This is a genomic window from Dyella thiooxydans (assembly GCF_001641285.1).
GTDB lineage: Bacteria > Pseudomonadota > Gammaproteobacteria > Xanthomonadales > Rhodanobacteraceae > Dyella_A > Dyella_A thiooxydans.
The window spans coordinates 3,542,316-3,598,482 of record NZ_CP014841.1 but is presented as its reverse complement, the minus strand read 5'-3'; the positions used below and the strand labels follow the sequence as shown (position 1 = coordinate 3,598,482).

The 56,167-nt window shown below is 69.2% G+C and carries 52 protein-coding genes (2 of these 52 only partly in view); 14 read left to right on the top strand and 38 right to left on the bottom strand.

Going from position 1 to position 56,167, the window contains the following annotated elements; genetic code table 11:
- The 6 genes in view from ATSB10_RS16145 to ATSB10_RS16125 are tightly spaced (at most 37 nt apart) and all read right to left on the bottom strand, a layout consistent with a single transcriptional unit that may run on beyond the window.
- A protein-coding gene (locus ATSB10_RS16145) for an ABC transporter permease (protein ID WP_063673755.1) crosses the window boundary here: on the bottom strand, window positions 1–802 show its 5' portion. The gene continues 404 nt to the left of window position 1, outside the view; only the first 802 of its 1,206 coding nucleotides appear in the window; it begins with the start codon at window positions 800–802; the stop codon falls past the left edge of the window.
- Window positions 799–1,533: an ABC transporter ATP-binding protein gene (locus tag ATSB10_RS16140; protein ID WP_063673754.1), complete on the bottom strand. Its 735-nt coding sequence runs from the start codon at window positions 1,531–1,533 to the stop codon at window positions 799–801. The genes ATSB10_RS16145 and ATSB10_RS16140 overlap by 4 nt, the downstream gene beginning before the upstream one ends.
- On the bottom strand, window positions 1,530–1,700 hold the full coding sequence (locus tag ATSB10_RS19480; RefSeq protein WP_157469321.1) for a hypothetical protein: 171 nt from the start codon (window positions 1,698–1,700) through the stop codon (window positions 1,530–1,532). The genes ATSB10_RS16140 and ATSB10_RS19480 overlap by 4 nt, the downstream gene beginning before the upstream one ends.
- A complete protein-coding gene (locus ATSB10_RS16135; protein ID WP_063673753.1) occupies window positions 1,697–3,268 on the bottom strand; it encodes an alpha/beta hydrolase in 1,572 nt (523 codons plus the stop codon). Before ATSB10_RS16135 ends, ATSB10_RS19480 begins: the two co-directional genes overlap by 4 nt.
- Before the next feature lie 2 nt (window positions 3,269–3,270).
- Window positions 3,271–3,471 (bottom strand): helix-turn-helix transcriptional regulator, encoded by a 201-nt coding sequence (locus ATSB10_RS16130; protein ID WP_017463118.1) that lies wholly within the window; start codon window positions 3,469–3,471, stop codon window positions 3,271–3,273.
- A 37-nt stretch (window positions 3,472–3,508) separates the two neighbouring features.
- Window positions 3,509–4,132 carry a hypothetical protein gene (locus tag ATSB10_RS16125; RefSeq protein ID WP_063673752.1) on the bottom strand — a complete coding sequence of 208 codons (624 nt, stop codon included), beginning with the start codon at window positions 4,130–4,132 and terminating at the stop codon, window positions 3,509–3,511.
- Window positions 4,133–4,531: 399 nt separating this feature from the next.
- On the opposite strand from ATSB10_RS16125, the gene ATSB10_RS16120 reads away from it, so the two are divergent.
- The 4 genes from ATSB10_RS16120 (at window position 4,532) to ATSB10_RS16105 (ending at window position 9,698) form a co-directional block, all read left to right on the top strand.
- Window positions 4,532–5,077 carry a fimbrial protein gene (locus tag ATSB10_RS16120; RefSeq protein WP_063673751.1) on the top strand — a complete coding sequence of 182 codons (546 nt, stop codon included), beginning with the start codon at window positions 4,532–4,534 and terminating at the stop codon, window positions 5,075–5,077.
- Window positions 5,078–5,158: 81 nt separating this feature from the next.
- Window positions 5,159–5,905 carry a fimbrial biogenesis chaperone gene (locus ATSB10_RS16115; protein ID WP_063673750.1) on the top strand — a complete coding sequence of 249 codons (747 nt, stop codon included), beginning with the start codon at window positions 5,159–5,161 and terminating at the stop codon, window positions 5,903–5,905.
- Entirely contained in the window at window positions 5,902–8,697 is a 2,796-nt protein-coding gene (locus ATSB10_RS16110; protein WP_063673749.1) for a fimbria/pilus outer membrane usher protein, read from the top strand. The genes ATSB10_RS16115 and ATSB10_RS16110 overlap by 4 nt, the downstream gene beginning before the upstream one ends.
- Window positions 8,694–9,698: a fimbrial protein gene (locus ATSB10_RS16105; protein ID WP_063673748.1), complete on the top strand. Its 1,005-nt coding sequence runs from the start codon at window positions 8,694–8,696 to the stop codon at window positions 9,696–9,698. The genes ATSB10_RS16110 and ATSB10_RS16105 overlap by 4 nt, the downstream gene beginning before the upstream one ends.
- Window positions 9,699–9,719: 21 nt before the next feature.
- On the opposite strand, the gene ATSB10_RS16100 is transcribed toward ATSB10_RS16105, so the two are convergent.
- Together ATSB10_RS16100 and ATSB10_RS16095 are read right to left on the bottom strand one after the other, a co-directional pair.
- Window positions 9,720–10,040, bottom strand: coding sequence for a hypothetical protein (locus ATSB10_RS16100; protein ID WP_157469319.1), 321 nt, complete (start codon window positions 10,038–10,040; stop codon window positions 9,720–9,722).
- A gap of 205 nt (window positions 10,041–10,245) precedes the next feature.
- Window positions 10,246–10,992, bottom strand: coding sequence for an FAD-binding oxidoreductase (locus ATSB10_RS16095; RefSeq protein WP_063673746.1), 747 nt, complete (start codon window positions 10,990–10,992; stop codon window positions 10,246–10,248).
- 93 nt (window positions 10,993–11,085) lie between these two features.
- Here ATSB10_RS16095 and ATSB10_RS16090 point away from each other — a divergent pair, with 93 nt between their 5' ends.
- From ATSB10_RS16090 to ATSB10_RS16080, 3 genes are all read left to right on the top strand, one after another.
- Window positions 11,086–12,036, top strand: coding sequence for an ABC transporter ATP-binding protein (locus ATSB10_RS16090; protein WP_063673745.1), 951 nt, complete (start codon window positions 11,086–11,088; stop codon window positions 12,034–12,036).
- Window positions 12,033–12,809, top strand: a complete 777-nt coding sequence (locus tag ATSB10_RS16085) for an ABC transporter permease (protein WP_063673744.1) — start codon at window positions 12,033–12,035, stop codon at window positions 12,807–12,809. The genes ATSB10_RS16090 and ATSB10_RS16085 overlap by 4 nt, the downstream gene beginning before the upstream one ends.
- Before the next feature lie 97 nt (window positions 12,810–12,906).
- Window positions 12,907–13,626: a pseudouridine synthase gene (locus ATSB10_RS16080; RefSeq protein ID WP_063673743.1), complete on the top strand. Its 720-nt coding sequence runs from the start codon at window positions 12,907–12,909 to the stop codon at window positions 13,624–13,626.
- A 152-nt stretch (window positions 13,627–13,778) separates the two neighbouring features.
- On the opposite strand, the gene ATSB10_RS16075 is transcribed toward ATSB10_RS16080, so the two are convergent.
- Together ATSB10_RS16075 and ATSB10_RS16070 are read right to left on the bottom strand one after the other, a co-directional pair.
- Complete coding sequence (locus ATSB10_RS16075; RefSeq protein WP_063673742.1) at window positions 13,779–14,003, bottom strand: hypothetical protein; 225 nt, start codon at window positions 14,001–14,003, stop codon at window positions 13,779–13,781.
- Window positions 14,004–14,170: 167 nt separating this feature from the next.
- Window positions 14,171–15,427 (bottom strand): TIGR03862 family flavoprotein, encoded by a 1,257-nt coding sequence (locus ATSB10_RS16070; RefSeq protein WP_063673741.1) that lies wholly within the window; start codon window positions 15,425–15,427, stop codon window positions 14,171–14,173.
- 99 nt (window positions 15,428–15,526) lie between these two features.
- Here ATSB10_RS16070 and ATSB10_RS16065 point away from each other — a divergent pair, with 99 nt between their 5' ends.
- Window positions 15,527–16,915 carry a M20/M25/M40 family metallo-hydrolase gene (locus tag ATSB10_RS16065; RefSeq protein ID WP_063673740.1) on the top strand — a complete coding sequence of 463 codons (1,389 nt, stop codon included), beginning with the start codon at window positions 15,527–15,529 and terminating at the stop codon, window positions 16,913–16,915.
- 14 nt (window positions 16,916–16,929) lie between these two features.
- On the opposite strand, the gene ATSB10_RS16060 is transcribed toward ATSB10_RS16065, so the two are convergent.
- A complete protein-coding gene (locus ATSB10_RS16060; RefSeq protein ID WP_063673739.1) occupies window positions 16,930–19,497 on the bottom strand; it encodes a bifunctional diguanylate cyclase/phosphodiesterase in 2,568 nt (855 codons plus the stop codon).
- Between the two features lie 281 nt (window positions 19,498–19,778).
- Between ATSB10_RS16060 and ATSB10_RS16055 the strand changes: the two genes are divergently transcribed.
- Complete coding sequence (locus ATSB10_RS16055) at window positions 19,779–20,690, top strand: DUF2167 domain-containing protein (RefSeq protein ID WP_063673738.1); 912 nt, start codon at window positions 19,779–19,781, stop codon at window positions 20,688–20,690.
- A gap of 21 nt (window positions 20,691–20,711) precedes the next feature.
- Here the strand turns inward: ATSB10_RS16055 and hrpB are convergent, their stop codons facing one another.
- From hrpB to gspE, 12 genes are all read right to left on the bottom strand, one after another.
- Window positions 20,712–23,231, bottom strand: a complete 2,520-nt coding sequence (gene hrpB, locus ATSB10_RS16050; protein ID WP_063673737.1) for an ATP-dependent helicase HrpB — start codon at window positions 23,229–23,231, stop codon at window positions 20,712–20,714.
- Between the two features lie 69 nt (window positions 23,232–23,300).
- Window positions 23,301–25,904 carry a type II secretion system secretin GspD gene (gspD, locus tag ATSB10_RS16045; protein ID WP_063673736.1) on the bottom strand — a complete coding sequence of 868 codons (2,604 nt, stop codon included), beginning with the start codon at window positions 25,902–25,904 and terminating at the stop codon, window positions 23,301–23,303.
- Window positions 25,904–26,629 (bottom strand): hypothetical protein, encoded by a 726-nt coding sequence (locus tag ATSB10_RS16040; RefSeq protein ID WP_063673735.1) that lies wholly within the window; start codon window positions 26,627–26,629, stop codon window positions 25,904–25,906. The genes gspD and ATSB10_RS16040 overlap by 1 nt, the downstream gene beginning before the upstream one ends.
- Window positions 26,626–27,255: a type II secretion system protein GspM gene (gene gspM, locus ATSB10_RS16035; RefSeq protein WP_063673734.1), complete on the bottom strand. Its 630-nt coding sequence runs from the start codon at window positions 27,253–27,255 to the stop codon at window positions 26,626–26,628. The genes ATSB10_RS16040 and gspM overlap by 4 nt, the downstream gene beginning before the upstream one ends.
- A complete protein-coding gene (locus ATSB10_RS16030) occupies window positions 27,252–28,406 on the bottom strand; it encodes a PilN domain-containing protein (protein WP_063673733.1) in 1,155 nt (384 codons plus the stop codon). Before ATSB10_RS16030 ends, gspM begins: the two co-directional genes overlap by 4 nt.
- The gene (locus tag ATSB10_RS16025; RefSeq protein ID WP_157469317.1) at window positions 28,403–29,269 is read right to left on the bottom strand and encodes a type II secretion system minor pseudopilin; all 867 of its coding nucleotides are present in this window, start codon (window positions 29,267–29,269) and stop codon (window positions 28,403–28,405) included. Before ATSB10_RS16025 ends, ATSB10_RS16030 begins: the two co-directional genes overlap by 4 nt.
- Window positions 29,269–29,934: a prepilin-type N-terminal cleavage/methylation domain-containing protein gene (locus ATSB10_RS16020; protein WP_063673731.1), complete on the bottom strand. Its 666-nt coding sequence runs from the start codon at window positions 29,932–29,934 to the stop codon at window positions 29,269–29,271. Before ATSB10_RS16020 ends, ATSB10_RS16025 begins: the two co-directional genes overlap by 1 nt.
- Window positions 29,931–30,365, bottom strand: a complete 435-nt coding sequence (locus ATSB10_RS16015; protein ID WP_063673730.1) for a prepilin-type N-terminal cleavage/methylation domain-containing protein — start codon at window positions 30,363–30,365, stop codon at window positions 29,931–29,933. The genes ATSB10_RS16020 and ATSB10_RS16015 overlap by 4 nt, the downstream gene beginning before the upstream one ends.
- On the bottom strand, window positions 30,362–30,784 hold the full coding sequence (locus ATSB10_RS16010) for a GspH/FimT family pseudopilin (protein ID WP_063674541.1): 423 nt from the start codon (window positions 30,782–30,784) through the stop codon (window positions 30,362–30,364). The genes ATSB10_RS16015 and ATSB10_RS16010 overlap by 4 nt, the downstream gene beginning before the upstream one ends.
- A gap of 90 nt (window positions 30,785–30,874) precedes the next feature.
- Window positions 30,875–31,300, bottom strand: a complete 426-nt coding sequence (gene gspG / locus ATSB10_RS16005) for a type II secretion system major pseudopilin GspG (protein ID WP_083966264.1) — start codon at window positions 31,298–31,300, stop codon at window positions 30,875–30,877.
- 49 nt (window positions 31,301–31,349) lie between these two features.
- On the bottom strand, window positions 31,350–32,567 hold the full coding sequence (gspF, locus tag ATSB10_RS16000; protein WP_063673729.1) for a type II secretion system inner membrane protein GspF: 1,218 nt from the start codon (window positions 32,565–32,567) through the stop codon (window positions 31,350–31,352).
- A gap of 1 nt (window position 32,568) precedes the next feature.
- Window positions 32,569–34,305 (bottom strand): type II secretion system ATPase GspE, encoded by a 1,737-nt coding sequence (gene gspE, locus ATSB10_RS15995; protein ID WP_063673728.1) that lies wholly within the window; start codon window positions 34,303–34,305, stop codon window positions 32,569–32,571.
- A gap of 330 nt (window positions 34,306–34,635) precedes the next feature.
- Here gspE and ATSB10_RS15990 point away from each other — a divergent pair, with 330 nt between their 5' ends.
- Window positions 34,636–35,427, top strand: coding sequence for a TatD family hydrolase (locus ATSB10_RS15990; protein ID WP_063673727.1), 792 nt, complete (start codon window positions 34,636–34,638; stop codon window positions 35,425–35,427).
- Window positions 35,428–35,437: 10 nt separating this feature from the next.
- On the opposite strand, the gene ATSB10_RS15985 is transcribed toward ATSB10_RS15990, so the two are convergent.
- From ATSB10_RS15985 to ATSB10_RS15970, 4 genes are all read right to left on the bottom strand, one after another.
- Window positions 35,438–35,974: a pseudouridine synthase gene (locus tag ATSB10_RS15985; protein ID WP_063673726.1), complete on the bottom strand. Its 537-nt coding sequence runs from the start codon at window positions 35,972–35,974 to the stop codon at window positions 35,438–35,440.
- Window positions 35,975–35,990: 16 nt separating this feature from the next.
- Window positions 35,991–36,923 carry a class I SAM-dependent methyltransferase gene (locus tag ATSB10_RS15980; protein WP_063673725.1) on the bottom strand — a complete coding sequence of 311 codons (933 nt, stop codon included), beginning with the start codon at window positions 36,921–36,923 and terminating at the stop codon, window positions 35,991–35,993.
- 95 nt (window positions 36,924–37,018) lie between these two features.
- Window positions 37,019–37,681, bottom strand: coding sequence for an NYN domain-containing protein (locus ATSB10_RS15975; protein WP_063673724.1), 663 nt, complete (start codon window positions 37,679–37,681; stop codon window positions 37,019–37,021).
- A 132-nt stretch (window positions 37,682–37,813) separates the two neighbouring features.
- Window positions 37,814–38,227 (bottom strand): SRPBCC family protein, encoded by a 414-nt coding sequence (locus ATSB10_RS15970; protein WP_063673723.1) that lies wholly within the window; start codon window positions 38,225–38,227, stop codon window positions 37,814–37,816.
- Between the two features lie 303 nt (window positions 38,228–38,530).
- On the opposite strand from ATSB10_RS15970, the gene ATSB10_RS15965 reads away from it, so the two are divergent.
- A complete protein-coding gene (locus tag ATSB10_RS15965) occupies window positions 38,531–40,480 on the top strand; it encodes a sigma-54-dependent Fis family transcriptional regulator (protein ID WP_063673722.1) in 1,950 nt (649 codons plus the stop codon).
- A gap of 13 nt (window positions 40,481–40,493) precedes the next feature.
- On the opposite strand, the gene ATSB10_RS15960 is transcribed toward ATSB10_RS15965, so the two are convergent.
- The 7 genes from ATSB10_RS15960 to ATSB10_RS15930 all read right to left on the bottom strand — a co-directional run bounded on the left by ATSB10_RS15960 (window position 40,494) and on the right by ATSB10_RS15930 (window position 49,722).
- Complete coding sequence (locus ATSB10_RS15960) at window positions 40,494–42,932, bottom strand: TonB-dependent receptor (protein WP_169816725.1); 2,439 nt, start codon at window positions 42,930–42,932, stop codon at window positions 40,494–40,496.
- A 106-nt stretch (window positions 42,933–43,038) separates the two neighbouring features.
- Entirely contained in the window at window positions 43,039–43,620 is a 582-nt protein-coding gene (gene gfa / locus ATSB10_RS15955; protein ID WP_063673720.1) for an S-(hydroxymethyl)glutathione synthase, read from the bottom strand.
- 86 nt (window positions 43,621–43,706) lie between these two features.
- The gene (locus ATSB10_RS15950) at window positions 43,707–44,819 is read right to left on the bottom strand and encodes an S-(hydroxymethyl)glutathione dehydrogenase/class III alcohol dehydrogenase (protein WP_063673719.1); all 1,113 of its coding nucleotides are present in this window, start codon (window positions 44,817–44,819) and stop codon (window positions 43,707–43,709) included.
- Window positions 44,820–44,899: 80 nt separating this feature from the next.
- Window positions 44,900–45,664, bottom strand: coding sequence for a c-type cytochrome (locus tag ATSB10_RS19475; RefSeq protein WP_063673718.1), 765 nt, complete (start codon window positions 45,662–45,664; stop codon window positions 44,900–44,902).
- Window positions 45,665–45,693: 29 nt separating this feature from the next.
- Entirely contained in the window at window positions 45,694–46,527 is an 834-nt protein-coding gene (locus tag ATSB10_RS15940; RefSeq protein ID WP_063673717.1) for a transporter substrate-binding domain-containing protein, read from the bottom strand.
- A gap of 70 nt (window positions 46,528–46,597) precedes the next feature.
- Complete coding sequence (locus ATSB10_RS15935) at window positions 46,598–48,397, bottom strand: methanol/ethanol family PQQ-dependent dehydrogenase (RefSeq protein WP_063673716.1); 1,800 nt, start codon at window positions 48,395–48,397, stop codon at window positions 46,598–46,600.
- A 407-nt stretch (window positions 48,398–48,804) separates the two neighbouring features.
- A complete protein-coding gene (locus tag ATSB10_RS15930) occupies window positions 48,805–49,722 on the bottom strand; it encodes a LysR substrate-binding domain-containing protein (protein WP_063673715.1) in 918 nt (305 codons plus the stop codon).
- 102 nt (window positions 49,723–49,824) lie between these two features.
- Between ATSB10_RS15930 and ATSB10_RS15925 the strand changes: the two genes are divergently transcribed.
- Entirely contained in the window at window positions 49,825–50,013 is a 189-nt protein-coding gene (locus tag ATSB10_RS15925; protein WP_063673714.1) for a hypothetical protein, read from the top strand.
- Between the two features lie 105 nt (window positions 50,014–50,118).
- Window positions 50,119–51,066 (top strand): aldo/keto reductase, encoded by a 948-nt coding sequence (locus tag ATSB10_RS15920; protein ID WP_083966262.1) that lies wholly within the window; start codon window positions 50,119–50,121, stop codon window positions 51,064–51,066.
- Here ATSB10_RS15920 and ATSB10_RS15915 read toward each other — a convergent pair whose 3' ends face one another.
- From ATSB10_RS15915 to bla, 3 genes are all read right to left on the bottom strand, one after another.
- Window positions 51,067–52,134, bottom strand: a complete 1,068-nt coding sequence (locus ATSB10_RS15915) for a TraB/GumN family protein (protein WP_063673712.1) — start codon at window positions 52,132–52,134, stop codon at window positions 51,067–51,069.
- A gap of 76 nt (window positions 52,135–52,210) precedes the next feature.
- Window positions 52,211–53,269: a TraB/GumN family protein gene (locus ATSB10_RS15910; protein WP_063673711.1), complete on the bottom strand. Its 1,059-nt coding sequence runs from the start codon at window positions 53,267–53,269 to the stop codon at window positions 52,211–52,213.
- A 64-nt stretch (window positions 53,270–53,333) separates the two neighbouring features.
- Entirely contained in the window at window positions 53,334–54,197 is an 864-nt protein-coding gene (gene bla, locus ATSB10_RS15905; protein WP_063673710.1) for a class A beta-lactamase, read from the bottom strand.
- A gap of 327 nt (window positions 54,198–54,524) precedes the next feature.
- On the opposite strand from bla, the gene ATSB10_RS15900 reads away from it, so the two are divergent.
- A complete protein-coding gene (locus ATSB10_RS15900) occupies window positions 54,525–55,217 on the top strand; it encodes a hypothetical protein (RefSeq protein WP_063673709.1) in 693 nt (230 codons plus the stop codon).
- A gap of 228 nt (window positions 55,218–55,445) precedes the next feature.
- Here the strand turns inward: ATSB10_RS15900 and ATSB10_RS15895 are convergent, their stop codons facing one another.
- Window positions 55,446–56,167, bottom strand: the final stretch of a protein-coding gene (locus tag ATSB10_RS15895) for an NADP-dependent isocitrate dehydrogenase (protein ID WP_063673708.1). Its footprint extends 1,510 nt past the window's final position; 722 of the gene's 2,232 nt are visible here — the last part of the coding sequence; its start codon lies beyond the right edge, outside the window; its stop codon occupies window positions 55,446–55,448.

Here is a 56,167-nt window from a genome sequence, read left to right as displayed (position 1 = left end):
CGAAGCGGCCGACCACGCTGAAGCCGACCAGGCAGATCGCCAGGCTGGCGGTGGAGAACGCGCAGATCGCCGCCAGCTTGCCGAGGAAGATCTTCCAGCGCGGCACCGGGTTGGCGAACAGCGGCTCCAGAGATTGCCGTTCGCGCTCGCCCGCGGTGAGGTCGATCGCCAGGTACATGCCGCCGATGAACAGCGTGAGCACGAACAGGTAGGGCAGGATGTTGAACAGCAGCACCGCGCGCGACTGGGCGGTGGCCTGATCGCGCTTGGCCACCACCACGGGTACGGCGGTGGCCGGCGACAGGCCGCGCGCCACCAGCCGCATCGCTCCCTGCATCTTCGAGTAGTGCTCGATCAGGTCCGTGACGCGATCGACCGGCGTGCGCGAGTCGCGCTGCGAGGAGTCGTAGATCAGCTCCACCTGCACCGGCTGACCCTTGCGCCAGGCCTCGGGATAGTCCTTGCGGATGCGCAGGGCCAGGTCGATCTGCTGGTCGCGTACCGCCTGCTCCGGATCGGCCACCGGCGGCTGCGGCACCACGCCGCCCTCCTTCAGTGCATTGATCAGGTTCGGTGCGTACTGCGCGCCGATCACCGGCACCTTGAGCGGCTGCTCGGCCTTGTCCAGTTCGCGGTTGATGCTGAAGTTGATCAGCATGACGAACATCAGCGGCGTCAGCAGCGGGCCGGTGAGGAACGCGCTGGTCAGCGTGCGACGATCGCGCAGGTTCTCGCGCACTTCCTTCAGGAACACGGTGAGCACGGCGCGCGCGCGCCGCACGGGAGTCATCGGGGCATTCATGCGGCGAGGCCCTCCTCGCTGCCGATCAGTTTCACGAAGGCTTCCTCCAGATTGGACTCGCCGGTCTGCTCGCGCAGCTCGTCCGGCGTGGCGTCGGCGACCACGCGGCCGCGCGCGATCACCACGATGCGATCACACAGCGCACCGACCTCCTGCATGATGTGGCTGGAGAACAGCACGCAACGCCCTTCGGCTTTCAGGTTGCGCATGAAGTCGCGCAGCGCGCGGGTGGCCATCACGTCCAGGCCATTGGTCGGCTCGTCCAGGATCACGTTGCGCGGATCGTGGATCAGCGCGCGGGCGATCGCGGTCTTGACCCGCTGGCCCTGCGAGAAGCCTTCGGTGCGGCGGTCGGCGATGTCGGCCATGTCCAGTGCCGATACCAGCGCCTCGCGGCGCGTGCGCAGCTCGTCTTCCGGCAGGCCCTGCAGGCGGGCGAAGTAGTCGATGTTCTCGCGCGCGGTGAGCCGCTTGTACAGGCCGCGCGCATCCGGCAGCACGCCGAGCCGGCGACGCACCGAAAGCGGATCGACCGCCGCGTCGATGCCATCCACCAGCACCTGGCCGCGGTCGGGCTTCATCAGCGTGTAAAGCATGCGCAGCGTGGTGGTCTTGCCGGCACCGTTGGGACCGAGCAGGCCGGTGATCTGGCCGTCGCGCGCGGCGAACGTGACGCCGTCGACAGCCTTCACCGAGCCGAAGGCCTTGTGCAGATCCTTTACCTCGATCATGGCGTAGGGCTCCTGGTCAGGCACGAACCGGCCCGCGGCAGCAGCGATGTCACCGCCAGCAGCGGAAGCAGGATCTGGGAAAAGAACGCGGGGGTACCAAGCAGGGCGGCGACGACGATGGCCGCCCCCCACAGCAGTGCGGAAGAACGGGTTTGCTGCCTGGTCATGGCGTCGCTCCGTTGAAATCGATGAACATCGGTGTCGGCTGCAGGCGCTTCAGGCACGACGCATCGAGCGTCTTCGGCTGCAGATCCTCGACGAACCGCTTGACCAGCTTCGGCATGCAGCCGGCGTTGATCACGTTGTGGCCCTGGCCGGGCGCGATCAGGTGGCGGCCATCGCTCAGCCCCTTCAGCACCTCGTCACCGTAGCGGGGCGGGGTCACCGGGTCGTACTGCCCGGACATCAGCAGCACCGGCTTGTCGCTCTTCAGCGGATCGTGGAAATCCTTCGGCCGCGTGCCGTGCGGCCAGACGCTGCACACGGTGGTCAACGCGTCGATCATCCGCGTACCGAGAATGGTGTCCTTGTCCTGCGGCCGGGGGGTGAACAGGTCGGCGTCCTCGCTGCAGATCACCGAGGACTGCATGCCGCCGTTCATGGTGTCGGCCAGGTCGCCGGACAGCAGCTTGGCCTGCCCGAGCAGCGGCCCGACGTCGCCGTGCGCGGCGGCGTCGATCGACAGCGGCAGCAGTGCTGCCGTCGGCGGCGTGTAGGCGAACATGCGCACCACGCTGGCCAACGAGAATTCGCTGAGCCTGCGCTGCACGGTCTGGTAGCTCTGTGGATCGCGGAAGCTGACCACATGCGGATTGGCGCGCAGCGCATCACGCAGCTGGTACAGCGTCTGGTAGGGATCGCCGAAGCGCTTCTTGCACGCCGGATCGGCGGTGCAGCGCGCGAACTGCGCCTTCAGCGCGTCATCCAGGTTGCGCGCGAAGTCCTCGCCGAGCACCAGCTGGTTCGGCACCACGCCATCGAGCACCACCGAGCGCACCGCGTCGGGATAGTGCATCAGGTACTGCTGCGCCATGCGCGTGCCGTAGGACACGCCGACCAGATCGAACGCAGGTGCGCCGAGGGCCTTGCGCACGTCCTCCAGGTCCTGCGCCGCGACGGTGGTGGTGTAGAAGCGCGGGTCGGCCTTCTTCTCCACCTGTGCCAGGCAACGCTGGATCTCGGCCTTGAGCTTGGCCGGGTCGTTGTCGACGTCCTCGTCCGGGGTCGCCGGCTTGCTCTCGTCCTTGCAACTGAGCGGATTCGAGCCACCGGTGCCGCGCTGGTCGAGCAGCAGCAGGTTGCGATGGCCAAGCAGGGGACCGAGTGCGGCAATCGCAGCACCGGCATTTTCCGTCGCCGCCTGGCCCGGGCCGCCGGCGAGGAACACCAGCATGTCCTTCGCCGGCACCTCGGCCTCCGCGCGCACCACGGCCAGCTTGAGCGTAATGTGGCGGCCTTGCGGATCGGCGCGGTTTTCCGGCACATCGAACGGCGCGCACCATGCCGCGCTGGTGCGGCCACTGTCGGGCTGGCCCAGCTCGCACGCGTGCAGCGTGAGCGAGCCAAGCTTCCAGGTGGCCGGTGGAGCCGGTTTCACCGGCGTGTCCAGTGCCGCGGTGCTGGCCGATGCCGGTGTCGACACGGCCGGTGGCGCCTGGCGATGGCGGACGTGGTTGGCCGCGAGGATCGCGACCGCCACGGCGACGGCCACGCCCATGCGGGCTTTTCGATTCATGCTCACGTGCTGCTCCCCGGGTCGAAGATGGATTCGATCGGCTGTCCGAACAGCCGGGCGATCTTGAAGGCCAGCGGCAGGCTGGGGTCGTACTTGCCCGTCTCGATGGCATTGACGGTCTGGCGCGAGACGTCCAGTCGCTCGGCCAGATCCGCCTGCGACCAGCCCTGCGCTCCGCGCAGGTCGCGGACGCGGTTGTTCATCGGGGCGTGCGCCCCGCTGGAGTGGAGGGCGGGAGGGTCATGGTCCGACCACGTCCCCGGCGACCCGACGGCGACGCCAACGGCGCCAGGCCGTCCATGCGGCGAACCCGACGAAGCTGGCCTGCGTCCCCAGCATCACGCCCAGGCTGAATCCGTCCATGTGCCCACGCCACCAGGCGAACAGGGTGGCAACCCCGAGCAAAGCGGCCACCAGCAGGAAGTAGAGCGGAAGTGACCAGGAGGATGTCTCGTCGCAATCCATGCTGCCACCGTAGCGGCGGGTGACCACCCACCAGTGCGTTGCCCCGTAGCTGAACATGATCAGCGGGAACACCCAGATCAGGACGGTGCCGTCGAGCCGGATCGCGCCGGAGGTGGCGAGCAGGCCGCCGACGAGACTCAACGATCCGGTCACGGCCGTGGCCACACCCAGCGCGACCAGGTGGGTGCGCTGCTCGAGTTCGTCGCTGGAGGCGATCTTGTAGGCCAGCAGACCGATCACGTAGAGCATCGGCAGTGCCGGCACCAGAGTGAGCGCCACCTTCTCCCACAGCCCCGGTGCCGCCTTCGCCAGCGGCCACACAGCAAGCATCGCGATGACGTACAGGGTCATGGTGACGCCGATCTGGCGCCGGTACTGGCGTTCGGAAAGTCGCTTCATGCCCCCGCCCCGCCGCGGCAATCCAGCCTGTCGTCCACTTGCTTCATGACCCCTCCTGTCAAGCATGCTTGACAGAAAGCCTAGGTCCGGCGACGCCGCATGTCAAGCGAGCTTTACATGAGCGGCGTATGTCGGCGATGTCTGACAAAACTTTAGGCCAAAAGTGTGATCTGGATTGCAATTTGTGACGTGGTATGTCGCAATCGGGCCTGCGAATTTCACAGCAAGATTCTGAGGAATCGTTCTCAACAAGCTGTTAAACATGGGATTTTTCTGGATAAATCCCAAATTTGGCAAAACATGGCATGCCGCTTGCTTTGATCCACTCGCGGTATCCAAGACCACCAACGATTGGCTGCTGTCCTGATTCACTTTCCTGATCATCAAAGGGGGAACCCCATGCTCCACAAGAAGACGCTGCTTTCGACCGCCCTTGTCGCCGGCCTGGGCTTCCTGGCCTTTGCCGCCTCGCCGGCCCACGCGGCCAGCACCGGCACCATCAACTTCACCGGCAAGGTCCTGGCCGACACCTGCACCATCTCGATCAATGGCGGTCCCGGCACCACCGTGGCGCTGCCGACCGTGATGACCGGCGCCTTCGGCTCCGTCGGCGCCGTCGCCGGCACCACGTCCTTCACCGTCGGCGTCAGCGGTTGCGATGCGAACACCACCAGCGCCGCCATGGCCTTCAACGGTGCCAACATCGACGGCACCACCGGCAACCTCAAGAACACCACGACCACCGGCGGTTCGAACGTGCAGGTCCAGCTGCTGAACTCGTCCAACGCGGTGATCAACGCTTCGACCCAGGCCAACGCGCCGACCATCGCCATCAGCGGCGGTTCGGGCACGACCGGCATGAAGGCGCAGTACATCGCGACGGCGGCATCGACCACCGCCGGTCTGGTGACCTCGTCCGTCGGCTTCACCCTGACCTACCAGTAAGTCGCTGTCTCGCGGCCACCCGTCATCGGGCGGGTGGCCGCCCTCCGCCTGCCGTACCCGGCCCTGTCTCCGGAACGCACCATGAAAAGCCTGCTCTGCACCGTCGGCGCAGCCTTGCTCGTGCTCGCGCTCGTGCTTGGCGCACCCTCCGCCCATGCCAGCGTCGTGATCGCCGGGACCCGCGTGGTGTTTCCCGCCGCCACCGGCGAGGTGACGATCCGCCTCACCAACAACGGCAGCCATCCCGCGCTGATCGAGGCGTGGATCGACGATGGTGACCCCAATTCCACGCCCGACACGGCCAAGGTGCCGTTCCTGGTGACCCCGCCGCTGGTGCGCATGAACGCCGGCAAGGGTCAGAGCCTGCGCATCGTCTACACCGGACAGCCGCTGCCGACCGACCGCGAGTCGCTGTTCTGGCTGAACGTGCTGGAGATTCCGCCCAAGCCCACGGCCAAGGCCGGTGAGGAACAGAACACCCTGCAGTTCGCGATCCGCTCGCGGCTCAAGCTGTTCTTCCGCCCCTCCGGGCTGGCCGGCGACTTCGCCACGGCATCCCGGCAGATCGCCTGGTCGGTGGTTTCCGACGCCAAGGGCTACGCCCTCGAGGCGCGCAACGCCTCGCCCTACTACATCACCTTCAACAAGGTCTCGCTGACCGCCGCCGGGCACACCTACGATGCCGGCACCGGCATGGTCGCTCCCGGCTCCTCGCTGCGGCTGCCGCTGGCCGGGCTCGACCGCGCCGTCACCGCTGCGCAGGTCGACTATACGGTCATCAACGACTTCGGCGCCGGCGCAACCTACAAGGGCAGCACCTCGCCGTGAACCGGGCAAGGGCGAGCGCCGTCACGGCAGCCTCGCGCGGACGGACGGTCCAGCGCCAGGCCCTGTCGTTGCTGATCGGGCTCGCGCTCGCCGGCGGCATGGCTCCGCACGCCCGCGCTGCCGCCGCAAGCGGAGCACCCGCCGGCTCCGGCGCCAATGCCGCCGCCACTGATGCCGATGCGGTCGACACCAACTTCGACCGCAGCATGCTCTCCGGCGCCGGGCAGAACACCACCGACCTGTCACGCTTCGAGCGCGGCGATTTCGTGCCGGCCGGCAACTACAGCGTCGACATCTACCTCAACGAGCGTCCGGTCGGCCGCAACGATGTGCGCTTCAGTGCACCGTCCCCCGACGCGAGCGCCTCGCCCTGCTTCACCCGCGCACTGCTCGACCAGCTCGGCCTGCATCCGGCCGGCCTGTCGAAATCGACCCAGGCCGCCCTCGCCGGCGGACAGGGCTGCGTCGACATCGCCGACATCATCCCCGGCGCCAGCGCGAACTTCGACATGGGCGACCTGCGGCTGGACATCAGCGTGCCCCAGGCCTTCCTCGGCCAGGCGGCGCGCGGCTACGTCGATCCGAAGTTCTGGGACACCGGCGTGACGGCTGGACTGCTCAACTACAACTTCAACGGCTACCGCACCAGCAGCCAGGGCGTGTCGCAGACCTCCGCCTTCCTCGGCCTGGACGCCGGCCTCAACCTCGGCCGCTGGCATTTCCGCCACCAGTCCTCGCTGAACTGGCAGTCCGCCATCGGCGTCACGCCCGCCCGCCGCCGCTGGCAGACGATCGCCAGCTACGCACAACGCGACGTGCCCGAACTGCACGCCCAGCTGACCATCGGCGACTCGTGGACCAGCGGCGAGATCTTCGACAGTGTGGGCATCCGCGGCGTCCAGCTCGCCACCGACGACCGCATGCTGCCGCAGTCCCTGCGCGGCTATGCGCCCACGGTGCGGGGCGTGGCGGACAGCAACGCCAAGGTGACCGTGCGCCAGAACGGCATGGTGATCTACCAGACCACCGTGGCTCCGGGCCCGTTCGCCATCAACGACCTCTACGCCACCGGCTACGGCGGCGACCTCGAGGTCAGCGTCACCGAGGCGAACGGCCGCGTCCACACCTTCTCGGTGCCGTATGCCTCGGTGCCGCAGTTGCTGCGCCCGGGCGTGAGCCGCTTCAGCGCGGTTGCCGGCCAGGTGCGCCAGCAAGGCATCCTCGACACGCCCACCCTGATCCAGGGAACGATCCAGCACGGGTTCAGCAATCTATTGACCGGCTATGCCGGCGTCATCGGCTCGAACGGCTACGCCTCGGCCCTGCTCGGTACGGCACTGAACACCCGCTATGGCGCCTTCGCCATGGATCTGGCCGCCGCACACACGCGCCTGCCCGGCATGGACTCGATGACCGGCCAGAGCCTGCGGCTGAGCTACAGCAAGACCCTGGCCGAGACCGGCACGACGCTCACTGTCGCCGCCTATCGCCGCTCCACCGGAGGCTACCTCTCGCTCCGCGACGCGGTGAGCGCCCGCGATTACGCCCGCCGCGGCCTGCCGGTGTTCGCCACCAGCGTCTCCGGCTACCCGCTGGCGATCAACGGCGTACCGGTGACGGGCCTGCTCACCCCCTCGCAGCAGGCGGCCCTGGCCGGTGTCGACTTCACGGCGCAGAACGGCGTCGACCGCCAGCGCGACAATTTCAGCCTCGCGCTGACCCAGTCGCTGGGCCAGCGCGGTGGCTCGCTCTACCTGAGCGGATCGGTCCGCAGCTACTGGAACCGCGGCGGCACCGACACCCAGTTCCAGCTCGGCTACAACAACGCCTGGGGCCGGGTCACCTACAACCTGTCGGCAAGCCGCGAGCGCGACCTGTTCGGCCGCAACGATAACCGCTTCATGGCCTCGTTCACCGTGCCGCTCGGCAACACGGAGCACGCGCCGGTACTCACCAGCAGCGCCGCCCGCGACACCGCCGGCGGCATGCAGGAACAGGCCACGCTCAGCGGCAACGCCGGCGACGACAACCGCTTCAACTACGGCGTCACCGCCACCCACGACGACACCGTCAGCGGCGGCAGCCCGGGCACCACGGCCAGCTTCAGCGGCGGTTACCGCGGCTCGCACGTGCTGCTCAATGCCGGCTACGGCAGGGGCAGCGGCTACTCGCAGGCCTCGTTCAGCGCAGCAGGCGGCATCGTCGCGCACCCGGGCGGCGTGACGTTCGGCCAGTCCATGGGCGACACCGTGGCCATCGTGCAGGCCACCGATGCCGCCGGGGCAAGCGTCGGCAATGCCACCGGGCTGAAGGTGGACCGGCATGGGTACGCCTTGGTGCCGTATCTCACCCCGTACCTGCTCAATACGATCACCATCGACCCGAACGGCCTGCCGCTGGACGTGCAGCTGGCCAGCACCAGCACCCAGGTCGCCCCGCGCGCCGGTGCGGTGGTGATGGTGAAGTTCTCCACCCAGAGCGGCCGCTTCATGCTGATCCAGGCGCAGCGCCCCGGCGGTGAGGCATTGCCGTTCGGCGCCGAAGTGCAGGACGACCAGGGCCAGGTGGTCGGGGTGGTCGGCCAGGCCGGGCGCATCATGGCGCGCGTCACCCGCAAGAGCGGTCGGCTCAGCGTCGCGTGGGGCGACCCGGATGCCCCGTCCCAGCGCTGCAGCTTCGACTACCGTGTCCCGGCGGGCCCGTCGCGCGACCGCAACGGCGTCTACGCCACCGAGCAGGCGACCTGCGTGGACACATCAACGAACGAGCCGTCCGGGAGGGCGAACGGATGAAACAGGGCAAGCCCGACATGGCCGGCACCAGGCGGCGCCCCTCTCCCGGCTGGAGGCGCGTCGGCGCGCTGGTGCTGCTTGCCGCCCTCTCGCTGCTCGGCCTCACGCCATCGGCACATGCCTCCTGCTCGTTCGATCGCGGATACAGCAAGGGCACCTATCACGTGTCCGTGCCCAGCAGCATCGTCAACGACCCCAGCATCGCGGTCGGGCAGGTGCTTTTCACGTCGACGGCGACCCCGATCGACCAGACGGTCTATTTCACCTGCCGGCGCAGCGGCAACGGCTGGGGGCTGGTGAACGAGGTCGGCGCCACGCCTGGCACGACCACCAACCTGTTTCCCTCCAACGTGCCCGGCGTCGGCTACCGCATCCTGCAGAGCGGCAACTACATCTACCCGTACCCCTATTTCAGTCTCGATGGCTCGAGCTCTTGGTACGAAGCCGATGCAGTGACCCTGGAGATCGTCAAGACCGGCACGATCGCCGATGGCAGCACCCTGTCGATGGGGCCGCTGGTGAGCTTCCGGGCCGGCTCGGGCGGCAACGGCTCGATCTACGACGCGGTGATCAACCTGGCGAACTCGCTGACCTTCACCGCCCCCGCATGCCAGGTGTCCACGCCGAACATCGACGTCACGCTGCCGACCGTCTCCAGCGGCGCGTTCAGCGGCGTCGGCTCGGTGACCGGCGCCACACCGTTCCAGATCCGGCTGCAGTGCTCCAGTGGCGCCACGGTCCGCATCACCATGACCACGGCAACGCCCGTCGCTGGACAGACCGGCGTGATCGCGCCGTCGAGCGGAACGACCTCGGGGGTCGGCGTGCAGGTGCTGGGCTCGTCCGGAAACCCCGAGCAGTTCGGCAATCCGGCGGTGATCGGCGCCACGCCGAACGGCACCATGACGGTGAATTACTCGGCGCGCTACTTCCAGACCGCTCCGGCCGTGGGCCCGGGCACGCTCGGGGCAACCGCCACGTTCACGCTGTCCTACCAGTAGGCGCTTTGCGCCGGGCTGCTGCTACTCGTATGTGCGCACGACCACCCGTACGTCGGGCTGGCCGGTCGCGCCGGCACCGGCATAGCCGGCGTAGTAGTTGAGCAGCCGATCGTGCGCGGCGGATGCCGCATCGAGCTGGACCACGCTGCGGGTGTAGGTCTGGCCGGCATCGCTGGCCGTGCGGCCACAGCTGCGCAGGTCGGGCGCGGCGACGCCGGCGCCCTGCGGGCCGGCGATCCCGTCGGAGGCGACCACCGCGCAGGTGGGCTCCACCACGGCACCGGAAAAACTGATGGATCCGGCATCGGCGCGCGCGAAGGTGACCCCCATCGCAAGGGCCAACGCACATCCGGCTGCTGTGAATATCCGCCTCATGAATCCCGTCCTGGCGCCTCCGCTGGGGAGGGCTTGGACGGTCATCGGCCGTTACCGGAGCAACTTGACCGGGTCTCCTGGGGACGGGCCCGATTCCGTGATGCACTTCACGCTTTCCGGTCCGTGGCGCCGACGCAGGGCTTTCCGGCGTCACCCGCCATGCCGGGGCGGGTCAGCGCGAGGAGATGTACTTCTCGCGGCGGATCTGCGGCACCGGCAGGCCGAACTCCTTCAGCGCCGCGAAGGCGGCGTCGACCATGTTGGGGTTGCCGCACAGGTAGGCGATGTCGCGGCCGGCGGCCGGCGCCAGGTCCGGCAGGGCGGTCTGCACGTGACCCATGCGGTCGGTCGCACGCGGCACGGCGCGGGCTTCCCGGCTCAGGCAACTCAAGTAGGTGAAGCCCGGGTGGCCCGCGGCGAAGGCGGTGAACTCCTCGTCGTAGAGCAGCTCGGCCTCCTTGCGGGCGCCGTAGATCAGCACCGCCTCGCGCCCGCCGGGCGCCAGCCATTCGGCCAGCTGCGGCAGCATCGCGCGGTACGGGGTCACGCCGGTACCGGTGGCCAGCAGCAGGTAGCGCGGGTGGGCGTCGCCAGCCTGCAGGCAGAAGCGACCGTACGGCCCGCTGGCCTCGATCGTGTCGCCCGTCGCTAGCCCGCCCAGCAGTGCGGTGGCCGCGCCGCCCTCCACGTAGCTCACCGCGATCTCGATGCGCTGCACCGGCGAGCGGCCATCGCCGACCGTGGCCACCGAGTAGCTGCGCTTGGTCGCGGTGCCGTCGGCGTAGTGGAAATGGACCTGCAGGAACTGCCCCGGCACGAAGGCCAGCGGCTGGCCGTCGGCCCGCTCGAACACCAGGTGGCGCACGGTGGGCGCCAGCATGCGGCTGTCGACGAGGCGGAGGGTGAAGTGGTCGGCCATGGGGGTTCCCGGAAACGCTGTGTGCACCCGGCAGGCGCGGGCGGCGTGGACAAGCCCTTTATAATAGGAGGCTTGCCCCCATCGATGCAGCCCATGTCCACACCTACCGCATCCCCGGTTCCGGCGCTCGTCGTCGACAACCTGCGCAAGACCTATGGCAACGGCGTCGAGGCGCTCAAGGGCGTCAGCCTGACCGTGCAGCCCGGCGACTTTTTCGCCCTGCTCGGCCCCAACGGCGCCGGCAAGTCGACCCTGATCGGCATTCTCTCCTCGCTGGTGAACTCCACCGGCGGCGACGCGCAGGTGTTCGGCGTGTCCGTCAACAAGCAGCGCAACGAGGCGATGAAGCTGATCGGCCTGGTGCCGCAGGAGATCAACTTCAACCAGTTCGAGAAGCCGTTCGACATCTGCGTCAACGAGGCGGGCTTCTACGGCATCCCGCGGAAGATCGCCGCCGAGCGCGCGGAGAAATACCTGAAGGAACTGCGCCTGTGGGACAAGGCGCACCACCAGGCGCGCATGCTCTCCGGCGGCATGAAGCGGCGCCTGATGATCGCCCGCGCGATGATGAACGAGCCGAAGCTGCTGATCCTCGACGAGCCGACCGCCGGCGTCGATATCGAGATCCGCCGCTCGATGTGGCAGTTCGTCAGCGGTATCAACGCGGCCGGCACCACGGTGATCCTCACCACGCACTACCTGGAGGAAGCCGAGCAGTTGTGCCGCAACATCGCGATCATCGACCACGGCACCATCGTGGAGAACACCTCGATGAAGCGGCTGCTGGCCAAGCTCGATTCGGAAACCTTCGTGCTCGACGTGACCGCCGCACCCGAGCAGCTTCCCACGCTGACGGACATCACCCTGCGCCGGGTCGACGAGCACACGCTCGAAGCGGAGATGCCGCGCACCTCCGACCTCAACGCGCTGTTCGCCGCGCTGACCGAACACGGCATCGCGGTGAAGTCGATGCGCAACAAGACCAATCGCCTGGAGGAGCTGTTCGTGCGGCTCGTCGAGAACGGCCGGGAGAAGGTGGCATGAGCCATTCGCTGAACATGGTCGCGCTGTACACCATCGTGCGACGCGAGATCGCGCGCATCATGCGCATCTGGACCCAGACCCTGATCCCGCCGGTGATCACGATGACGCTGTACTTCGTGATCTTCGGCAAGCTGATCGGCAGCCGCATCGGCACGATCGACGGCGGCTACACCTTCATCCAGTACCTCGCGCCCGGCCTGGTGATGATGTCGATCATCCAGAACAGCTACGGCAACATCTCCTCCTCGTTCTTCGGCGCCAAGTTCAGCCGTGCGGTGGAAGAGATGCTGGTGTCGCCGATGCCGAACTGGGTGATCCTGCTCGGCTACGTCATCGGCGCCGTGGTGCGCGGCCTGGCGGTCGGTGCGCTGGTGCTGGCGGTTGCGCTGTTCTTCACCTCGCTGCACCTGAAGCATCCGCTGATCGCCCTGCTGGCGATCATCCTGGGCTCGACCATCTTCTCGCTGGCCGGCTTCATCAACGCCGTCTACGCGAAGAAGTTCGACGACATCGCGCTGGTGCCGACCTTCATCATCGCCCCGCTGGCCTACCTGGGCGGCGTGTTCTATTCGATCAAGATGCTCGGCGAGCCGTGGCAGGCGATCTCGCGGGTCAACCCGATCCTGTACATGGTCAACGCCTTCCGCTACGGCGTGCTCGGCATCAGCGACGTGGGCATCGGCACGGCCTTCGCCGTGATGGGGTTGTTCGTGGCGGTGCTGTCGGTGATCGCACTGCAGTTGCTCAAGCGCGGCGTCGGATTGCGCTCCTGACATGGGCCGGTAGGAGCGCACCCTGTGCGCGAATGATCTTCCGGGGCCGGACAAAGGCGATCGCGCACAGGGTGCGCTCCTACACGGGTGCTGTGGCATGCGGGTGAACAAATACATCAGCGAAGCCGGCCTGTGCTCGCGCCGCGAGGCGGATGAGCTGCTGCTGGCCGGGCGGGTGACCATCAACGGCGAAGTCGTGACCACCGGTGCCAAGGCGCTGGAGGGCGACGAGGTCCGCGTGGACGGCGAGATCGTCAAGGCGCGCATCCTGGCAGCGACCCCGTCGGCGAAGAAGGCCGTCTACATCGCGCTGAACAAGCCGGTCGGCATCACCTGCACCACCGACCCGAGCGTGGCCGGCAACATCGTCGACTTCGTCGACCACCCGCAGCGGATCTTCCCGGTCGGCCGGCTGGACAAGGATTCGGAAGGCCTGATCCTGCTGACCAGCAACGGCGACATCGTCAACGAGATCCTGCGCGCCGAGAACCACCACGAGAAGGAATACCTGGTGGCGGTGAACAAGGCGGTCACCGACGAGTTCCTCGCCGGCATGAGCAAGGGCGTGCGCATCCACGGCCAGATGACCCAGCGTTGCCGCGTGCGGCGCATCGCCAGGTTCGGCTTCGGCATCGTGCTGACCCAGGGCCTGAACCGGCAGATCCGGCTGATGGCCGCGGCCTTCGGCTACCGCGTCACCCAGCTGCGCCGCGTGCGCATCGACAACATCAAGCTCGGCCATCTCAAGCCCGGGCAATGGCGCAATCTCACCGACGCGGAATTGAAGGGCCTGTTGCCGAATCGCACGCAGTGGTGACCCCGGAAAAGCCCCGGCACATCCGCTGACGATGAGGCGGCGGGGGTCCCCGGCAGGCCAGGACACGATCGTTGACCGAGCCCCGATGCAGAACGGCCCGCGCAAGGCGGGCCGTTCGATCCGGACACCCTGCAGCCGCAGGGTGCTAGGCGTTATTGCTTAACGTGACAGGTGCTGCAAGCGGGCATCTCCGCCGCGGCACGGAAACCGCGTACGTCCACCACATCCGCAAAACCACCGGTATCGCGAATGCCCAATGCCTGATGCATGCGGTTGACCGGCGCCCGGTTCGATGCCGAGTGGATGGCCTCACCAGCCACCGCACCACTGGCCACCGCCGTCAGCACCGCTACCATGGAAAGGGTACGAATCTTCATGATCTGCAATCTCCTCGCCCGATTGACGACTTCGCGACCACTGCGACCTGGCCCATGCGGCCGGCAGCGATGCGATGCCCCGTGTCCATATCCCCCGTTCGCCAGCGTAGCGCCGAAATTCCGACGCTACCAGCGCGATCGATGCTGCATCGCGTGAGTAAACGTATTCATTCCCGTCCTGCAGCGGACGCGAACTTCAGCCAGGCCACGGCGCCGAGTCCCGCCTGCCGACCGCTGGCGAAGCAGGCGGTCAGCAGATACCCGCCGGTCGGGGCTTCCCAGTCCAGCATCTCGCCGGCGCAGAACACGCCCGGTCGGTCGATCAGCATCAGGCTCTCGTCCAGCGCGGCCAGCGTCACGCCGCCGGCGGTGCTGATCGCCTCGGCCACCGGCCGCGGCGCGCTGAACGTCAACGGCAGTGCCTTGACCAGCGCGGCCAGTCGCGCGGCATCGGCCAGCACCGCCTTGTCGGCCACCTCGAACACCAGCGCACACTTCGCGGCATCCAGCCCCGCGCGGCGACGCAGCCAGTCGCCCAGGCTGTGCCTGCCGCGGGGCGCGGCGAGCCGGGCGGCAAGCACATCGACGCTGTAGCCGGGCGCCAGGTCGAGCTGCAGGGCTGCCTCGCCGCGTTCGCGGATCTGCCGGCGCAGTGCCGGGCCGATCGCATAGAGCAGACTGCCCTCCAGGCCATAGCCGCTGATCACGCACTCGCCCTGGCGCTGCCGTGGCCTGCCGTCCGCGTCCTGCCAATGCGCCACCACGGCCTTCAGCGGCGCACCGCCAAAACGACTGGCAAGGTGCTCGCTCCATGCGCGTTCGAAGCCGCAGTTGGCCGCTTCCAGTGGCGTGGTGGCGACGCCGGCTGCAGCCAGTACATCCATCCACGCGCCGTCGGAACCGAGCTGCGGCCAGCTGCCGCCGCCCAGCGCCAGCACGGTGGCCGCCGGCGCCACGGTGCGCTCACCGTCGGCGGTGGCGAAACGCAAGGTGCCGTCGTCGCGCCACCCCGACCAACGGTGTTGCATGTGGAAGCGCACGCCGTCGGCATGCAGCCGGCGCACCCAGCGACGCAGCAGCGGTGCAGCCTTCAGGTCCGACGGAAACACCCGGCCCGAGCTGCCGACGAAGGTTTCCACGCCCAGCCCGCGCGCCCAGTCGCGCAATGCTTCCGCATCGAACTCACGCAACCACGCACCGACCCGCGTCGCACTCGCGCCGTAACGGCCGACGAAGTCGGCGAAGCCCTCGCTGTGGGTGAGATTGAGCCCGCCCTTGCCGGCCAGCAGGAACTTGCGTCCCACCGAACCCATGGCGTCGTAGAGGTCCACCGCCACGCCGGCCCGGCACAGCTGTTCGGCGGCCATCAGTCCGGCCGGCCCGCCACCGACCACGGCGACGCGCGAAGAAGAAGCATCGGTCATGCCGCGGATGGTCGCATGCCGAAGGTCGACTGGTGCAGTCGCGGTGCGCTGCGCATACTCGGGCGTTGTCCGCCGCGACCGTTTCCACGAGGTGATCCGATGACCCGACTCCGCCCACTGTCCCTCGCTGCAGCCCTGCTGCTCGCCGCAAGCGCACCGCTCGCCGCGCAGAACGCCGCACAACCAGGCGAGCAGGCCAGCCTGCACGCGTTGGCCAGCGCCCCCAGCGAGGCACGCCTGCACGACACCATCGCCCATCTGGTCGGCTTCGGTACCCGGCACACGTTGTCCGACACGAAGTCCGACAAGCGCGGCATCGGCGCGGCGCGGCGCTGGGTCAAGGCGCAGTTCGAGGCGATCTCGCGCGACTGCGGCGGCTGCCTGGAAGTGGTCACGCCCTCGCAGGTGTTCACCGGGGAGCGGATTCCGAAACCCACCGAGGTGATGGACGTGGTGGCGATCAAGCGCGGCAGCAGTGATCCGGAGCGGGTGATCGTGATGAGCGGACACATGGACTCGCGCGTCACCGACATCATGAATGCGACCAGCGATGCCCCCGGCGCCAACGACGACGCCTCCGGCGTGGCGGCGCTGATGGAGGCGGCGCGGCTGCTGTCGAAGCAGGACAACCGTGCCACGGTGGTGTTCGCCGCGCTGTCCGGCGAGGAACAGGGCCTGTACGGCGGCAAGGTGCTGGCCGACTACGCCGTGGCCCACGGCTGGAAGGTGGAAGCCGACCTCAACAACGACATCGTCGGCAACAGCCGCGGCCAGAACGGCGTGCTCGACAACACCACCGTGCGCGTGTTCAGCGAGGGCACGCGCAGCACCGAGACGGCGAAGCAGGCGCGGATCCGCAACTACTTCGGCGGCGAGGTCGACTCACCCTCACGCAACGTGGCCCGCTACATGGCTTCGATCGCCGACCAGTACCTGCCCGACCTGCGCGTGCGGATGATCTACCGCACCGACCGCTACGGCCGCGGCGGCGACCAGGTGGAGTTCCTCAAGGCCGGCTACCCGGCGATCCGCGTCAGCGAGGGCCATGAGGACTACACCAGGCAGCACCAGGACCTGCGCACCGAGCACGGCATCCACTACGGCGACACGATCGATGGCATCGACTTCCGCTACCTCGCCCGCGTCACCGCGCTCAACACGGTGACGATGGCCGCGATGGCCAACGCGCCGGCGCCGCCGAGCGGCGTGAAGACCGAGGGGGCGCTGGCCACCGACACCACCGTGAGCTGGAACAGGGTGCCCGGCGCCGCCGGCTACCGCGTGCACTGGCGCGACACCACGGCACCGCGCTGGCAGTACGCGCGCGCGGTCGGCGATGTCGACCACGCGGTGATCCGGGACGTGGTGATCGACGACTGGTTCTTCGGCGTGTCCTCGGTCTCGGCCGACGGCTACGAGAGCCCGGTGGTGTTCCCGGGAGCGGCCGGCAGCTTCGAGCGGCAAGCGCCCGAGGCGCCGGCGAAGTGAAGTAGGCGCCACGCTCAGTCGTGCTGGAACGGCACCGGCTCCGGCCGGTGCAACGAGAACCCCTGGGCCAGGTCCACGCCGAGCTCGCGCAGCGCCTGCATCACCGCGTCGCTGGTGACCCATTCGGCCACCACCAGCAGGCCAATACGATGGCCGATGTCGGTGGCCGCGCGCACCATCGCGTGACTCACCGGGTCATCCAGCATGTCGCGGATGAAGCTGCCGTCGATCTTGATGATGTCCACCGGCAGGTTCTTCAGGTAGCCGAACGAGGACATGCCGGCGCCGAAATCGTCCAGCGCCACCTTGCAGCCGACCGCACGCAGCCGCTGCATGAACCGGGCAACCTGCGACAGATGCCGTACCGCCACCGTCTCGGTCACCTCGAAGCAGACCCGTGACGGATCCACGCGGTGCTGGCCGAGCAGCTCGATGATGCGATCGGCCAGCGCGTCGTCCTCGACGCTGGCGCCGGAAAGATTGATCGTGGCCAGCTGCAGCGAGGCGCCGGCCGGGTGCAACTGGTCGAAATGGGCCAGCGCGGTCTCGATCACCCAGCGGTCGATCGTCGGCATCAGGCCGTAGCGCTCGGCGGCCGGGATGAACGCGCCGGGCACCACCAGTCGCCCCTCCTCGTCGCGGAAGCGCAGCAGCAACTCGATCCGCACGCCCTCGCCGGGCTGCGGCACCAGCGGCAGCAGCTCCTGGTAATAAAGCAGCAGCCGGCCCTCGTCCGCCGCCCAGCGCAGCCGGTTGGCCCACTCCATCTCGCTGCGCCGACGAGCCGTCTCGTCGTCGTGCTCGGAATAGAAGTGCACCCGATTGCGGCCGGCCTCCTTGGCCATGTAGCAGGCGGTATCGGCCTGGGCGAACAATTCGTGCAGGTGCATGCCGGGCTTGTCGAGCATGACGCCGCCGACGCTGGCGCTGACCGAGTAGCTGCGCTGCTCCCACATGAACACGTAGCCGTCGATGCGTCGCCGCAACCGCTCGGCCTGCGCCTCGGCCGCCTCCAGGCTGCCGACGCGCGGCAGCAGCACGCCGAATTCGTCGCCGCCCAGCCGCGCCAGCACGTCGTGGTCACCCAGCTGCTCGTGCATGGTCATCGCCAGCTGCGCCAGCAGCTGGTCACCGGCCATGTGGCCGGAGGTGTCGTTGATCAGCTTGAACTGGTCCAGGTCGATGTAGAGCAGTGCCGCCGCCGGCGCCCCGGCGGCGATCGCCGCCATCACCTCACCCAGATGACGCTCGAATTCGCGCCGGTTGTACAGCTCGGTCAGCGCATCGTGGCTGGCCTGGTGAAGCAGCCGGTCGTTGAGCAGGCGCTGCTCGGTGACGTCGGAGGCGACCATCAGCAGCTTGGAGACGCCGTCGAGCTCGACGTGGGCGATCGACACGCTGGCCCAGAAACGCTGCCGCTGCCCATGACGCAACACCGCCTCGAGCTGCTCGACCACACCGGCCTGCGGATCGGCAAGCCGCCCGCGCACGGCGGCGTCCTCGAACAGCGCGGGCAGCGCCTGACCCAGTGGATCGCCCAGCCGATCGCGGGCGGCGCGGTTGGCGTAGGTCACCCGCCCCTCGTTCGCATCGGCCAGCAGCACCAGCGCGGGTAGCAGCTCGTTGAGCGCGCGGAACCGCTCTTCGCTCTCGCGATAGCGACGACTCATCCGCCAGCCCAGCTCCATCGCCCGGCGTTGCGTACCCGCCACCGACCAGACCAGCGACGCGAGCAACAGACTGATCAGCAGGCCGACGGGCAGCAGCGTACCGCTCCAGCTCCAGCGCTCGGGCAGCAACGGATAATCCATGCGCACCTGCCACACCCGGCCGCCGTAATGCAGGTCGCGCCGGAAGTCGCCCTCGCTGCCCACGGTAGCCGCCGCATCGGAATCGAACATGGCCTGTCCGGGCCGGGCAAGGTCGAAGACCCGGACGTGCATCTTGTGCAGCGCCTCCGGGGTGAACGCGCCGCCGATCAGCTGAGAAACCCGGAAGGATGCGGCGATCGATCCCTCGAGCCGCGCCAGCCGCTCGTCCGGTGTTGCCGGGGGCGGTCCCTCGCTGTAGACCGGCAGGCGCATGGTGACGCCGTGGATCGGGCGACCATCCGGCTCGCGCTGAACCAGATCGAACGGCGCGGAAAGAGCCGGCTGGCCGCTTTCCTGGGCGGCGACCAGGGCGGACATGTTCGGCGTCTGCGAGGTGACGTCCAGACCCAGCAGGCGCTCGTTGCCTTCCAGCGGTGCGACCTGACGGGTGATGTAGCGCGCACCGGACGGCCCCGCCTCGCGCTGCGCATAGGCCAGCGCGACCAGGCTCGGGAACAGGCTGCGTGGCCGCAGGTTGGCGTAGAAGTGCTGGAAATCGGCGGCGGTCACCTCGTCGGAGGCGATGTACAGCGTCTGCACCGAGCGGATCAGCAACTCGGAAGTCACCAGCCGCGCCTGCAGGGCGGTGAAGCTCTTGTCCGCCAGCTCGTCCAGGGCGGCCCGCGCCGCGGCCCGCTGCCGCACCTGCTGCTGATGATGGAGCACCAGCGTCAACAGCACCCCGACGAGCAGCGTCGCCAGCACCCACACCCATGCCAGACCTCCCCGCGGCGGGCGCACCACCGGCGTCTGCAGGGAAAGGTCCGGGTCGGGACGAGGAACGGGGGGAGAACTCAAGCGGAAGTCCCTATCGCCGGCGGGCACCCGCGCTATCTGAGCACATCCGGCGTCCCGTCGCAGTACGAAAAAGCCCGGCGCTGGCGGGAAGGTGCGGCGACTGCTAAAAACCCGGACGGGGCGCAGGGGGCGCCCCCGGACGGCGCCTGCCGCCAGGCGTCTTCTCGATGGACCGACACCAGGGGGATTTTCCGATGACCTACCGCTTCGGCGCGCCGGCACGACTCGTGCTGCCCGCCCTCGTCCTGCTCTGCGCCACCCACGCCTCGCCGATCCAGGCGGAGGATGCCGATGACGCCCGCACCGAGCGGTTCCTCGCCTCGCTGCACCCGGCCACCGGCGACGTGGCGATCGCCCCGGCGCACGCCCACCTGGCGCTGAAGCCGGGCTACGCGTTCCTGGGGCCGCAGGACGCGCAGCGCGTGCTGACCCAGCTGTGGGACAACCCGCCGGACAAGGACGTGCTCGGCATGATCCTGCCCGACTCCGACCCGCACGGCCTGCTCGATCCGAAGCAGTGGGCGGTGGTGGTGACCTACGTCGACGACGGCTACGTGTCCGACGCCGACGCGTCCTCGATCGACTACGACGACATGCTGTCGAAGATGAAGGCATCGACCCTCGACGAGAACGCCGAACGGCGCAAGCAGGGCTATCCGGAGCTCGAGCTGGCCGGCTGGGCCGAACCGCCGCACTACGACGCCTCCAGCCACAAGCTGTACTGGGCACGCGACCTGGTGTTCACCCGCGACGGCCACAGCGGGCATTCGCTCAACTACGACATCCGCGTGCTCGGCAGGGAAGGCTACCTGTCGCTCAACGCGGTGGCGCCGATCGGCGAGCTGGCGCAGGTGCGCGCGGACATGCCCGAGGTGCTGGACATGACCGACTTCGACGCCGGCCAGCGCTACACCGACTACGACTCGCGCACCGACAAGCTGGCCGCCTACGGCATCGGCGCGCTGGTCGCCGGCGGCATCGCCGCCAAGGCGGGCCTGTTCGCCAAGCTCGGCGTATTGCTGCTGGCGCTGAAGAAGTTCGTGATCTTCATCGTGGCGGCGATCGCCGGCGTGTTCAAAAAGCTGTTCCGCCGCAAGACCGCCTGACCGCGCCGGCCGCGCGGTGCCTCAGGTGCCGCGCGGCTTGGCCCGGTGGGTGGGCGTGGCCGTCCACGGATCGTCCGGCCAGGGATGGCGCGGGTAGCGGCCCTTGAGTTCCTTCTTCACCTCGGGATAGGTGCGCTCCCAGAAACCCTTGAGGTCCTGCGTCATCTGGATCGGCCGGCCGGCCGGCGACAGCAGGTGCAGGGTCACCGGCACGCGGCCGCCGCCGACCCGCGGCGTGTCGGCCAGGCCGAACAGCTCCTGCAGTTTCACCGCCAGCACCGGTGGCTCGTCCGGTGCGTATTCGAGCCGGCGATGCTGACCGCTGGGCGCCAGCCACTGGTCCGGCGCCTGCGCGTCGAGCTGCTGGCGCTGGCCGTAGTCGAGCATCGCGGCGAGCGCCTGCGACAGGTCGTCCGCGCCCAGCGCATCGAGGCCGCGCTTGCCCGCGAGATAAGGCGCCAGCCAGTCCTCCAGTGTGGCCAGCAGCGCGGCGTCGGAGACGTCCGGCAGGTCGAGCTCGGGCATCCATCCGCGCAACGCCTGGATGCGCAGGCGCAGGCGGCGTGCCGCATCGCTCCACGGCAGGACCTCCAGTCCGCGGCTGCGCACCGCGGCGAGCAGTGCCGGCAGCGCATCGGCCGGTTGCACCGGCACGCTGCGGCGCTCCATCACGATGGCCCCGAAGCGGCGTTCCTCGAACGCCTCCACCGCGCCGCGCGCCTCGTTCCAGCGCAGCACGCGCTCGCGCGCGAAGCCTTGCGGGAACTCGGCCTCGAGCGTGCGCGGGTCCAGCGGCGCGGCGGCCAGCACCAGGCTGTCGCGCGCCTCGTGGCGCAGGTCCAGCACCACCAGCCAGGGCTCGCCGAGCAGGGCGGTCTGCTCGTGCAGGCGCACGCCGCGGCCGTTGGCCAGGGTGTAGCGCAGCGGGTTGTTGGCATCACGGTAGGCGATGCGGTCGGGATATGCGTGCACCAGCAGGTCGCCGACCGCGTGGCTGTCCGGCACGCCGCTGGCGGCGGTGCGCAGGTCCAGCCGGCGACGCCAGCCCTTGGCGGCCTGCTCGATCGCCGCCAGCGCCCCGGCATCGGCGCCGGCATGGCTGCCGCCGCCGCGGCGATCGCGCCACACGTGCAGGGCGCCGACGCGCACGCGGAAGTCGTCGGTACGCGACTGTTCGCCGCGCAGCGGCGAGCGTGCCTCGGTCAACGCCAGCAGGTCGGCGACCAGGGCGCGACGTTCCTCCGGTGCGCGCAGGGCGGCCGCAGCCAGTCGCGGCGCGGCGCCAAGTGCGAGCATCTGCCGGCCCAGCCTTGTGATGCGACCGTCGGCATCGAGTGCACCCAGTGCGGCCAGCAACTCGCGTCCCTGCGCCAGCGCGCCGGACGGGGGTGGATCCAGCCAGGCCAAGTCGCTGCCGCTGCCCGCGGTGATGCCCCAGGCGGCCAGTTCCAGCGCCAGCGCGGACAGCTCGGCCTGGGCGATCTCGGCGGTACGCGAGGGCTCCAGCCGCCTGCTCTGCGGCCACAGCCGGTACGCCGTGCCTTCGGCGACGCGGCCGGCGCGGCCGGCGCGCTGGTCGGCCGAGGCCTGGGAGATTGTCACCGTCTCCAGCCGAGTGAAGCCGGAGTTCGGATCGAAACGCGGCTCGCGCGCCAGCCCGCTGTCGACCACCGCGCGGATCCCCGGCAGGGTCACGCTGGACTCGGCCACGTTGGTGGCCAGCACCACCCGCCGCGTGCCCGGCTCGCCGGTGCCGAGCGCGAGCTGCTGCTCGGCCAGCGACAGCTCGCCGTGCAGCGGCACGAGCTCGATCGCCTCGTCCAGCGTGTTGCCGAGGACGGTCTGCGCACGGGCGATCTCGCGTCGGCCGGGCAGGAACACCAGCACGTCGCCGTCGTTCTCCGCCAGCGCCTGGCGCACGGTGCGCGCCAGGTGCTGCTCCAGCGTCTCCTGCGCGCGCGCCGGCGGGTGCTCGATACGCACCGGGAAGCTGCGCCCGGGGCTGCTGATCCGCGGTGCATCCAGCCACTGCGCGACGCGTTCGCCGTCCAGCGTGGCCGACATCACCAGCAGGCGCAGATCGGGCCGCAGCGTGCCCTGCACGTCCAGCGCCAGCGCCGCGCCGAGGTCGCCGGCGAGGTGCCGCTCGTGGAATTCGTCGAACAGGATTGCGCCGATGCCGGTGAGCTCGGGATCGTCCTGGATCAGCCGGGTCAGGATGCCCTCGGTGACTACCTCGATCCGCGTTGCCACGCTGGTGCGCGACTCGAAGCGGATCGAGTAACCGACCGTCTGTCCGACCGGCTCGCCGAGCTGCTGCGCCATGAACTGCGCGGCCGCGCGGGCGGCGATGCGGCGCGGTTCCAGCATGAGGATCTTCCGCCGTTCCAGCCAAGGTGCGTCGAGCAGGGCCAGCGGCACCTGGGTGGTCTTGCCGGCACCGGGAGGCGCCTCCAGCACCAGCCGCGGATGCGCGGCGAGCGAGGCGCGGATGTCCGGCAGCAGCGGGGTGATCGGGAAGTCGGCAGGCGTGGCGGTCATCCGCGCCCATGGTAACGGCGGAGCGGGCGCGACACGCCCCGCCGGCGCGAATCCCGACGCGCCCGACAGCTAACGCGGCTCAGCCGCCACGCACTGCTGCATCCATTTGTCGGCGGTCTGGGCACCCGCCGTGTCCTTCAGTCGCGCCCGCGCCTCGCCGATCACCCGCCAGTTCTGCACACACAGGTCGCCGTGGCGCGTGCCCTGCCGCCACGAGCGCAGTGCCAGCGCCTGGGCGCCCACGTAGTCGGTCTGTGCCAGCGCGGTCTCGGCCTGCTGCTGCAGCTGCTCGGGCGTGGGGGCTGCGTCACCGGCCGGTGCGGCCGACGAAGACGGGGCGCTGGCGGCCGTCGGCACGGCCGCCTCCTTCGCCCGCAGCGGCGCCAGCGACTCGAACTTGCGCTGGTATTCCTCGGTGATCTGGCGGGCGTCGTCGCTGCTGGTGATCACCCGCGGCGTGATCAGCACGATCAGCTCGGTGCGGCTGTGCGTGCGGCTGGTGGTACCGAACAGCCGGCCGAGGACGGGCACGCGGTTCAGGCCGGGCACGCCGCCGTCGGAGGTGCCCTCGTCCTGCTGGATCAGGCCGCCGAGCAGCACGGTCTGCCCGCTCTGCACCGCGACCTGGGTGGCCAGCTCGCGCTGCGAGATGGTCGGGTTGCCATTGACCAGCTGGGCGGTGCGGTCGACCTGGCTGACCTGCTGGCCGATGTTGAGGTAGACCAGCCCGCCGGGATTGACCCGCGGCTGCACGTTGAGGATCACGCCGGTATCCAGATACTGCGTCTCGCTGTAAGGCGTGCTCGTGCCGGTATTGAGAGAAATGCTGGTGCTGTTGATCGGTACGCGGTTGCCCACCTGGATGTGCGCCACCTGGTTGTTCAGCACCACCATCGACGGTGCCGACAGCGTCTTGGTGTTGCCGCTGGTCTCCATCGCGTGTAGCGCCACCTGCAGGTTGGAGTTGACGAAGGAATAGAACAGCGCATCGCCAGTGACGCCATTGCTGGGCACGTAGGCGTTGCCGCCGATGCCCAGCGCACCCTGGCGCGGGTTGTTCGGGTTGCCGGGAGTGAAGCTGCCGTCAGCGTTCTGGGTGCCGCCGGCCAGCCCCTGCAGGTACCACTGCACGCCGAATTTGAAGTCGCCCGACAGATTCACCTCGAGAATGCGGGTCTCGATCTGCACCTGCAGCGGCACGGTGTCCAGGCGCTGGATCGCATCCTGGATCTCCGCCCACTGCGACGGCCGCGCGCGCACCAGCAGCTGGTTGTTGGCGTCGACCGAGCTGATCCGGATGCTGCCGTCGCCGGAGCTGTACTCCTGATTACCCGATGCGCCGCTGGCGCTGCCGGTAGCATTGATCAGCGCCCCGCCGGTGCCGCCCTGGCCGCCGGATGCACCGCCGGTGCCGCCCATCCCGCTGGAGCTGCCGAGTCCGCCGCCGCGCGTACCGTCATTGCCACCGAACCCACCGCTGCTGCTGCCGAAGCTGCCCGCGGTGCTGCCCATCGACTTGCCGCCCGCGCCGCCGGTGTTGCCGATCGTGGCGCCGGTGAGGCCCGGCCCCACCTCGCCGCCGGAGCTGCTGCCGCCGCCCGCGTTGTCGGTGTAGATCTGCGCCAGGTAACGGGCCAGATCCGAAGCCTTGATGTTGCGCACGTCGTAGACGTAGAGCTGCGGCTCGTTGCCGCCGCCGCGGTCGATGCGGTGGATCCAGTCGCCGACCTCATGCAGGTAGTCCGGCTGGGTGGAGATCACCACCAGCGCGTTGGTACGCTCGATCGGGATGAAGCGCAGCATGCCGGCCAGCGGCGTGTTGCCGTCCTTGCCGAACAGGCTGTCGAGCTTGGGCATCAGGTCGGTGACGCTGGCATGCTCGAGCGAGAACACGCCCACCGACATGCCGCGCAGCCAGTCCACGTCGAAGGTGCGCACGGTGCTCGCGTAGTTGGCCAGCTCCTGCGGCGTGCCGGAGAGCACCAGCAGGTTGCGCGCCGGATCGACCAGCAGCACCGAGTCGGTCCGCGCGAACGGCTTGATCAGCTTCTGCATCTCCACCGCGCTGATGTAGTGCAGCGGGAACAGCCGCGCCTGCAGGCCGCCGGCCGGCGCGCTGGCGCCCAGGCCCGGCACCAGGTTGCCGGCGGCAGCGTCCTTGGCCGGCATCACCACGTAGCCGCCGGCATTGCTGACCAGCGCGTTGCCGGTCCACGACAGCAGCATCTCCAGGATCGGCAGCGCCTGGCTGGAGTCCACCGGCTCGGCGGTGGCGAAGGAGATGTTGCCCTGCACGCCCGGCGCAATGGTGTAGTTCTTCTTCAGCAGATCGCCGAGCACCGCCTTCACCACTGCCTGCACCGGCTGGTTCTCGAAGTTGAAGGTGACCGCGCCATCGCCCTTGGCCACGGGATGCGGCTTCGCCAGGGCGGTCGGATGGATGAACTGGCCGGTGCCGGTACGCAGTTCCGGCTGTACGGCGGCCGGCGTTTCGGCACCCAGCCGGTTGGCCAGCGGCAGCGGCGGCGGCACCGGCTTTTCGGTGCCGGCCATCGCCTCGCGCTGCAGCGCGCCGTCGTCGGGCGGCGGCGGCATCGTGGCGCAGCCGGCCAGCCAGACCACGCTGGCCAGTGCGGCCACGCGGATCATCGGGTGCTTCAGCATGCGGAACATCAATGGTCTCCTTGCTGGGTCGAGGCTGCCTGCTCGGCCCGACGTTTCTGGATGATGGCGTTGAGCTGGCGCAGCCGCTCGGCCTGCAGCTGCGCTTCGGTCTGGTGCCCGCGCTGCGCGCGACCAGCGCCGGGCGGGGTCAGGCCCATGCGCGGCGACGATCCGGTCGCCGGAAACGGCGCGCCGCCGGCCTCCTTGCGCATCTCGGCGGCACCCGGCGCGTTGTCCGGCGCCGGCGGCGTCTTGTCGAACGGGGCGCCGGCCGGCAGCTTGAGTTCGACCCGGCCGTCAGGGCCATCGAACACCGCTGCGCGCGGCTGCACCTCGACCAGGGTCCAGCGGCCGTCCGGCGTAGTCTTGCCCTGGGCGATCTGCAGGTCGCGGTTATTGGTCTTGTCGTGCGCCAGCGCCATCCGCAAGCCGGGGGTGAGGATCACCCCGGTCAGCGCCAGGTCGCCGACGGCACCGCCATCACCGGAGCGCGCGCCGGGACGCCGGTCGGGACGGAACAGCGGGCGCTGCCAGACGGTGGCGAAGCGATCCAGCGGCTGCGGCGGCGGCAGCGCGGCACCGTGCCCGGGCGGCGGCAGCGGTGCCACCGGATGCGGCGCACGCCAGCGCACCCCCTGGCCGAGACCCAGCATCAGGACCACCAGCGCGGCGCCAAGGATGCCGGCAGCCAGCACCAGCATCGGTGTCAACCGGCGTTGCGTGGCGGCCTTCACGGGGCGGCTCCCTGGCTGGCGCCGGTGCCGGCGTGCGACGGGCGCACATAGCCGGTCAGCGTGAACTGCACCTCCAGCGGCGCCTGGGCGTTCTGCTGGGTGATCACCGGATTGCGGAAGATGCTCAGGTCGCCGACGAACAGGTACGGCGTGCCCTGCTCCAGATCGTTCAGCACCGCGGCCAGCGGCTCGATGTCGCAGCGCAGGCTGATGCTCACGGCGGCCTTCCGGTAGGGTTCGCTGCCGTCGGCCTGGGGCTCGGGCAGCGGCATCTTCTGGGTCACCTCGCAACCACCGTCGCGCCGGTGCGCGCCGGTCACGTCGACCACCCGCTGCATCAGCCCGGCGGTCGCGGCGTTGGGATCGTCCTCGGGCAGAAACGCGCTGCTGGCCGCCTGTCCGGCGCCCATCGCGGCGAGACGCTTCTCCAGCTCCGGCTTCTGCGCGATGGCGGCGGCGTAGCGGCTCTGGGTGTCGCGCAGATCGCTCATCTGCGCGTTGATCGACTGCAGCGGCGCCACGAACCACCAGTGCAGCAGCACGAAGTAGGCGATCACCAGCACCAGCAGCAGCAGGCCGATCGCCGCCAGCCGGCTGTCGCGCGGCTTCATCACCAGCCGGCTCATGGCGTGGCTCCCGCGGATGCTGCGGCGGCGGGAGTCGCCGGCGTGCGCACGTTGGCGACGAGGTAGAAACGTTCCTTGCCGGTGGTCGGGTCGGCCTGGATCGAGCCCTGGAAGCCGACGTCGCGGATCAGCGGGTCGTCCTTCAGTGCATCGACCAGCTTGGCCGCCTGGGTCGCCTGGCCCTGGAAACCGAGGTGACCGTTGCTGTCGACACTGAAGCGCTCCAGCCAGGCGCTGTCGGGCAGACGGCGGGTGAGTTCGTCCAGCAGCGCCAGCACCGGCACGGTGTCTTTCTTCTTGAGTGCCAGGAAGCCGGCTGCGCCGGCATTGTCCTGCAGTTGCTGGCGCAGCAGGGCCACCTGCTGCGCCTCGCCGTGCATGGCATCGACCTGGGCCTGCATCGCGTCCAGCGCGACCTGCCGGTTGTGCAGCCACTGCCCCAGCACCAGCCCCGCCAGCACCACGCAGCCGGCAACGAGCGCGAGATTCAGCCGCGCGCGCGGATCGACCCGGCGCGGTCGTTGCGCGGGCGGCAGCAGGTTCGCGCCGACCCGGGCATCGCCGTCGAGCAGGTCGACCGCATCGACGCGGATGCGCAGGGCGGCCAGCCGCTCGAGCAGCGGATCGAGCGTGGTGCGCGGCAGGGCAATCAGCTCGACCGCGAAGCGGCCCTCGCCCACCGGGCGCGCCAGCTCGCGCACGTCGGTCGCCACCTGTTCGGCGCGGAACGGGGTCTGCCGGTCGATTTCGAAACCGACCACCTGCGCCAGGTTGTCGCGGGCGGCCAGCGGCAATGCCAGCGTGCGGCGCAGGCCGGCCGACACCGGCAGGCACAGCGCGAGGCGCAGATCCTGCGGATCGACCGCGGCCAGTGCCTGGCGCAGGGCCTGCTGCTGGATCGTCGGATCGCCGTCGTCGGGCCACTGCGCCAGCAGGCCCGGCTCGCCGGCACGGCGCACGCTCCAGTGCCCATCCCGATGTTCCAACAGGTGCCAGTCGGCACCGCTGGCCAGCATCTGGCGCATCCGGACCGGCAGCAGGGCGCGCAGTTCGCCGCCCCACCACGCCAGGAACGCCGGCAGCGGCGAGCCGCGCCAGGCGCGCCGCGCGCGCTCCAGCGACGGCCGCAGCGACTGCATTGCGGTACTCATTCCCCGTCTCCCTCCTGCCAGCGCAACACCGCGTACGGCTGCACGCCAGCCCCGATCCCGCGCAGGCGAACCGTTGCCCGCACCACGGCCCGGGTGCCGTCGGGAAGCGTCGCCTGCGAACGGATACTATGCGTTACCCCGGCACCGGACGCCATCGCGGTCGCTGGATCCAGCGCCTGTCGCGCGTCCTCGGCCTGCTGGATCCGCGCCGCATCCATGCCAGGAATCGCCGCCAGCGCCAGCGGCGGCGCGGTAGCCGGATTGGGCGCGTCGCGCCCTGACCACAGCGTGACCTGCGAAGCGACCGCCTTGTAGATGGCGGCCGGCATGCCGAGCACCATGCGCAGTTCCTCGATGCTGGCGAACGGTCCATGCCGCGGCAGGTAGTCGAGTCCCGCCGCGGTGTAGGCGGCGTCGGCCGGGTTCGGTCCCACCGCATCGCTGAAGCTGCGCCAGGCCGCTACCCGGCCCGCCAGCTGCTCGGCCGCCCGCGGCTCCATGCCGGCCGCCTTGAACAGGCCGGTGAGCACGGCCGGCGAAGCCGCATTGAGGTCCACCTTGCCGCTTTCGTCGACGATCTGGACCTGCACAGAGGCGTCGCCGAACGGGAAGGTGTACGACCGTCCATCGGGAATCCAGCGCTGTGCCAGTCTCGGATCCTGCAGCGCGTACACCGCCCGCGCGATACCCGCCTCGGCCGCGTAGTGCGCCTGGGTGTGGGCGAACGCATAGCGCGCCTGCAAGGCCTCGGTGCGCGCCATCAGCGCGTAGCCGCCGAGCAGCACCGCCAACAGGGTGCAGGCCCACAGCACCACCAGCAGTGCGACGCCACGCTGGCGACGGGGGAGAGGCGACCTTTGCATCATCGCGCTCCCGCCGCCCGCATGCGCAGCAGCGGCCCCTGCAGCATCAGCCCGCTGCTCGGGTCGATCCGCAGGGGCATGGTCAGTTCCGGCCAGGGCGTGATGCCTTGCGGGGTCAGTTCGATGCGCACCAGCTGCGGCATCAGCCGCCCGTCCGGCCAGCTGTCCTGCCAGTCGCCGACGCGGCCTTGCGCATCCACCCCGCGGTACTGGAATCGCCCCTGCCTGACGTGATCGAGCAGCAGCTGCGGCTTGCCCAGCGGACGCGGCGGCTTGCCGTCCGGCGGCAGCAGGGCCAGCTGCAACTGCAGCTGCTTGCCGCCGTGGTGATCGTCGACCAACGACAGCTTGAGCAGTTGCGGCCCGAGCTTGTCGAGATAGCCCGGCAGCGGCGCGACGAAGCGCATGGCATCGGCCTTGCCTTCGAAGAACAGTGCATCGCCGTTGGCGTCGTGGTCGATCGGCGCCACCATCGCCTGCGCCAGCTCGCGCCGCAGCAGTTGCTGGGTGGAGCGGATCTGGTCGAGCCGCTCCACCGCTGCGGTGCCCGAGCGCACGCCGTGGGTGGCGGTGCGGATACCCGAGTACACGCCAAGCAGCAGCACGCTGAGCAGCACCAGCGCCAGCAGCACTTCGAGCAGGCTGAAACCGCGCACGCGTCTCATCGCCCGCCTCCACCGGCGTCTGCACCGGTACCCGCGCCGATCGGCATCCCGGCGCGAAGCGTGCTGAAGCGCGCGTCCTGTTCGTGGCCGCCTTCGCTCCAGCGCACGTCGAGATCCAGCCGATACAGCTGCAGTGGCGGATTCGGCGGCGGCTTGCCCTCCGGCGTCCACGGCGTCACCTGCAACTGCCAGTGGTAGCGCTTGTCGAAGCGTCCGGTCCGGGTGCCGGTCTGGGGCGGCTCGATCACGAAGGTGCTGTCCAGCAGGCTGCGCGCCCACATCGCAGCCTCGCTGCGCTGGGCGGCGCGGTGGGTCAGGTCGATCGCGCCGCCGGCCACCTTCATCAGCGCGGTGAAGGCGATCGCCAGCAGCAGCAGTGCCGCAATCACTTCGATCAGGCTGAACCCCCGCTGGCGGCGAGACATCTTCATGGCTGCGCCGTGCCGGGTTGCACCACGCTGACCGCGCCGGTCAACCATCCCACATTGACCTGCCAGCGTCGCTGCCCCTGCTGCAGGGTGATATGCCCCCCGGTGGAGCTGCCGTCGGGGAAGAAGCGGATGCGCCCGACGGTGGGCGACACCTGGTCTTCCTTCGCGCTGGTGATGCTGACCTTCATGCCCTTCGGCAGCTCGCGGGTGCGGTCGTCCGCGCCGGTGTAGCTGCCGGCGCGGATGTCCAGGTCGAAGTGCTGCTCCTGCCCCTTCACGATCGCCTGGGCGCGGGTGGCGCGCAGCGTGGCGGCCAGTTCACCGCTGGCCGCACTGACGCGCGCACCGGCCAGACCCTGCGAGACCGAGATCGACACCGCCGCCGCCGCGATGCCGATCAGCAGGATCACCGCCAGCATCTCGAACAGCGTGAAGCCCCGCGCATGGTGCACGGCGGATCGGCGACGTGAGCAGCGGGTACTCATCGGGAAGATCCGAGCGGGCAGCGCCTACTGCCAGTTGCCCACGTCCTTGCTGAAGCCGTCGCCGCCCGGCTGCCCGTCCTGGCCATAGAAGATCAGATCGAAGCTGCCGTGCTCGCCCGGGTACTTGTAGCCGAAGGCATGCCCCCACGGGTCCTTCAGTTCGGATGGCTTGGCGTACGGCCCCTGCCAGTTGGTCGCATTGGACGGCTTGGTCACCAGATCCTCGAGCTGGCGCGGCGGCGTACCGTTGTCCAGCGCGTAGCTCTCGATCTTCTGGCCGAGCGTGGTGAGCTGCGCCTTGCCGGCGCCGTACTTACCCTTGTCCACGTTCTTGCCGACCTGGGTGACCACCACGGCGCCGATGATGCCGATCAGCACGATCACCGCGAGCATCTCGAGCAGGGTGAAGCCGGCGCTGCGGCGCGCGGCGCGGGGAGACCTGGACTGCATGGACTTACCTCTCGTCATGGAACGTTCGGAAACTCTCGGACACCGCCGATCACTGGATGTTGCTGGTCAGGCTGAGCAGCGGCAGCAGGATCGCCGCCATGATGATCGCCACCAGCACCGTCATCACGATGGTCAGCGCCGGCACCAGCGCGGCGAGCAGGCGATCGATCGCGCGGCGGCTCTCCAGTTCGAAGGTGTCGGCCACCTTCAGCAGCATGGTGTCGAGCTGGCCGGCCTCCTCGCCCACCTGCACCATCTGCAGGGCGAGCCGCGGGAAGCGCTGCGACTGCGCCAGCGCGAAACCCAGGCCCGCGCCGCCCTTGACCTGCTCGGCGGCGGTGGCCAGCGCCTCGTCCAGCGCGCGGTTGGAGGTGACCTGGCGCGCGATGGTCAGCGAGGACAGCAGCGGCACGCCGTTCTTCAGCAGCGTGCCCAGCGTGCGCGCGATCCGTGCGGTCTCCACCTTCACCAGCAGCGGCCCGACCACCCGTCGTTGCAGCAGCTTCGCGTGCGCGGCCAGCCTGGCATCCGGATCGCGCAGCTGCGCGCGGCGCACGAACACCGCGCCAACGATCAGCAGCACCATCAGCCACCACCAGTCCTGGATCAGGTTGCCCAGCGCCAGCACGGCCCGGGTGATCAGCGGGATCGGCACCTGCATGTCCTGGAAGATCGGCACGAACTGCGGCACCACATAGGCCAGCAGCAGCACCAGCGAGCCGAGCACGCCGACCATCAGGAACGCCGGGTAGATCAGCGCGTTGACGATGCTGCCGCGCAGCTGCTGGGCACGCTCCAGGTAATCGGCCAGGCGGCGCAGGGTGTCCTCCAGCGAACCGCCGGCCTCGCCCGCGCGCACCAGCGAGATGTACAGCTTGGGGAATACGCCGTGTTCCTCGTCCAGCGCCTGTGACAGTGTGCTGCCGCCGCGCACGCGGTCGCGCACGCGCTCGATCAGTTTCTTCGCCCGCTCGCCCTCGGGCAGCTCGAGCAGGATGCCGAGCGCGCGGTCCAGTGGCTGGCCGGCGCCGAGCAGGGTCGCCAGCTGGTGGGTGAACTGGGCCAGCTGGTCGCCGGAGAACGGCCCGCGCGCGAACAGCGCGGCGAACGAGCCGCCGCTGCCGCCGGCATCGGCGGGGACCGCTTCCAGTGGGGTGTGGCCCTGGTCCTGCAGGCGGGCGATCACGTCCTCGACCGATGCCGCCTCCATCTGGCCGTGCAGCATGTCGCCGGCATCACTGACCGCGCGGTAGCGGAACTGCGCCACGTCAGCCCTCCTGCGTCACGCGCAGGACCTCCTCCAGCGTGGTGACGCCGGCCACCGCCTTGGCGATGCCATCCTCGTACATGGTGCGCATGCCCTCGGCGCGCGCGGCGCGCTCGATCTCGCCGGCGTCGGCGCGCTGCATGATCAGCCGGCGCAGCGGGTCGGTCATCACCAGGAATTCCATGATCGCGCGGCGACCGCGGTAGCCGGTGGGGTTGGCCGCGCTCTCGCCCGGCTTCCACAGCCGGATCGGGCGCTGGTCGGTGTATTTCTCCAGCTCGAACTCGGCGATCACCTCGGGCGAGGGCTCGTACGGGATCGCCGTCTCCGGATCGAGCCGGCGCACCAGCCGCTGCGCCAGGATGCCGTTGACGGTGGAACCCAGCAGGTAGTCCTCGACGCCCATGTCGAGCAGGCGGGTGACACCGCCGGCGGCCGAGTTGGTGTGCAGGGTCGACAGCACCAGATGGCCGGTCAGCGCGGACTGGATCGCGATGCGGCAGGTTTCCAGGTCACGCATCTCGCCGATCATGATCACGTCCGGGTCCTGGCGCATGATCGAGCGCAGCGCGCCGGCGAAATCCAGCCCGATCTGCGGCTTCACCTGGATCTGGTTGATGCCCTCGAGCTGGTACTCGACCGGGTCCTCGACGGTGATGATCTTCACGTCGGGCGTGTTGATCCGCGACAGCGCGGTGTACAGCGTGGTGGTCTTGCCCGAACCGGTCGGGCCGGTCACCAGCAGGATGCCGTGCGGGCGCTGCAACACCTCGACGAAGCGCTGCTCGAACGCGTCGGTGAAACCCAGCGAGGCGAAGTCGAACACCACCGACTCGCGGTCCAGGATGCGCATCACCACCGACTCGCCGAAGCTGGTCGGCACGGTGGACACGCGCAGGTCCAGCTCCTTGCCCTGCACCCGCAGCTGGATGCGACCGTCCTGCGGCAGGCGGCGCTCGGCGATGTTGAGCTTGGCCATGATCTTGACGCGGCTGATCACCGCGGCGGTCGAGCTGGAGGGCGGCGCCTCCACCTCGTGCAGCACGCCGTCGATGCGGTAGCGCACCTTCAGCCGGTTCTCGAACGGCTCGATGTGCACGTCCGAGGCGCGCTGCTCCACCGCGCGCTGCAGGATCAGGTTGACCAGGCGGATGACGGGCGCCTCGGAGGCGAGGTCGCGCAGGTGCTCGACGTCCTCTTCCTCGGTGGCGCCGGCGCCGTCGAGGTTCTCCACGATCGATCCCATCGCCGAGCGGCCCTGGCCGTAGTAGCGCTCGATCAGGTCATCGATCTCCGAACGCAGGCCGATGCACAGCGCCACCGGCTTGCCGGCGGCCAGCCGCACGGCGTCGAGCGGGTACGGATCGGCCGGATCGGACACGACCAACGCCAGCCCGTCGTCGCCCTGGCGGATCGGCACCACGTGCTGCTGCTTGAGGAAGCGTGGCGACACGTCCAGTTCGGACGGCGGCAGCTCGGGCACGTCACGGGTGGCCACCAGCGGCGCGCCCAGCAGCTCCGACCAGGCCTGAGCCAGGTCGCGCTCGGACACCAGGCCGAGCCGCGCCATCAGGGCGGTCAGCGTGCCCTCCGGAGCCTCTTCATGCAGCCGTCGGGCGCGGACCAGGTCACCGTCCTTGAGCGCACCGCGCGAGACCAGCAGGGCACATACGGCCGCCTCGCGGTCATCCATGGCCGCCTGTGTTGCGTCCCCCGACGCGCTCACCACTGCCGACATCACCCACCCCGTTCCACTGCGATTACGGACATCTTCTGCCGGTCGTCGCCCCCGCACCGACCAGACGCGCATTGTTAGCACATCCGGTCTCCCCCGGGGCGGCGACCGCGGGCGCCCTGTTCACAAAGCACCGGCCCCAGGCGGACAGGCGCAAGAATCTCCGCCCTCACCGGAAGCCGGCTGAGCGCGAAAGCTGGCCACCCTAGGCAAGCCCGGCCGATCCGGCAATACGGCAATGGCCTATGGGGTATTCCGGGAACGCTGCGTTGCGGCGTCGCGCGCGCGGCGCGGGCTTGCGACAATACGGACTTTGCCTGCCAAGACCGACGCATGCTGATCGACATCGGGGCCAACCTGACCCACGAATCCTTTGCCCACGACTTCGATGCGGTGCTCGCCCGCGCCCGCACCCACGACGTGGCGCGGATGGTGGTCACCGGGGCCAGCCGTGACGGCAGCCGGGCCTCGCTGGCGCTGGCCCAGGCCCACCCCGGCGTGCTGTACGCCACCGCCGGCGTGCATCCGCACCATGCGGTGGACTACGACGACGCCACCGACGCCCTGCTGCGCGAGCTGGCCACGCAGCCGGAGGTGCGCGCGGTCGGCGAGACCGGGCTGGACTACCACCGCAACTATTCGCCGCGCGACGTGCAGCGCGAGGTGTTCGAGCGCCAGCTGCGCATCGCCGCCGAGCTGGGCAAGCCGCTGTTCCTGCACCAGCGCGATGCGCACGAGGACTTCCTCGCCCTGCTGCGCCGCTACCGCGACCGGGTGCCGGCGGTGGTGGTGCACTGCTTCACCGACACCGGCGAGGCGCTGCGCGACTACCTGGCGCTGGACTGCCATATCGGCATCACCGGCTGGATCTGCGACGAACGCCGCGGCCTGCATCTGCGTGAGCTGGTCAGGGAGATTCCGGCCGACCGGCTGATGATCGAGACGGACGCGCCCTACCTGCTGCCGCGCACGGTGCGCCCGCAGCCCAGCCACCGGCGCAACGAGCCGATGTACCTGAAGCACATCGCCGAGGAGATCGCCCGCGACCGCGGCGAGACCTACGAGGCGCTGGCCGCCCACACCACGGCCACGGCCCGGGCCTTCTTCAGCCTGCCGCCGGCCTAGGCGCGCGGCGTCAGGGGAGCAGCAGCCGGGTCTCGCCCGGCGCCAGTCCGTCCAGCGCATACCTGCCGATCCGCTCGCGGATCAGCCGCAGGGTGGGAAAGCCCACCGCCGCGGTCATCCGGCGCACCTGCCGGTTGCGGCCCTCGTGCAGAGTGATGCGCAACCAACTGGTGGGGATCGCCTTGCGGAAACGCACCGGCGGATCGCGCGGCCACAGCCAGTCCGGCTCGGTGGCATGTTCGGCGCCGGCCGGCAGGGTCGGGCCGTCCTTCAGCATCACGCCCCGGCGCAGCGCGGCGATCGCCTCGTCGGTGATCGCGCCATCCACCTGCGCCAGGTAGGTCTTGGGCTGCTTGTGCCTCGGGTCGGTGAGCCGGTGCGCCAGCGTGCCGTCGTCGGTGAGCAGCAGCAGGCCCTCGCTGTCCTGGTCGAGCCGGCCAGCCGCGTAAACCCCTTTCTGCACGATGTAGTCGGCCAGGGTGGCGCGGCCGTCCGCATCGGTGAACTGGCAGAGCACGCCATAGGGCTTGTTCAACGCGATCAGCACGGAGCGACGGACGCCGTCAGGGGGATGAGGCGGCCTTGGCCGGCGACGGCACCGAGGCGGCCGGTGCCGGACCCTCCGGCTTCACGAAGCGCAGCGTCATCCGGTCCGATTCGCCGATCGCCAGGTACTTTGCGCGGCCGGCATCGCCCAGGGTCAGCGTCGGCGGCAGCGTCCACACGCCCTTGGGGTAGTCCTTGGTATCGGCCGGATTGGCGTTGATCTCGCTGGATTCCTCCAGCTCGAACCCGGCATCGGTGGCCAGCTTCACCACCGCGGCCACCGGCAGGTAACCGCTGCCCTTCGCCGCATCCAGCGATACGCCCGCGGCGGCACGATGGTCGACCACGCCGAGCACGCCGCCCGGCCGCAGCACCTTGAAGAAGCCCTTGAACATCGCCGGCGCGGTCCCGGCCTGGACCCAGTTGTGCACGTTGCGGAAGGTCAGCACGGTGTCGGCGCTGCCGGGCGGGCCGAACACCGGCGCCTTCGGATCGAAGGTGACGATGCGCGCGTCGCCGAACACCGCCGGATCGGCGGCGAACTTCTGCTTCAGCGTGTCGTCGGCCGGCTTGCCGGGGGCCGGCGCGACCACCGCGGCCACGTATTGCCCGTTATCGCGCAGCAGCGGGGCCAGGATGTCGGCGTACCAGCCGCCGCCCGGGGTGATCTCCACCACCGTCTGGTCCGGCTGCACGCCGAAGAACTCCAGTGTCTGTTTGGGGTGGCGGTAGCGGTCGCGCGCCCGTTCGGCCGCGCTGCGCCAGTCGCCGGCCAGCACGCTGTCGAGCTGGGCCGCGGTGAAGTCGACGGCGCTGGTCGGTGGCACCAGCTCGCCCGGAGGCTGGTCCTGCCCGTCCGCTTCGGCCACGGTCTGCGCCGCCGCGGGCGCTGCCAGCGCGAGGGCGCACAGCCCTGCCAGCAGCCACTTTCCCGGAACCGACGATGTCATGGTGTGCTCCCTGTTCGATCGCGCCTGGCGGCGCCTCCCCGCCCGGCACGCTGGCGCAGGCAAAGTGATAACGACGTGCAGATACGGCTGGCCGTTCAGTATGGACGCGGACAGACCGACTGCAGGCCGTCGATGTGTTCGTGCAGATCCGGTGCGATGCCTTGCCACATCGGATCCAGGATGAAATCGATGCCCTCGTAGCGCGCCAGCTTGGCCGCGGGAATGAAGTCGGCGTCGCCGGCGACCAGGATGATCTGGTCGACCTGCTTCTTGTAGGCCAGCGCGGCGATGTCGATGCCGATCTTCATGTCGACCTGGGTCTGGCGCATCTCCGGCTCGAAATGCTCGTCGCCCAGCTCGTCCCAGGCCAGCGTGCCCTCGCGCAGCTGCTGGAACGCACTGCGGCGCAGCTGCCACTCGCCGCGCTCGCTCAGCCGCCCGAGGCGCAGCGCCATCTTGCGCTGGCGCCGCAGCTGGTCGTGCAGCTCGCGGCGGAACGCGGCCGCGCCGGTGCGTCCGAAATCCACGCTGTCGCCGCTGACCGGCTTGACCAGGGTGCGCTCCAGCGGCGGGCAGTCGTAGAAGAAGATGCGGTACAGCGCCTCGCGCGGACGATCCAGCGCCTTGAGGTGCTCCAGCGCCATGCCGAACACGGTCTTGGCTACCGTGCGCGCGTCGTTGGGATCGCGGTCGCCCCATACCTTGCGGTAGCGGGCGAGAAAAAACGCACCATCGACAAGAAACGCAGTAGCGGGCATGCAGTCCTCAACGGCCGGGGATCAGGCGGTCGCCGGCCGGGCCCGCACCGGGTGCGGAACCGCTCGGAATCGCCGGAAAACGTGCGCCCGCGGGAAATCGCGGCGCTGCACCATCTTACATCCAGGCCGGTCTCAGCGGATGGCCAGCGCCCGTGCCAAAGCCTGCAGGCCCTCGTCGTAGAGTGCCTCCATCAGCCTCGCGACGTCTGCTCCGGCTTCGCGCCGCGGCTCGAATTCGCACGACCAGTCGACCCGACAGGCCGGACCGTCCGCATGCACGGCCAGGGTCGAGCGGCAGGCGGCCAGCGGCAGCGAGCCGTCGACCAGCACGTAGACGCACCGGCAGGCGGCATCGTTGCGCGCCTCCAGCCGCTCGACCACGCGACCGCCGTCGGCCAGGTGCAGGGTACGGATGCGCCCCTCCCACGACAGGTCCAGCCGCCGCACCTGCGGATGCCACCGGTGCAGGCCGCCGAAATCGCCCACCACCGCCCAGACCGCCTCGGCCGGATGCCCGATGTGCTGCGTCACCTGGATGCGGGTCATGCGGTGTGGTCCCTGCCCGGCGCCCCGCCGGCCGCAGGAGCCACGCAAGACCCGGACCAGCGCGCAAAGCCCTTCGGACCGGCGGTCGCTGCCGCAGGTGTTGCTTCCGTGGCGCAGCCGACCCGTGACACGGCGTGTCAAATGCTTCACGCCGGGGCGCCCCGATGCTGCGCTGCAGTTTGCGGCGATCCGTGGCGGGCGCGATGCTCGGGATCCACCTGACGCGCAAGACCACCTCCGACCGATGCGACGCGGGACAGCGTGCCGCACAGCCAGGCGCCAGGGACCGAAGGAGCCACGGTCATGAGCAACGCCCTGACGGCAAGCCAGCCCTCCTCGCGCATCGCGAGCCTGCTGCAGGCGCGGATCGGCACCAGCCAGGTCTCGCCCTACGTCGCCAAGTCGTGGGACCGCTGCCTGAACCGCTACAGCATCGAGCCGGACGCCGAGCGGCGCACCGTCGTGCTCGACACCGCTTCGGTGCGGGCACGCCAGGAAACCCTGGGCGAGCTGCTCGGCGTGGCCCGCGCCGAGATGGAAAACCTGTACGAGCAGATCGCCGGCTCCGGCTACGCGGTGATCCTCAGCGACGCCGACGCGGTAGTGCTCAGCGCGATCACCGACAGCCAGGCCCGGCGCGACTTCCGTGGCGCGGGGCTGTGGGTCGGCGCGGTATGGAGCGAACAGCACGAGGGCACCAACGGCATCGGCACGGCGGTGGCCGAGCGGGCACCGGTGACGGTGTACTGCGGCGAGCACTTCCGTCGCTACAACGCCGGACTGTCGTGCTGCGGCGCGCCGATCCTCGACGTCGACGGCGAGGTGCTGGGCGTGCTCGACGCCTCCGCCGCCAGCACCGCCGACACGCGGCTGGTCCAGAGCCACACCATGGCCCTGGTCAGCATGTCGGCCAACCTGATCGCCCGCTGCCATTTCCTCGGCCGCTTCCGCGATGCCTGGGTGCTGCGCTTCCACAGCCGGGCCGAGTTCGTCGGCCTGCTGCACGAGGCGCTGATGGCGATCGACGACGACGGCAACGTGCTGGCGGTGAACGAAGCGGCACTGCTGCAGCTGGGCATCAGCAGCCGCGCGCAGCTGGTCGGCAAGCCGCTCGCCAGCCTGCTGCCGCTGGACATGGACACCCTGCGCCGCCACGCCATGCACGAGGCCGCGTCGCTGTGGCCGGTGCGCGACATCGCCTACGGACGCCGCTTCTTCGCCAACGCCCGGGCACCGATGCAGCGTCGCGCGGCGCCGACGGCAGGCATCAAGCGAACCGACCCCGGCACGCCGGCGGCACGCCGACACGTGGGCGGCGACCCGCGCATGCAGCACAACCTCAATTGCGGTCGCCAGCTGTTCGGCCGACGCGTGCCGATCCTGTTGCAGGGTGCCACCGGCACCGGCAAGGAAGTGTTCGCCAAGGCACTGCACCAGGCCGCCAGCTGGGCCGACAAGCCCTTTGTGGCGGTGAACTGCGCGGCGATTCCCGAGGCGCTGATCGAGAGCGAGCTGTTCGGCTACACCCGCGGTGCGTTCACCGACGCGGCGCGCGAGGGGCACGTCGGCAAGATCCGCCAGTCCAGCGGCGGCACGCTGTTCCTCGACGAGATCGGCGACATGCCGCTGGCGCTGCAGACGCGCCTGCTGCGCGTGCTCGAGGAGCACGAGATCGTGCCGCTGGGCGGCGACGCGGCGATTCCGGTGGATCTGCACGTGATCAGCGCCAGCCATCGCGACCTGCTCGCCATGGTGCAGCAGGGCGAATTCCGCGAAGACCTCTACTACCGCCTCAACGGCATCACCCTGGAACTGCCCACGCTGCGCGAGCGCACCGACAAGCGCGAGCTGATCCAGACCCTGCTGCGCGAGGAGGTCGGCGACGGTCCGCTGCCGACGATCGACGACGAGGCGATGGAGCGGCTGCTGGCGCATCCATGGCCGGGCAACATCCGCCAGCTGCGCAACGTGCTGCGCATGGCGACCGCGCTGTGCGGCGATGACGGGCGCATCGGCGTCGTCCAGCTCGGTCGCGAGTTCGGCGACGCCCCGTCGGGCCTGCCGCCGGCCGCACAAGGCAATCCCGGGCGCGACGAAGCGGCCAATCCACTCGGTACCGCCGAACGCGACGCGCTGATGTTCGAGCTCGAACGCATGCACTGGAACATCAGCCGCACCGCCACCGCTCTGGGGGTGAGCCGCAACACGCTGTACCGCAAGATCCGCAAGCACCGCATCGTGCTGCCCGGCTGAACGCCTGGCGCGCTCAGTCGTCGTCCGCGGCCGCGCCGCCGAAGGCGTAGCTCACCCCGAGCAGGAACGAGCGCGGTGCCCCCGGCGCCACGAACAGCGTGGGCGTGCCCGAACCGGTGGTGTCGATCAGGCGGCTCGGCGTGTCGAACACGTTGGTGCTGAGCAGGCCGCCGTTGACGTAGCGGCGATCGAACAGGTTGTCGACGCTGGCGAAGAAGGCCAGCGCGCGGCTCGGCCGGTAATGCAGGTCCAGCGAGACCACGCCGTATCCGGGCAGCGCACCGTGGCGGTCGGCATTGTTCTCGTCGCCCACCACGAACTGCCCGGAATACGCGCGCAGGTTGGCGCCGAACGACCACCGCGACGTCAGCCGGTATTCGCCCGACAGGTTCAGCAATCGCTCCGGCACCCCGGGCAGGCGGTCGCCGCGGCGCACCCGGATCACCCCTTCGGAGTCGGCACTCGAATTGGCGCCGCTCACCGTCTCGAACGACGCGTCGTAGGTGGCCCGCACCAGGCTGAGGTTGGCCTGCCACTCCAGCCGGCCGCGTTCGCCGCCCAGCCCCAGGTCGACGCCGCGCCGGCGCGTGCCCTGCACGTTGGCGAAGTAGCCCTGCGAGCTGCCGCCGGTGAACACGGTGAGGATGTCGTTGCTGGCCCGGCTCAGGTAGGGCGACACGTTCCAGCGCAACCGGCCGTCGGCGGTGCTGCCGCGCAGGCCACCGCTCAGCGTACGCACCACCACCGGCTTGAGCGGCGGATCGCCGGTGAAGTCGTTGGGCAGCGCGCAGGGGGCCGCCGGGTCGGCGCATTCGAACTCGATCGGCGTGGGCGTGCGCATGCCCTCGTCGTAGTTGGCGTAGAGGCCGAACGCCGGTGACGGATTCCAGGTGACGCCGAGGCTCGGGTTGAAGCGGTGGAAGCGCTGGCGGCCGTTGATGTCCGGCTCGCTGCCGGAGCGGTCGGTCACCGCCAGCCGGCTGAGGTTGTAGCGTCCGCCGGCACTGAGGTGCACCGCCGGCGTGAGCGCGAACACGTCCATCGCGTACACGCCGATGCTGCGGTTGGTCGCACCGGCATTCGTCAGCGGATCGAGCACGAACGGCGCTAGCCCGATCGCTTCGCCGCGCCGTGCCGGATCGAGCGGGAAATAGGCCGGCTGGGCGAACTGGGTGAAATCGCTGGCGCCCGCATCCAGGCTCACGCCGACGGTGAGCTGGTTGTCGTGACCGGCGAGTGCCGCGCTGTCCACCGCCTGCAGCGAAAAGCCGTAGCCGCGTGTGCGCACCTGGCCGAGCACGTTGCTGGCCGGCACGTTGTTGATCGTCGCCTGCGGGTTCGCCGGGTCGTAGGCCGGGCTCACCCCGGCATACCAGAACTGGCCGACCGAGGACGGATCGTAGGTGCCGTCGACCACATAGCCGAGCGGCCCGTCCGCGGCCGGATCGTAGGCGGCGAAGTCGTTGGTGTTGGAATTGAAGCTGCTGCTGCGCGACAGCCGCAGGTAGCCGTTCGCCTGCACCGCCCAGTCGGCGCCGAGCTCATGCGTGGCCTGCGCGGTGAACGCATTGAGGCGGTTGCGGAAGTGGTCCGGCCAGGTGAAGCCGACCTTCGGCGTATCGATCCATTCCAGCGGCAACGACTGCGTGCCGGACAGGCGTCCGGCCGTGCCGGTGTAGCCGAGCATCAGCGAGGTGTTCTCGTCCGGCCGCCAGTCGCCGCGCACGAAGGCCTGCTGTACCCGGCTGGGCGAATACTCCCGCCAGCCGCGCTCGTAGTCGTTCGCCGCACCGACGAAGATCGCCCCGGTGCGGCCATGCGCGCCGAAGCTGGCGTCCGCCTGGATCCGTCCCCACGAGCCACCGGAGACATCCACCGTGCCGCCCGGATCGGTGAAGCCGCTCTTGCTGGTCACCAGCAGCGCACCAGCCAGCGTGTTCAGGCCGTACAGCGGGTTGGAGCCCGGCACCAGCTCGACGTCGCGCACGGCGAAGTCGGGGATCGACTCCCAGTTCATCGTCTCGGCGAACGGCTCGTTCTGGCGCACGCCGTCGAAATACACCGAGATGCCCGACGGCGAGCCGAGCAGCGGCGACAGCGTGTAGCCGTGGAAGATCAGGTTGGCCTGCCACGGGTTGCCCTGTGACTGGGTGAGGCTCACGCCCTGGAAGTTCGCCTCCAGCAGGCCGGTGACCGCCTGCCCGTGCAGCTGCGCCATGTCGTCGGCCTGCGCGCTCTGCACGTTGAGCGGGATCTGCAGCGGCGGCACCTCGAAGCCGGGCAGCGGCGCGATCGCGATCACCTTCACTTCGCGGAACTGCTTGACCGGGCGATCGGCCAGCACACGCGGGCTGGCCGCCAGGCAGAGCGCGGCCAACCCCAAGCGTCCGACGAGCTTGCACGCGCGGCGGGCGTTGGCGGCACACGTCCCTGTGATGCGGCGGCTCGGCATGGACAGCTCGTTCCGTTCGACGAAAGCTCGGACGCCGATCATCCCAACCGCCCGGCCGCCCGCCCAAGGCGACCTTGGTCGAACGGCCCGCTGCTCGCGACGCGACTCACGCCCCCTTGTACAGCGTGCCCCTGGCCTTGGCCGTATGCGTGGCGATGGCGTCCATCAGCGGCGGCGACAGGCAGTCGTACGGCGGCAGGCCGAGCTCGTTGAGGCGCGCCCGCACCGCATCCATGCCGGCCGGGTTGTAGCCGGACTCGATGATCGAGGAGACGAAGGCGGCGAAGCCCGGTGCCGCCCAGCCGTCTTCCTTCGACAGCTCGGTGTGCACGAAGTCCAGCCCGTAGAACGGATGGTCCCTGTTCTCGATGCGGCCAATCATGTGGGTGCCGCAGACCTTGCAGGCATGGCGCTGGATCGCCGCGCTGGCGTCGACGATGGCCAGCTTGTCGCCGTTCTCCAGCACCTCGACCTTGTCGCGGCCGACCACGGCGATCTGCGCGAACACCGCGCCTTTCGGCTTCCAGCACTTGCTGCAGCCGCAGACGTGGTTGTGCGCGGTCTGTGCGCCCACTTTCACCTTCACCGGCTTGTCCGCGCACAGGCAGGTGAGCGTGCCTCCGCCGAAACCGTCCTTGCCGGGTTTGACGCCGTGGTCGACGGCGGGATGGATCGAGACGCTTGCCATGGTGTGACCTCCAGTGGATGTGCGGAACACGACGGAAGGCCGAGGCCGCTGGAACGCCGCCGCGGCGGCGCTCCGGCGGCGTCCGGTCAGTACTTGATCACCGAGCGGATCACCTTGCCCTCGTGCATCAGGTCGAAGGCGCGGTTGATGTCCTCCAGCGGCATCACCTCGGTGATCATCTCGTCGATCTTGATCTCGCCCTTGAGATAGCGCTCGACGTAGCCGGGCAGCTGGCTGCGACCCTTCACGCCGCCGAACGCGGAGCCGCGCCAGACGCGGCCGGTGACCAGCTGGAACGGCCGGGTGGAGATCTCCTGGCCGGCACCGGCCACGCCGATGATGGTCGACTCGCCCCAGCCCTTGTGGCAGCACTCCAGCGCCGAGCGCATCACGTGGACGTTGCCGATGCACTCGAACGAGTAGTCCACGCCGCCGTTGGTCATGTCGACGATGACCTGCTGGATCGGCGTGTCCGGGTAGTCCTTGGGGTTGACGAAGTCGGTGGCGCCCAGCGCCTTGGCCATCTCCCACTTCGACGGGTTGATGTCCACGCAGAGGATGCGCGAGGCCTTGGCCATCACTGCCCCCTGCACCACCGACAGACCGATGCCGCCCATGCCGAACACCGCCACGGTGGAACCGGGTGTGACCTTGGCGGTGTTGAGCACCGCGCCGATGCCGGTGGTGATGCCGCAGCCGAGCAGGCACACCTTGTCCAGCGGCGCGGCCGGGTTGATCTTCGCCAGCGAGATCTCCGGCAGCACGGTGTACTCGGAGAACGTGCTGGTGCCCATGTAGTGCAGGATGGTCTTGCCGTTGATCGAGAAGCGCGAGGTGCCGTCCGGCATCAGGCCCTTGCCCTGGGTGAGGCGGATCTTCTGGCACAGGTTGGTCTTGCCGGAGCGGCAGTACTCGCACTCGCCGCATTCGGGCGTGTACAGGGGGATCACGTGGTCGCCCGGCTTCACCGAGGTGACCCCCGGCCCCACTTCCTCGACGATGCCGCCGCCCTCGTGGCCGAGGATGGCCGGGAAGGCGCCTTCCGGATCGGCGCCGGACAGGGTGTAGGCATCGGTATGGCACACGCCGGTGGCGACGATGCGCACCAGCACTTCGCCGGCCTTGGGCCCCTCCACGTCGACCTGCTCGATGCTCAGCGGCTTGCCTGCTTCCCAGGCGACGGCGGCTCTGGATTTCATGGATGCGACTCCTCGATGGTTGGAACGGAACGGGGGAAGGCGGATGGTCCCAAGCCCGTGCCCGCTATGGCAAACGGCCTTCAGTCCTGCGCGCTGGGCGGACGGCCCGGCGGCACCAGGTCGAGCTGGCGTGCCTTGATGTAGTCGTAGATCGCGCGGATGTCCTTCTCCTCGAAGAAGCCGGCCCACGACGGCATGCCCTTGGCCTGGCGCCCGGCCATCGCGGTGCTGAGGAACTGCTGCCAGGTCATACCGCCCTCCAGCGACTTGCGCAGATCCGGCGCGTATTCGCCGCCGATCGCATCGCCGCCGTGGCAGCGAAAGCAGTAGGAGTTGTACTGCTCGTAGCCGTGGAACACCGCATCGGTCACCTGCTTCTGGTCCGGCCCGGTGAAGACGGCGAAGTCGGTGGTCACCGGCTTGCCGTCGGGGGTCTTGTAGGTATGGCTCTCCCCCTGTGTCGCGGCCGGCTGGTTGGCCTTGGCTTCGGAGGGCTGGCCGTGCAGCGAGAGGATCCAGTGCACCATCTCGGTGATGTCCGCATCGCTGAGCTCCGGATGCGCGGTCATCGCGATGTCGCCCCAGTTGCCCGCGCCACCCTCCTTGATCTTCTTCACCAGCATCGCGACCGTCGCCCCGCCCTTGCCGCGGTAGCGGTCGGCCACCGCGTCGTAGGCCGGTCCCACCAGCTTGTGGTCGATCGCGTGGCAGGCGAAGCAGTTGCTGGCGCGCGCCTTGGTCTCTCCCAGCGACATGCCTCCATCCCCCGCACGGGCAACGAGCGGAGCGGCCACGCCGAGGGTAAGGCCGAGCAGGGACAGACAGCGCAGCAGGGGACGATGCATGGGCACGGGCTCCATCGGGCAAAAAGGGGTCAGAGGTTGGCCATGCCGTCCATGCCGGCGGCGGGCTCGGGATGGGTCTCCACGCCGTGCTGGCGCAGGATCGCCTTCAGCTCGCCGTCGTGGGCCTTGATCAGCCGGTCCAGCCGCTGCTTGAGCGCGGTGTCGCCCTGGCGCACCGCCATCGACATCGGGAAGGTGTACATCTCCGGCGATCCGGTGGCGCGCGAGTTGGGCAGGGTCACCGTGGTGAGATCGGGATAGTCCTTGAGGAAGGCGCCGATCGCCGGTTGCCAGGTGATCATCACGTCGATCTTTCCGCTCTCCAGGTCGTCCAGCACGCTGCGCGGCGAAACCCCGGCCTTGCCGCCGACGTCATAGGCCTTGGCGGCCTGGACCATGCCGCGCAGCTGCAGGCCCGCTTCCACCGGCGTGTCGGACTCGAAGCCGATCTTCAGCTTGTGCAGGTCCGGCGAGTTGAGGTCGGTGAGGTCGTAACCCTTGTCCTTCTTGAACACGAACACGTAGGAGGACACGTAGTAGGGATCGGTGGTGAGCTCCTCCTGGTTGCCGTACGGCATGCTCATCACCACGTCGCAGTGCCCGCTGTCGAGATTGCGCGCCAGCCACTCGGAGTAGCCGCCGTGACCGCGCGAGTCGGCCCAGGTGTAGTCGACGGTGGCACCGAGCTGTTTGGCCACGTATTGCGCGACGGCGTTCTCGAAACCCTGGCCGGCCTGGTTGGAGTACGGCAGGTAGTCCGGATCGGCGCAGACCTTGAGCTGGCCGCTGGCGTGGGCCGGCACGACGGCGGCCAGCAGTACCAGCAGGCCGGTGGCGAGGAAGGTGGGCTTGCAGGTGCTCATGGCGGTCTCCCGGCGATATGGACACGGTGGCGCCACGCCCCCTTGCGGAGGCATGGCGCCGGTTCGCGGATCAGTTCAGGGCAAACACCATCAAGGTGCCGCCGAGGTTGGTGTAGTCGCCGAGGGTGGCGGTGGCGCCGACCGCACCGAGGCCTTCGGTCGCCTTGGTGAGGTTGTTCGACAGGCCGATCGCCGCCCAGCCGCCGACGCCGCTCAAGATCGCGACGTACTGCTTGCCGTCATGCGTGTAGGTGATCGGGTTGCCGATGATTCCGGACGGGCACTTGAACTGCCACAGCACCTTGCCGGTCTTCAGGTCGACCGCGCGGAACCAGCCGGTCAGCGTACCGTAGAAGGCCAGGCCGCCCTTGGTGGTCAGCACGCCGGACCAGTCCTGGAAGCGGTCGTTGATCGCCCACTTGGTCTGGCCAGTGGCGGCGTCGAAGGCGATGAAGCGGCCGCCCACGTCGCCATGGTTCGCCGGATACATGTTCACCAGCGCGCCGACGTACGGGAAGCCGGCCTTGTACTTCACGTTGAACGCCTGGTAGTCCATGCAGACGTGGTTGGTCGGCACGTAGAACAGGCCGGTGTTCGGGTCGTAGGAGGCCGGCTGCTGGTCCTTCGAGCCCTGCGAGGACGGGCAGATGTCCTTCACGTTGACGCCTTCCCTGGTCATCTTGGCCGGGTCGACCATCGGCCGGCCGGTCTTCATGTCGATGCCGGTGGCCCAGTTCACCACCGGGTCGAACTTGTGCGCGGCGAGCAGCTTGCCGTTGGAGCGGTCCCACACGTAGGCGAAGCCGTTGCGGTCGAAGTGGGTGAGCGTCGGTACGGTGCGGCCGTCGATCTTCGTGTCGGTGAGGATGCTCTCGTTGACGCCGTCGTAGTCCCAGCCGTCGTGCGGGGTCATCTGGAATACCCACTTGGCCTCGCCGGTGTCCGGGTTACGCGCGATCACCGACATCGAATACTTGTTGTCGCCGGGGCGCTGGGTCGGGTTCCAGGTGCCGGGGTTGCCGGTGCCGTAGTACAGCAGGTTGAGCTTGGGGTCGTAGGTGTACCAGCCCCAGGTGGTGCCGCCGCCGAGCTTCCACTGGTCGCCCTGCCAGGACTTCAGGCTGGAGTCCTTGCCCACCGGTTTCTGCGTGGCACCGTCGATGGTCTTCCTCGGATTGAACATCAGCTGGTCGTCCGGCCCGGTGCTGTAGGCGCGCCACAGCTGCTTGCCGGTCTTGATGTCGTTGGCGGTGATGTAGCCGTGCACGCCGTACTCGGCGCCGGACACGCCGGTGATCACCTTGTCCTTGATCACGATCGGCGCCATGGTCTGGGTCTGGCCGATCATCGGGTCGGCGTTCTGCGCCTTCCACACCACCTTGCCGGTCTTGGCGTCCAGCGCGTAGAGATTGCCGTCCAGCGCATTGGCGAAAATCATCCCGTCGCCGTAGGCCGGTCCGCGGTTGACCACGTCGCAGCAGGCCACCGACGGCGCGAACTTGTTCTGGTCCGGGGTAAAGCTCCAGACGATCTTGCCCGGGTCGTCCAGCGACACCGCGTAGACGTGGTTCGGGTAGGAGCTTTCGAAGTACAGCATGTTGCCGACCACCAGCGGCTGGCCTTCGTGGCCGCGCAGCGATCCGGACGACATGGTCCAGGCCACGTGCAGGTTCTTCACGTTGTCGGTGGTGATCTGGTCCAGCGCGCTGTAGCGCTGGGCGGTGTAGCTGCCCGACGGCATCACCCACTGGTTGGGGTCCTTCGCCAGCTGCATCAGCGCGTCATTGGCCAGGGCGCCGGCCGCGGTCAGGCCCAGTCCCAGCCCGAGCACGATCGACCATGGACGGGAACGAACGAAACGGTTTCGCATGGTGGATTCCCTTTGTCTGCCGTGGAACGGAGCGGGCCGCCGAGGGCGCCGCCGCCGGAAAACGTGACCTCTGCGCTGCAGGCGCCGTGCCATCGCCCGGACAGTCGCCGAATCCATCGACGATTCATGTGCTTGCGCCCAGATCATGATCACCGGCAGGGCGCAGTCGCCCCGGCGGGTGTGCTCATTCCGCAACACCCGCTGCTGCAGATTTGGCTCATTGCGGGGACGCGCGCGGAGCAGGCCGGCGAAGCCGCGGCCTGTCTACCGCAGGTTTGCGTCAGGGGATCTTGCGGGGGTGACCCGATACTCCAAAGGCAGAGGACATCCGCAGCAATACGCCGGGCGGCTGCCGCGCGGGCGCGCAACCGGCCCGCCGTCGGGGCCGGGGCGGGCGACGGACCTGCCTAGCCGGCACCACCGCCCGGGCGAGGTCCGGGCAACTGGCGGCAATACGTGTCCGCCTCGGCGAGCAGCCATTCGCGGAACGTGGCGAAGCCGCGGTGCTCCAGCGAGCGCGGGGGATACACCAGCCAGTAGGCATCCGACACAGGCAGGTAGCGCTCGCCCAGCACCACCAGGCGGCCGGCATCGATCAGCGACTTGGACATCACCATGCGCCCCATGGCGACGCCCAGCCCCTCCAGCGCGGCATGACGTTGTGCCTCGAAGCTGTCGAAGTGCGCGACGTAGCGGTGCGGCAGCTCGCCGCCGTAATGGGCGAACCAGTCGCGCCAGCGATTGGCCGGATTGGGATCACCGAGCAGCGGCCAGCGCGACAGATCGTGCACGTCCGTGCCAGCCATCCGGGCCACCAGCTCCGGGGCCGCCACCGGCGCGATCCATTCGTCGAACAGGCGCTCGCTGTGCAGCCCGGCCCACTCGCCGCGACCGTAGCGCATGGCGGCGTCGACCGGTTCGCGTTCGAAGTCCACCAGGGCGGAGCCGGACTGCAGGCTGAGCTCCAGTTCCGGATGTGCCGCGACCAGCCGGGGCAGGCGCGGCACCAGCCAGCTGGACATGAGACCCGGGCTGGCGCTGAGCCGGAGGGCGTGATCGCCGGGCGTCCGGAACCGTGCAAGCGCGCGCTCGATGCCGTCGAAATGTTCGCCCAGAGCCTCGAGCAGTCGCTGCCCGTCCACCGTCAGCGTCACACCACGCGGCCCGCGTACGAGCAGGCGGCGCTCCAGCCGCTCCTCGAGCTGGCGCATCTGGTGACTGAGAGCGCTCACCGTGAGATTCGCCTGCTCGGCCGCGCGCGACAGGTTGCCCAGCCTGGCGACCAGCACGAACTGCTGGAGCAGCCCCAACGGCAATTTGCCCATATTGAAAATTCCTCAAGTCACGCTTGCCAATTTATCGCTTTTTGGCCACTTGCTGCGCATCTATCTTGAGCATCCACAAAGTTGCACTCTCCAGGAGGCTCCATGAATTCGCTCTGGAAAGACCTGCTGATCCTGCACGGCCATGTCGTGCGGAAAGAGGACCTGGCCTGGGTCCCCGACAGCCGCCCGGACACGGGGCGTGACGAAAGCGGTGCCAGAAAGTCCGGATCCGCCGCGTTGAAGCGCTGCGTGACGGCGGTGGTCTGGCCGCGGCTGGCGGCGCCGCGCTGACCGGCACCCGGCAGACGTCCGACCGGCCGTCGCCGGGGATGCATCACGTTTCTTTTCCCGGGCGCGTGCATGCTTGCCCCTTTCCACCGACCGGAGAGTTCACTCGTGCATAGGCGTCCACTTGGCAGATCCGCGTTATCCATTGCCCCGCTCGCCTTCGGCGGCAACGTGTTCGGCTGGAGCGCCGACGAGGCAACGTCCTTCGAGTTGCTGGACGCCTTCGTCGATGCCGGCTTCAACCTGATCGACACCGCGGACATGTACTCCTCGTGGGTACCCGGCAACCGTGGGGGCGAATCGGAGACGATCATCGGCAAGTGGCTCAAGCGCAGCGGCAAGCGCGACCGCGTGGTGATCGCCACCAAGGTCGGCAAGTGGGTGGAGCAGCCGGGTCTGTCGCCGGTGAACATCGAGCAGGCCGTCGAGGGCTCGCTGCGGCGCCTGCAGATCGACCAAATCGACCTGTACCAGGCCCACGCCGACGACGCAGGCGTGCCGCTGGCCGAGACGCTGGGCGCGTTCGGACGGCTGATCGAGCAAGGCAAGGTGCGCGCGATCGGCGCCTCCAACTACTCCGCCGAGCGCTTCGCCGAATCGCTGACGATCGCCCGCGAACACGGCCTGCCGCGCTACGAAACCCTGCAACCGCAGTACAACCTGGCCGACCGCGCCGGCTACGAGGCCGCGCTCGAGCCGCTGGTCCGACGCGAGAACGTGGGCGTGATCTGCTACTACGCGCTGGCCAGCGGCTTTCTCACCGGCAAGTACCGCAGCACCGCCGACCTGGGCAAGAGCAGCGCGCGTGGCGGCGCGGTGAGGAAGTATCTGGACGCCCGCGGCATGCGCATCCTCGCCGCGCTGGATGAGATCTCCGGCAGCCACGGCGCCACTCCGGCCCAGGTGGCGCTGGCGTGGCTGGTGGCCCGTCCCGGCATCACCGCACCGATCGCCAGCGCGACCAGCGTGACCCAGCTGGAAGACTTGCTTGGAGCGGCGAAGCTCGCACTGTCCACCGACGAGATCGCCGTACTGGACCAGGCCAGCGCCGGCTGATCAGCGCGCGGCCGAGCCCGCCGGTGCCGGTTCGTCACCGTCATCGGCGGCAGCGGCGGCGTCCTGGGCATCGGGCGACTCCACCGCGTAGCCCTGCGCCTTCAGCCTGGCCAGGTAGCCATCCGGCGCGAGCAGGTCGCCCATCGGCAGCATCGCGAGAGTGCTGCGGTGCTCGGCCAATGCCTTGCCGGCTGCGTCCATCCAGCTCTGCATGATCTTCGCCGGCAGGTCCTGCAGACCCTGCTGCCGGGCGAAATCGGCACCCGTGACCGCATCGGTGCACCGGCCTTCGGCGGAATCGCGCGGCATGGCGACCAGCGCATCGACGTCGCCGGTGGCCCAGGCGTTGGCGCGCGCCTGCATCCGGGGCACGCCATGCTCCACGCGGTCCAGCAGTTCTTCGAAGCAGGCGGTGTCGTTCATGCTGCCGTGGCGGAACTCGGCCAGGGCCTGCTTCGGATTCGCCACGGTGAACTTGTAGCTGGTGTCGACCAGCGGGATGTCGTGTTTCTTCGCCAGCTTGCGCACCAGCTCGCTGGCCACGTCCGTGTCGTCGAGACCGGCATCCTTCACCGCGGCGTCGTAGAGCTTGAAGCCGGCGAACATCGGGCGGAATTTCTCCACCCCGCGAGACGTGCCCAGGTAGCGCGGCTTGATCGCCTGCCAGCGCGCGTAGTCAGCCGCCGGCAGGACGTCCGCCAGATGCTTGCCGTCGGGGTTGTTGCGGATGCCGATCAGCCGCGGCAACAACAGCAACGAGCCGAAGAAGCCGACCTTTGCGTCCATCTTCACGCCCGGCGGAAGCAGTACCGCCTGGGCGGCCAGTTCGGTATCGCTGACCTGCTTCGATTGCCATTGCATCTTCTTCGGCAGCGGCGTGAGCGTGCCGAGAATCCACAGCACGTGATCCCCGCGGCTGACCTTCCACAGGCCCGGTCCCGGCAGTTCACCGCTGACCACCACCGTGGCCAGATTCTTTGCCGCCGAAGCGGCCGGCGCAGGGATGACCTGCGCGAACGCCGGCGTCGCCGCCAGACCCAACACCACCCCCCAGGCACGCATTCGCATCACTCATTCCCTTGACCAGTACCGATCGCGCCCATCGCGGCCAGGCCCAGCACGGACCCGCGCGGTCTCCCGAAGTTCAGCGCGGTGCCGCCACCGACGCCGCGGGCGCCGGACTTTCGGCCACATCGCCCTCCGGCGCCTGCACCGAGTAACCCTCGGCCTTCAGCGCGTCGAGGTAACTGCCCGACGCCAGCAACTGGTCCATCGACAGGACGGCCAGTGCCTGCGTGTCGTTGGCCAGCGCCTTTCGCGCGGCGGCCAGCCAGGTGGCATCGACCCGCGCCGGCAGATCGCTGATCCCCAGCTGCCGGGCGAAGCCCGACTCGGTCAGCGCGTCGGCGCAGGCGTTGCGGAAGCGGCTGTCCGGCAGCCGGCGCAGGGTGGCGATGTCGCCGGTGGACCAGGCATTGGCCCGCTCGGCCATTGCCGGCAAGTCGTGCTCGACGCTGTCCAGCGTGCGCGAGAAGCACTCGGTGTCCTCTGGCCCGGCGGTCTTGAACGCCTTGATCGCCCCGCGTGGATCCTTGATCTCCACCTGGTAGGTGGCATCGACGATCTTCACCCCGTGCCGTTTGGCCAGCCCCTCGACGGTGTCCTCGATCTGGCCGCCGCTGCGCAGGCCGCTCTGCTTCAGCGCCTTCCGGTACAGCTCGATGCCGGCGAAGATCGGCCGCCAGCGCTCGATGCCGTGGTCACGACCGATGTAACGCGCCTTGAGTGCGCTCCAGCGCGCATACAGCGGCGCCGACAGCACCTGGTCGAGCGTCTTGCCGTCGGGATTCTTGCGCGCGCCAAACGCCGAAGGCAGCAGGAACAGCTTGCCGAAGAAGCCGACATCCAGCTTGAACTTGACCCGCGGCGCACGGATCACCTCCTGGCTGTCGGCGACGATCCGCTCCACCTCGTCCGAGCGCCACTGCATGTGCTCGGGCAACGCGCTGGTGGTGCCCAGCAGCCACAGCACGTGGTCGCCCTTGCTCACCTTCCACAGCCCGGGTCCGGGCTGCACGCCACTGACGGTGACCGCCGCGAGCACGGGAATGTCGGCGGTCGAGGGCGGTGCAGGCAGCTCCTGCGCAACCAGCGGAGTGGCCACCAGCAGCGAGGAGAACAACAGGACGTGCATCCGTGGCATGCGCAATCTCCGGTCGGGAACGCGCATGCTAGCAACCGTCGGCTGAAGCGCCGCGTCGCCGTCGCTACACGCCGGCGGCCCGTGCGCCTACCTGGGCCAGCACCGCCTTGCGCGCCTCGGCCGTCAGTTCCGGGCCCTCGTAGTACGCGGCGATCAGCAGCGGTGCGCGGCCCGGTGGCCAGACGATCGCGACGTCGTTGTTCTGGGTCTGGCTGGCCCCGGTCTTGTCGCCAGCGCCCCAGCCGGCGGGCAGGCCCGCGCGCAGCTGCGCGGTTCCGGTGGTGTTGTGGCGCAGCCAGTCGAGCAGACGCCCGCGCGAGGCCGGCGACAGCACGTCGCCGAGCAGCACCTGGCGCATGTCGTCGAGCATCGCCAGCGGCGTGGTGGTGTCTTCGAAGCCGCCGGGACCGGGCACGTTGAGCGACGGCTCGGGGCGGTCGAAGCGGGTGAGCGGATCGCCCAGGCCGTGCACGAAACGGGTCAGCCGGGCCGGGCCGCCGAGCGTGGTCAGCAGCAGGTTCATCGCGGTGTTGTCGCTGACGATCATCGCGGCCTGGCACAGCTCCTCGATGGTCATCCCGGGCGGGCCGGCGTGCGAACGCGTCACCGGCGCCCAGTCGAGCACGTCCTCGCGGCGAAAGACGATGCGCCGGTCCAGCCGCTCCTCGCCCTGATCCACCCGCGCCAGCACCGCAGCCACCGCCAGCAGCTTGCCGGTGCTGCACAGCAGGAAGCGCTCGTCGGCGCGGTGCAACAGCCGCTTGCCACTGCCGGTGTCGAGCACGGCCACGCCGAGGCGACCGCCGTGGCTTCGCTCCAGCGCCGCGAACGCATCGGCGGAGTCCGCCGCGACGGCGAAGGAAAACGGAAGCAGCGGCAAGGCGGCCACGCCCAGCAGACCAGCCTTGATCAGTTCGCGACGGCGCATCGTGGGTTCTCCCTGGATCGGTTGATCGACAAGCGCTCGAGTCAGCCACACCCGCATGGCAGGCCGCGGCCCGGCGCAGGGAAACCTCCCGGCACGATCGAGGTGCTCCGACCACAGGCGATGCGCGACGTTCGCTCATCCGCGGCAAAGGCACTTGAATCGCGCCTGCCGATCAACGCATGGTACTTCGCGAAACGGAGCCGGGGCCAAGCGGGGAAGTGACCACCGGAAATACGGTCGACCCACGGCGATATCCCGAACCTAAGGTCGCGACGCTGATTTTTTTATACCACCTCGCAACAACATGCGGGCACTCAAGGAGGAGCGATGGATAGCCCCTATGCAGCGGATAGTTGTGCCAACTACTTGCGCAGGTTCTACATCCTGCCGCGCACCTACCGCCAACCCCTCATCACCCGGATCCTCGCACCCATTATGACGATCAACATCGTCATTTCGATCATCGCGGTCTCCTTTCCGGATCTGGTGAACGAGGAAAGACATGCAAGCACCTATGCACGGCCCATACATCTCACGGAAGCCCTGTATGTCTTCGTCTGCTGTGTCTGCCTGTACATGCTGAGCATCAGCTGGAGAAAAATGACCATCACCGGCCAGGCGATCCAGTTCGCGCAGCCGCTATGGAAAACCACCATCCCGTCCAACCATGTCGTGGGCTACGCCGTCGATTCGATCAGGCAATCCCGAGGCCCGTCCACCTTGCGCTTCTCGATTGTCCACCATGAGCCCGGCAAGGCACCGGACAAGACCCGGTTCGTGCTCAATCCGGATGACTTCGACGACCCGAAGTTCCGGGGCCTGTTCATGTCGATGAGCAATTTCGGGGATGTCTCGCTGACCGAGCTTCTGGATAAATCATCCAACGGCGCATATCGCTTGATCGCATGGACGCTCGCCCTCGCGCTCACGGTGTTGATGCTCTTCCTCCTCCGCGGAGGTCTCCCGGTGATCCATCACGCGATGGAACAACTGCACCAGATTCGGCCCGCGGGAGCTTGACGCATCGGCCCCTCGACCGCCGACAGGGGCCACCCGGGACACCATGTGTCGTTCACGCCCCCATGTGGGTGTCGCAAGCAGGCATGCCACCATGTCGACGCCGACGATCTGCTCGCCACCCGGCTGCACGCGATTCCGACTACCTGACCACGCGGAGCAGCTACCCAACAATGAAACGGGGCGCCAAGGCGCCCCGCTTCATTTCAGCTCAACGCGCGCTGCCAACTCTCATTTCAGCTCGTTCATGGCCGCATTGAACGTGGCGCTGGGACGCATCGCCTCGCTCACCCGGGCCAGGTCGGGGTGGTAGTAGCCACCGATGTCGACCGGCTCGCCCTGGGCGCCATTGAGCTCACTGACGATGGTCGCCTCGTTGTCCGCCAGCGCCTTGGCCAGCGGGGCGAACGTCGCTTTCAAACCGGCGTCCTCGTCCTGGCCGGCCAGCGCCTGCGCCCAGTACATGGCCAGGTAGAAATGGCTGCCGCGGTTGTCGAGCTGGCCGACCTTGCGTGCTGGCGAACGGTTGTTGTCGAGGATCTGGCCGTTGGCCCGATCCAGCGCCTTCGCCAGCACCTTCGCCCGGGCATTGCCGGTCTTGTCGCCGACGAATTCGAGCGAGGCCTGCAGCGCGAGGAACTCGCCGAGCGAATCCCAGCGCAGGTAGTTCTCTTCGACGAACTGCTGCACGTGCTTGGGCGCCGAGCCGCCGGCGCCGGTCTCGAACAGGCCGCCGCCGGCCATCAGCGGCACGATGGAAAGCATCTTCGCGCTGGTGCCCAGTTCCATGATCGGGAACAGGTCGGTGAGGTAGTCGCGCAGCACGTTGCCGGTGACCGAGATGGTGTCCTCGCCCTTGCGGATGCGCTCCAGCGAGAAGCGCATGGCGTCCTCCGGCGACAGGATGCGGATGTCCAGGCCAGTGGTGTCGTGGTCCTTGAGGTAGCGCTCGA

Bases quoted from the DNA above. Each gene is read 5' to 3' on its own strand.
- ATSB10_RS16140 (WP_063673754.1), bottom strand. From the start codon at position 1,533: ATGATCGAGGTAAAGGATCTGCACAAGGCCTTCGGCTCGGTGAAGGCT.
- ATSB10_RS19480 (WP_157469321.1), bottom strand. From the start codon at position 1,700: ATGACCAGGCAGCAAACCCGTTCTTCCGCACTGCTGTGGGGGGCGGCC.
- ATSB10_RS16135 (WP_063673753.1), bottom strand. From the start codon at position 3,268: ATGAATCGAAAAGCCCGCATGGGCGTGGCCGTCGCCGTGGCGGTCGCG.
- ATSB10_RS16130 (WP_017463118.1), bottom strand. From the start codon at position 3,471: ATGAACAACCGCGTCCGCGACCTGCGCGGAGCGCAGGGCTGGTCGCAG.
- ATSB10_RS16125 (WP_063673752.1), bottom strand. From the start codon at position 4,132: ATGAAGCGACTTTCCGAACGCCAGTACCGGCGCCAGATCGGCGTCACC.
- ATSB10_RS16120 (WP_063673751.1), top strand. From the start codon at position 4,532: ATGCTCCACAAGAAGACGCTGCTTTCGACCGCCCTTGTCGCCGGCCTG.
- ATSB10_RS16115 (WP_063673750.1), top strand. From the start codon at position 5,159: ATGAAAAGCCTGCTCTGCACCGTCGGCGCAGCCTTGCTCGTGCTCGCG.
- ATSB10_RS16105 (WP_063673748.1), top strand. From the start codon at position 8,694: ATGAAACAGGGCAAGCCCGACATGGCCGGCACCAGGCGGCGCCCCTCT.
- ATSB10_RS16095 (WP_063673746.1), bottom strand. From the start codon at position 10,992: ATGGCCGACCACTTCACCCTCCGCCTCGTCGACAGCCGCATGCTGGCG.
- ATSB10_RS16090 (WP_063673745.1), top strand. From the start codon at position 11,086: ATGTCCACACCTACCGCATCCCCGGTTCCGGCGCTCGTCGTCGACAAC.
- ATSB10_RS16085 (WP_063673744.1), top strand. From the start codon at position 12,033: ATGAGCCATTCGCTGAACATGGTCGCGCTGTACACCATCGTGCGACGC.
- ATSB10_RS16080 (WP_063673743.1), top strand. From the start codon at position 12,907: ATGCGGGTGAACAAATACATCAGCGAAGCCGGCCTGTGCTCGCGCCGC.
- ATSB10_RS16075 (WP_063673742.1), bottom strand. From the start codon at position 14,003: ATGAAGATTCGTACCCTTTCCATGGTAGCGGTGCTGACGGCGGTGGCC.
- ATSB10_RS16070 (WP_063673741.1), bottom strand. From the start codon at position 15,427: ATGACCGATGCTTCTTCTTCGCGCGTCGCCGTGGTCGGTGGCGGGCCG.
- ATSB10_RS16065 (WP_063673740.1), top strand. From the start codon at position 15,527: ATGACCCGACTCCGCCCACTGTCCCTCGCTGCAGCCCTGCTGCTCGCC.
- ATSB10_RS16055 (WP_063673738.1), top strand. From the start codon at position 19,779: ATGACCTACCGCTTCGGCGCGCCGGCACGACTCGTGCTGCCCGCCCTC.
- hrpB (WP_063673737.1), bottom strand. From the start codon at position 23,231: ATGACCGCCACGCCTGCCGACTTCCCGATCACCCCGCTGCTGCCGGAC.
- gspD (WP_063673736.1), bottom strand. From the start codon at position 25,904: ATGTTCCGCATGCTGAAGCACCCGATGATCCGCGTGGCCGCACTGGCC.
- gspM (WP_063673734.1), bottom strand. From the start codon at position 27,255: ATGAGCCGGCTGGTGATGAAGCCGCGCGACAGCCGGCTGGCGGCGATC.
- ATSB10_RS16030 (WP_063673733.1), bottom strand. From the start codon at position 28,406: ATGAGTACCGCAATGCAGTCGCTGCGGCCGTCGCTGGAGCGCGCGCGG.
- ATSB10_RS16025 (WP_157469317.1), bottom strand. From the start codon at position 29,269: ATGCAAAGGTCGCCTCTCCCCCGTCGCCAGCGTGGCGTCGCACTGCTG.
- ATSB10_RS16020 (WP_063673731.1), bottom strand. From the start codon at position 29,934: ATGAGACGCGTGCGCGGTTTCAGCCTGCTCGAAGTGCTGCTGGCGCTG.
- ATSB10_RS16015 (WP_063673730.1), bottom strand. From the start codon at position 30,365: ATGAAGATGTCTCGCCGCCAGCGGGGGTTCAGCCTGATCGAAGTGATT.
- ATSB10_RS16010 (WP_063674541.1), bottom strand. From the start codon at position 30,784: ATGCTGGCGGTGATCCTGCTGATCGGCATCGCGGCGGCGGCGGTGTCG.
- gspG (WP_083966264.1), bottom strand. From the start codon at position 31,300: ATGCAGTCCAGGTCTCCCCGCGCCGCGCGCCGCAGCGCCGGCTTCACC.
- gspE (WP_063673728.1), bottom strand. From the start codon at position 34,305: ATGTCGGCAGTGGTGAGCGCGTCGGGGGACGCAACACAGGCGGCCATG.
- ATSB10_RS15990 (WP_063673727.1), top strand. From the start codon at position 34,636: ATGCTGATCGACATCGGGGCCAACCTGACCCACGAATCCTTTGCCCAC.
- ATSB10_RS15980 (WP_063673725.1), bottom strand. From the start codon at position 36,923: ATGACATCGTCGGTTCCGGGAAAGTGGCTGCTGGCAGGGCTGTGCGCC.
- ATSB10_RS15975 (WP_063673724.1), bottom strand. From the start codon at position 37,681: ATGCCCGCTACTGCGTTTCTTGTCGATGGTGCGTTTTTTCTCGCCCGC.
- ATSB10_RS15970 (WP_063673723.1), bottom strand. From the start codon at position 38,227: ATGACCCGCATCCAGGTGACGCAGCACATCGGGCATCCGGCCGAGGCG.
- ATSB10_RS15965 (WP_063673722.1), top strand. From the start codon at position 38,531: ATGAGCAACGCCCTGACGGCAAGCCAGCCCTCCTCGCGCATCGCGAGC.
- ATSB10_RS15960 (WP_169816725.1), bottom strand. From the start codon at position 42,932: ATGCCGAGCCGCCGCATCACAGGGACGTGTGCCGCCAACGCCCGCCGC.
- gfa (WP_063673720.1), bottom strand. From the start codon at position 43,620: ATGGCAAGCGTCTCGATCCATCCCGCCGTCGACCACGGCGTCAAACCC.
- ATSB10_RS15950 (WP_063673719.1), bottom strand. From the start codon at position 44,819: ATGAAATCCAGAGCCGCCGTCGCCTGGGAAGCAGGCAAGCCGCTGAGC.
- ATSB10_RS19475 (WP_063673718.1), bottom strand. From the start codon at position 45,664: ATGCATCGTCCCCTGCTGCGCTGTCTGTCCCTGCTCGGCCTTACCCTC.
- ATSB10_RS15940 (WP_063673717.1), bottom strand. From the start codon at position 46,527: ATGAGCACCTGCAAGCCCACCTTCCTCGCCACCGGCCTGCTGGTACTG.
- ATSB10_RS15935 (WP_063673716.1), bottom strand. From the start codon at position 48,397: ATGCGAAACCGTTTCGTTCGTTCCCGTCCATGGTCGATCGTGCTCGGG.
- ATSB10_RS15930 (WP_063673715.1), bottom strand. From the start codon at position 49,722: ATGGGCAAATTGCCGTTGGGGCTGCTCCAGCAGTTCGTGCTGGTCGCC.
- ATSB10_RS15925 (WP_063673714.1), top strand. From the start codon at position 49,825: ATGAATTCGCTCTGGAAAGACCTGCTGATCCTGCACGGCCATGTCGTG.
- ATSB10_RS15915 (WP_063673712.1), bottom strand. From the start codon at position 52,134: ATGCGAATGCGTGCCTGGGGGGTGGTGTTGGGTCTGGCGGCGACGCCG.
- ATSB10_RS15910 (WP_063673711.1), bottom strand. From the start codon at position 53,269: ATGCCACGGATGCACGTCCTGTTGTTCTCCTCGCTGCTGGTGGCCACT.
- bla (WP_063673710.1), bottom strand. From the start codon at position 54,197: ATGCGCCGTCGCGAACTGATCAAGGCTGGTCTGCTGGGCGTGGCCGCC.
- ATSB10_RS15900 (WP_063673709.1), top strand. From the start codon at position 54,525: ATGGATAGCCCCTATGCAGCGGATAGTTGTGCCAACTACTTGCGCAGG.